Below are 57,091 nucleotides of genomic sequence, written 5' to 3'. Positions count from 1 at the left end.
ACCGCGGGGTCGACGGCTTCCGGATCGACGTCGCGCACGGGCTGTCGAAGGACCTCGGCGACGTGCTGCCGACCTGGGCCGAGCTGTCCGCGATGCCGAAGGACGGGTCGCACCCGCTGTGGGACCGCGACGACGTGCACGAGATCTACGCGGAGTGGCGCCAGGTGTTCGACGAGTACACCCCGGCCCGCACCGCGGTCGCCGAGGCGTGGGTCGCCGCCGACCGCCGCGCCCGCTACGCCAGCGCCGAGGGGCTCGGGCAGGCGTTCAACTTCGACCTGCTCGAAGCCGACTTCGACGCCGGCGCGTTCCGCAGCATCATCGAGTTCAACCTCGGGCTCGCCGAGCAGTCCGGCTCGTCGACGACCTGGGTGTTCTCCAACCACGACGTCGTCCGGCACGCCACCCGGTACGCCCTGCCGCCCAGCACGGGCGACGAGAAGCAGGGCGGCGCCTGGCTGCTGGCCGGTGGGTCGCAGGACGTGCTCGACCAGCAGCTCGGCCTGCGCCGTGCCCGCGCGGCCACCCTGCTCGAGCTCGCCCTGCCCGGGTCGGCGTACCTGTACCAGGGCGAGGAGCTCGGGCTGCAGGAGGTCGGGGACATCCCGGACGCTGAACGCCAGGACCCGGCGTTCTTCCGGAACCCGGGCGTCGACGTCGGCCGCGACGGCTGCCGCGTCCCGCTCCCCTGGACCCGGTCCGGTCCGAGCTTCGGCTTCGGCACCGGCGGCGCGCACCTGCCGCAGCCGGCGTGGTTCGGTGACTGCAGTGTCGAGGCCGAGGACACCGACCCCGGCTCCACACTGAACCTGTACCGCAAGGCGCTCGGCCTGCGTGGACAGCTGCAGTCCGAGGAACACCTGGAGTGGCTCGAGACCGGCCGCGACGACGTACTGGCCTTCCGCCGTCCGAACGGGTGGACGAGCGTGACGGTCTTCACCGACGTGCCCTACGACCTGCCGGCCGGCGAGCTCCTGCTCGCCTCGGCGCCGGTGGCAGACGGCGCCCTGACGGGTGTGGGGACGGTCTGGTTGCGCGCGTAGCAACGCGACCAGATGACGGACTGGAGGCTCGGTGCAGGCAGGCACCGGGCCTCCAGTCCGTCTCGGCGCGCGCTCAGAGCGCCGCGTCGCCCCCCGCGATCTGACGGAGCGCGTCCAGGTGCGCGCGCCAGGCGGCGCGCCCTGTGCGTGTCAGGGTCAGCGAAGTGCGCGGTGTCTTGCCCACGAAGGCCTTGCCGACGGCGACGTACCCGGCGGCCTCGAGCGTCGTGACCTGCTTGCTGAGCGCCGAGTCGGTGATCTCGACGGCATCGCGGACCTCGCGGAAGCCGAGGGTGCCCGCTCGGTCGAGCGCCGCCATGACCGAGAACCGCACGGCGTTCTGCAACACGTCGTCGAGCCGGTGCCGCGGGTGGGTCCCCTGCGACACGGTCACGACCGCGACTCCCACGCGGCGCAGGCCAGCGCGACGACCAAGACCAGCCCCGACGTGATGCCGGACCACAGGACCGATCCGTGCACCCAGGCCACGACCGCGATCGCCGCACAGTAGGTCACCGTCCAGCTCGCCATGTAGACGGTCCAGCGGCGGCTGCGTGCAAAGGCGGATCGTCCCCGGATCGCGATGAGGAAGCACAGCATCAGGGCGAACACCGCAGCGAGCGTGCCGACGTAGACGGCCGCGAAGGCGGTCCCCGTGGTGAGTCCCATCGCGAGCGTGCCGAGCGCCGTCGACACGCCGAGTGCGGTGATGAAGCCGACGTACGGCCAGCGCACGGCGTCGTGCGCGCGACGACTGGTGCGGTCGGCGTTCTCGAGCAGCGCTCGTGCCTCGGTCGGACCGATGCTGCTGGTGGCGGTGTCGTCCATGGTGTCCCCTCTCGGAGACTCCATCATCGCAACTACTTTCCAGTTTGGCAAGTGGTTGCCAGACCGGGCGCGCCGTCAGCCGGGTCAGACGGGCAGGATCGGCGAGGTCGGGACGGCGTCGAGGTCCCAGGCCTGGACGGGCCGCGGACGGCGCCAGGCCGCACGAAGACCACGGACGGCTTCGTCCCACTCGGCGAGCACGTCGATGCCGGGGCGGACGAGCAGCTGGATCTGGAAGCCCTCGTACAGGGCAAGCAGCTGGGTGGCCGCCCGCTCGGGCGCGATCACCGACGTCTCGACGCCGGCATCGAAGTCGCGGCGCAGGGCGGTGGCGAGCTGGGTCGCGTAGTCCTCGTAGCGCTTGCGGAACAGCTCGGCGAAGCTCGTCTCGGCACCGGCGATGTTGATCACGCCGGCCAGCACCCGCACCAGACCGGGGTCGGCGATGTCCTCAGCCAGGGTCATCCGGACGTGCTCGATGGCGCAGGTGGGCTTCCGTCGACGGGTCGAGCCCCGCAGCTGCGTCCAGTAGTCGTACGTCACCAGCAGCAGCGCGTCCCACGACGGGAACGCCCGGGTGACCACGTCGACCGGCACGCCCGCGACCTCGGCGACCACGGCGGCATCGACGTCCGTGAAGGCGTACATGCGGTAGGCGCGGATGGCGGCCCGGGTCAGGCGCTCCGCGATCGTCTGTTCTTCGACGATCGTGTCGTCAGTGAGGGTGTCCACTCTGTGATCTCACCGCATGCCGCTCGGTTTGTCGCGTCCCAGACCGGGGGGGGTCACCACTCACTGGTCGGGCAGGACGACCTTCGACCCGCGCGGCTCGGTGTTCCGTACGGGCAGCGGTGGCGTCGGTTCCACCGCCAGCGTCATGGCGACCCGCCGTCGGGTGAGCTCGGCGCGGCCCAGCCAGGTGATCGTCGCGGCCGCGGTGCCACCCTGCAGCAGGCCGAACACCACCGGCACCAGCACGGGGACCAGCCCGTCGGTCGAGGCGAACTCGACGGCGATCACGCCGATGCAGGCGGCGAACCAGCCCGTCGGGATCCACCGCAGACGATCGATGCTCGCGATCGCCGGCTCGACGCTGCGGTCCGCGCGGTCGAGCACGGCGTCACGGTCCTCGGGGTCGAGCGCGGGCGGCCGGGCGGTGAACTGCGCGCCGATCCGCTCGTCGCGGCGCCATCCCCCGGGGAGTGGCGAGAACGGCTGCGCCTGCAGCTTCCGGCTGGTTCGGAGGAACGTGGCGACGAGGCACCCGATCGCCGCCGCGAACGCCACCGCGGCGCCGACGGCCGCCGGCTCGGACACCCCGGTCCAGTCCCACAGCAGCTGCGTGACCACGACGGCTGCGCCCGCGACCGTTGCGACGATCCCGCTCACGACCGTACGACGTCGGACCCGCACGGGGTCGAGGAACTCGGACCGACGGGCGCGGTACACCCGCCACCCGGTGACGAACGCGCCATCGCTCATCAGCCCATCCTGCTCCGGTGCAGCCTGTGGGGTCAGCCGACCGTCACCGGCGCGGCCGAGGGCTTCGTCCGCTGCTGCATCCAGACGAAGAACCCGGTCAGCGTGAAGACGCCGTAGACCACGTACATCAGTCCAGAGGCGTAGTAGCCGGCCGAGAACAGCAGCGGGACGCCGACCAGGTCGACCGCGACCCAGACGAGCCAGAACTCGACCCATCCCTTCGCCATGCCGTACGTCGCCAGCAGCGAACCGACGAAGATCCACGCGTCGCTCCACACCGGCTCGTAGGACCCGAGGGCCCGGAACAGCGGCGTCAGCAGGGCGGTGCCGCCCACCAGCGCGACAGCCAGCAACGCGCGGGCCCGCCAGGAGGCCCAGTGCGGGTCGATCACGGTGGTCGCCTCGGCAGGACGATGCGTCCACCGGTACCAGCCGTAGACGCTGACGACCACGAACACCACCTGACGGCCGGCCTGGCCGAGCAGGTTCACCGGGTTCGGGGTGTCGAAGAGCGCACCCATGAAGACCGTGAAGAGCAGGACGTTGCCGACGATGCCGACGGGCCAGGCCCAGATCCGGCGACGCATGCCACCGAGCGCGCTGAGCAGGCCGAAGACGTTGCCGATCACCTCGCGCCAGAGCACCGTCTGGTCACCGATGACGATCTGCGCGTCGAACAACCACCGCACGATGCCCATCCGGGTCCTCCTCGTTCCGTGGCCTGCAACCGGTCGCACCGTGCGCCCATTCCTGGAGCACGGCCACCAGACCGGGGTACAGATCGTGTCCGCACTCTCGGGGACGAAAATGACCCCTGTTTTGGGTCCATGAAAAAGCATGGATCGTGTTGTCGGCCGTTTGGGGGACCTGTACCGTCGATCTCAGGAGCGACCCAGCCCGCCCGAGCGCCCCCTGCTCCGGAGCCCGGCGGTCCTCCCCGGCACCGGTCAGCCGCGACCCGTCGTTCCACGGGCTCGACAGACACCGTCCCACCGGCACCTCGACCCGAACCATCGTGCCGCTGGCTCGAAGCGCGCTCCCCTGCGCGGAAACGGACACTCCTTGCACAAGATCATCACCGGAACCATCGCCGGCGCTGCCGGCGTCGCACTGCTCCTGGGCGGCGCTGGCACGTTCGCCCTGTGGAACGCCAACGCCTCCACCGCCGCGACCGCGGTCAGCTCCGGCACCCTGACGCTGAGCGCCGCGAACGACGGCGTCTGGACGGACGTCACGAACGGCCGCTCCGCCACGATCAACCCGGCCAGCGTGCTGATGGTGCCGGGCAACAAGTACCAGTTCACGCAGACCCTCAACATCGGGGCGACCGGCCAGGACCTCAAGGCGAACCTGACCTACGCCACCCAGAGCATCACCGGCGACGCGGCCCTGGTCGCGGCGACGACGAAGACCCTGTCGGTGACCTCGGCGAGCACGTCGGTCGTGCAGTCCACGTCGAACGCCAACACCTTCGTCGTGTCACCCTCGACCGCGACCTCGGCCGTCAAGGTCCTGTTCACGATCGAGCTGCCGTCGTCCGCGACCACCGGGCAGAACGGCACCGTCAACGTCGGCGCGCTCGCCTTCACGCTGACGCAGACCGCGATCGGCTCCTGACCCCCGGCGCGGTCGGTCCCTGATCCGCCGACCGCGCCGGTCCCACCACCGTCGACCACGATGCACCGGGGGGTGAACGAGGATGACCCGCACCACGACGACGCACGGCCGCCACCGCGCGGCCCGACGCCACCGTTGGCTGCTGCCCTCGGCACTCGTGCTGGTGGCAGGCGTCCTGCTGTCGCTGCTCGGCACCGGCGGCACCTACGCGCTCTGGAACGCCGCAGCCAGCACCCGGGCCGCGACGGTCAAGTCGGGCACCGCGACGCTGACGGTCGGCCAACTGTCGGCGATGAACACCACGGTGATCGGTCCGGGGTCGAGCACCGTCGGCTCGTTCACCGTGAAGAACACCGGCACGGTCCCCCTGTCGCTCCGCGTGACGACCACGGCGACCACGGTCTCGTCCGCCGGCACCACCGACGCCGTCGTGCTCGGTGCGCAGACCCTGAAGACCACCGGCGTCGCGTCGGCGTCGGCGTGCCGTGCCGGACTGGGCGGCACGAGCGGACCCCTCGCGTCGTTCGACACCGGCAGTGGTTGGTCCACCCTCGCCGCGGGGGCGAGCAGCACCGCGTGCGTCGAGGTCGCACTGGCCCAGAACGCCCCGCAGAGCGTGGCCGGTGCCGTCACCTCGTTCACCCTCACTGTGACCGGGACGCAGGTGGCGCCGTGACCCGCCGGCTGCGCATCGCCCTCGCGCTCGTGCTCAGCGCGACCTTCGTCGTCGGTGGCTCGAGTGCGGCGTGGGCACTCTGGACCTCCAGCGCCGGAACGACGTCGAGCACCACGATCGGCACGCTGACCGCCGGCATCAGCGGGACCGACGCGATGACCGTGACGTTCTCGGACTCCGGGCCCGCGATGACGAAGCCCGTCACGCTGACGAACACCGGCACCCTCGCCGGCACCACCACGACCACGGTGTCCACGACTGCCGGCAGCTCCGCCGCCCTGGCGCAGGCGGTCGACGTCGTCGCTTGGCCGGTGGCCTCCACCACCGCGTGCACGAGCAGCACCGCCGTCGGCACCGGATCGGTGACCGGCACCTGGGCGTCGCTGCCGAGCATGACGTCGTCCCTGGCGGCCGGTGCGAGCGCCGTGTGGTGCACGCGGAGCACCCCGCGGGCGTCGGCCCCGGCGGCGGCCACCGCGAACGTCGTCATCGGCCTGTCGACGAGCGCGGGCAGCTGGCGGTCCTCGACGGTCACGGGCGGCTTCACGCTGACCACGTCCGCGGCCGCCGCGGCGCTGACCTGCACCGACCACAGCAACAACTACGTCGACGTCCGGTGGCCCGACTCGTCCCGCCCCGCCGACACCTGGTACGCCGCGTACGTGAACGGCACGATGGTCGGCTCGCGGGCGCAGATGTACTCCGGGTTCATCACGCTCGCCCCGCAGGACCTGGCCGCCGCCGCGACGACCGGCACCCAGACGGTCGTGGTCAAGGCGCTCGACAGCAACGGGAACCCGACCACCACGGTCGCCGGCAGCGGCACGGTCACGCTGTTCACGCAGAACAACGGACCGTCCATCCGGTGCGGCGCATGACGTCGGGTGGCGCGGCGCCGCGGACCGGGTGGCGAGCGGTCCTGCACGCAGTCCTGCTCGGCCTGAGCACCGGGATGCTGCTGATCGTGGCAGGGCTGGCCGTGGTGCTCATCGTCGTGCCGAAGGCGAGCGGCTCGACACCGCTCACGGTCCTGACGCAGTCGATGGAGCCCTCGCTGCCCCCGGGCACGCTGCTCGTCGTCCGCCCCACCCCGATCGACGACATCCGCGTCGGCGACGTCATGACGTACCAGATCGTGTCCGGACAGCCGGCCGTGATCAGCCACCGCGTGGTGTCGATCGCGTCGTCGTCGGACGGCTCGCGGACCTTCGTCGTCAAGGGCGACGCCAACGCCCGCGCCGATGCCCCCGTCGCAGCCGTCCAGGTGCGCGGCGTCGTCTGGTACAGCGTCCCCCGGGTCGGGTACGTCAACCAGGTGGTCAACGGCTCGCGGGGCTGGCTCGTCCCCCTGGTGGCCGCGATCCTCATCAACGCCGGCGCCGTGATGGTGACGAGCGGGACGGTGTCCGCCGTCCGTCGGCGCCGCGCGGGTCGTCGTCACGGACGTCGACGGGCACCCGGGCGGGCACCTACCCGGTCGGCTGCGCGGGCGACCGGCCCGCGCGTCTAGGCTCGGTCCACGTGACGGACGGTGTGGCCAGGACGCGGGAGCTGCTCGACGACGCGGCCAGGACGCTGCGGGCCGCGAACGTCCCCGACGAGGCGCTCGGCGAGTACGTCGTGCCGAAGCCGGTGCTCGGGATCCGCCGCGAGGCGACCATGCGCTCGCTCGGCCGAGTGTGGCGGGTCGGGGCCCTGCTGATCGGGTCCTCGCTCGAGACCGGCGGCCGCGTCTGGGCGACCGGCACGATCACCCGCGTGACCGACCCCGGACGCGCGCAGTTCCAGTCGGTTTCCATGGAGACCCGTCGGGCCTACCGGGCCGCCGCGGTGCGCGGGCACTTCGATGCGGGCGACACGGTCAACCACGGTGCCGTCCCGATCCCGCTCGACGACGGACTCGTCGGCAGCGACGGCGTGCTGTTCGTCGACGGGGACGTGCCGATGGTCCGCTGGTCCCCCACTGCGGCGACCGCGGTGCCGCTGGCCGACTACCTGGCCGACCGCGTCGGCCTGCTCGTCGACCCACCCGCCGGCGCGACGGACTGATCACCTGACCGCCTGCGCGCCGCGAGCAGCGGTGCGGCGGCGACCCGGGCCTCCAGTCCGGTCCCGGCGTGCGCCCAGCGCGCCCGGCGGCCACCGACGGACACGGCCCCCGGCGCTCGCGTAGCGTCCCGGGGGTGACCGATGCCCGACGCACCCGCCTGGTCCTGCCCGGGCAGTACGGCCCGCAGTTCGACGACGGCGGGCCGATGCTCGTGGTCGAGGCCGGCGAGTTCTTCACCGCCCGACCGATGCACCGGGCCAAGGCGCACCTCTGGCTGAGCGCCCTGCGACACCGTGTGCGCGAGCTCGGTGACCGGGCGGAACACGTGCGCGTCGACCAGTTGCGCGATGCCCTGGTCGGGCGGGACGACCTGGAGGCGATCGACCCGCCCTCGCGTCGGTTGCGCGGACAGGTCCGGCACTGGGGCCACGAGACGCGGATCCTGCCGAGCCGCGGCTTCGTGACGAGCGAGGACGAGTTCGGCGCGTGGGCCTCGGGGCGTGGCGACCGGTTCCTGATGGAGACGTTCTACGAGCAGGTCCGGCGGCGCGAAGGCTGGCTGATGGACCGGGACGCACCGGTCGGCGGGCAGTTCAGCCACGACGCCGACAACCGGCAGCCCCCGCCGAAGGGCGCGACGACGCTCGGGCTGCCCGACCCGTGGTGGCCGACCGAGGACGACGTCGACGCCGAGGTCCGCGACGACCTGGACCGGTGGGAGCGGGACGGTGTCGCGCAGTTCGTCGGGAAGGACGACCGACGGCGGTTCGCGGTCACCGCTGCCGAGGCCGACGCGGCCCTGGCCGACTTCGTCGAGGTGCGGCTGGGCGACTTCGGCCCCTACGAGGACGCCGTGCTGACGAACGACTGGACGATGGCGCACTCGCTGCTGAGCGTGCCGATGAACCTCGGGGTGCTCGACCCCCGCTCGGCGATCGCGGCTGCGGTGGCCGCCTACCAGGACCAGGCCGCGCCGCTCGCCAGCGTCGAGGGGTTCGTCCGGCAGGTCGCCGGGTGGCGGGACTACGTCTGGCACCTGTACTGGTGGTTCGGCGAGGAGTACGGGGCGGATGCTGCGCCGCTGGGGGCACGTTCGGGGTCGGGTTCCGGTCCCGGTGCGGGTTCCGGTTCCGGTCCCACTTCCGGTTCGCGGCTGCCGCGCTGGTGGCGGGAGCTCGATGCGTCCCAGGTCGAGGCGGTCTGCCTGTCCACCGCGATCGACGGTGTCGCCGAGCACGGCTGGGCGCACCACATCCAGCGCCTGATGGTCCTGGGCAACTGGGCCCTGCAGCGCGGGTACGACCCCGTCCAGCTGACCGAGTGGTTCACCGACGTGTTCGTCGACGGCACCGACTGGGTGATGCCGGCCAACGTCATCGGGATGTCCCAGCACGCCGACGGCGGGCGGGTCGCCACGAAGCCGTACGCCGCCGGTGGCCGCTACATCGACCGGATGACCGACCACTGCGGCGGCTGCCGGTTCGACCCGACCAAGCGGCTCGGCGACGACGCGTGTCCCTTCACCGCGGGCTACTGGGCGTTCCTGGACCGCGCGGAGCCCGAGCTGCGCGGGAACCAGCGGATGATGCGGCCGCTGCAGCAGCTGCGCGGGCTGGCGGACCGCGAACAGGTCGTCGCCCAGGAGGCCCGGCGTCGGATGCCGTGAGGGCGGCGGCCCGGCGCGTGGTGGCACCGGCATGATGGGTGCGTGGTCCTGCATCCCCTGTGGCGTCCGTTCTCCCCCGACAGCAACGCTGCGCGGCAGGCGGAGCGGGTGGCGTTCCGGCAGACGGAACCCGGCCCGCTGCAGGAGCACGACCCGGGATGGGCCTCCGCGTACCTGGTCGTCCGCGCGGCGGTCCGCGCGGCCCTCGGCGACGACTGCCGGATCACCCACGTCGGGTCCACCGCGGTGCCGGGGATGCTCGCGAAACCGGTCATCGACGTCGACCTGCTCGTGCGGGACGTGGTGGACGAGGGCGCCTGGCTCCCCGGGCTCGAGGCGGTCGGCTTCCGGCTGCTGTTCCGTGACGAGCTCGGGGGCGCTCCGCACCGGCAGCTGAGCTTCGCCGAGCCGAACGCGAACCTGCACGTGTTCCCGCCCGACGCTGTCGAGCCCCGGCGGCACCGGGTGTTCGTCGACTGGCTCCGGGCGCACCCGTCGGACCGGTCGGCGTACGCGGCGGCGAAGCGCGCGGCGGCCGACGGCACGGGGGTGCTGCGCTACAACGACGCGAAGGCGGCGGTCGTGTACGACGTGTACGAGCGGGTCTTCGCTGCGGACCCCGCGCACCAGCACGACCCGCAGCCGCGGGTGTGATCAGGCGTCGGCGGACGCTTCGGGCTTCATCCAGAACGGCGACCAGTGGTACCCGTCCGGGTCGTCGAACTGGCGCTGGTACATGAAGGGGTAGTCGTCGGTGTCGCCGATCCGACCGCCGGCCGCCCCGGCACGCTCGACCAGCTCGTCGACGGCCGCCTGGCTGTCGAGGTCGAACGACACCGTCACCTTCGACGGCGTGCTCGGGCCACCGATCAGTTCCTCGACGCCGCCGACGCTGGCGTACATCTCGCGGCTGGCGAGCATGACCGACTGGGCGCCGGTCTGCTGCGCCGGTCCGATCGTGAAGCACGCGACGCCGTCGTTGGACATCGCGACGTCGTGGGTCCAGCCGAGCGCGGTGTAGAAGGCGGTCGCGCGCTCGACGCTCTCGACCGGGCAGGTGATGAAGAGGCTCATGGCGCGATGGTCCTCGCCTGCGGCAGGGCGGTCAAGGTCCCCTTGCTCCGAACCACCGTGGGAGGCGCGTGGCAGGCTCTCGACCATGGGCAACTGGCGCAGGACCCTCGGCCTCCTGGTGGCGGTCCAGGCGGTCGCGCTGGCGGCCGTTGCCCTGATCGGTGCCCGTGCCACGCGGGCGGTGACCGTGACACTCGACGGTCGCGACCCCGTGACGCTCTCGCACGTGGACGTGGGACTCGCGATGGTCGTCGTGATCGCCCTGCTGGCCGTGGGTTGGGTACTGCCCCCGCGTCCGGGCGGCGCCGTCGACCCGCTGCTGACCACGCCGGTGACCGTGTTCGTGATCGCGCAGTTGAACGGCGTGCGTGACGTCGGCGCCCTGGTCGGCATCTACGCGCTCGCCTCGGCCGGTGTGCTGTTCGCGGTCGTGCAGCACCGGGACGACCGACTTCGGCCACCGGGCGGCGACGGGTCACGCGTGCCGCTCAGCCTCGGTTCGGCGGTCGGGATCGTGCCGTGGGGCATCATCGCGTTCCACCAGGTGGGCGCGGGCGTCGTCGGGCATCCGCTGCCGGGCATCGTCGTGGTGACCACGTTGGTCGCACTCGCGGGGGCGATCGCCGAGTTCGTCGCCACGTGGCGGCACCGGCCGGTGGCGGCGGCGGTGCTGCGGACCGTCGGCATGTCGGTCGTCGCCTGGCTGGTGGTCGTCGGGCTCTGAGCATCCGGCCGTTCGTGTCGCTGCGGTGGAGCCGTGGGCTTCGGCGCCACGCTCTGACTGACCGCGCGGCCCACCGGTAGGGTCGGCACGTGGCACCCATCAACGACGAGTTCACCGACCGCTTCGACCTGCGCGAGTTCACCCCCGGCACCGACGCCGACGGCGCTCCCGACGCCCGGACCGCCCCGTGGATGGAGGCCGTGGGCCTCGGCTTCCACGAGGCATCCGCTTCGCCGGAGCTGGCCGCGCGGATGGCATCGCACTTCATCGCCGACAACGAGACCTTCCTGGGTGTCCACGTCAAGGACCCGCTCCCCGGGTCCGTCGACGAGACCTGGCCCGCCGGCACCTTCACCTGGTTCCGCAAGGCACTGAGCTGGGGCGACGGGTCGTCCGTCGACACGCAGGCCATCTCCGCGGTCACGGTCCGGCCGACCGAGCGCCGTCGGGGCATCCTGCGCGCGATGATGACCCACGCGCTGCAGCGCGGTGTCGACGAGGGCTACGCAATGGCCTCGCTCACCGCGTCCGAGGGCACGATCTACCGACGCTTCGGTTTCGGCTGCGCCATCCGCGAGCGCGCCGTCAGCGTGCGCCGCAACCGGTCACTGCCCTTCGTCGCGCCGACCTCGGGCATCGTGACCGTCGTGCCCACCACCTGGCTGGCCGACGGCGTCGGCAAGGACGTCTTCGCACGGTTCCACGAACGCACGCCGGGGTCGATGATCCGGAACACCGGCACGTGGCCCGTCGTGTTCGGCGAGTACGGCCCGGACGGCGAGAAGGCGAAGGGCGTGCGCGCCGCGGTCCACCGTGCCTCGGCGTCGGACGACGTCGACGGCTACGTCACCTGGCGCGTCGAGGAGGGCGACGAGACCACGGTCAAGATCATCGACCTGGTGTACGCAACCGATCAGGCCTACCTGTCGCTGTGGGAGTTCCTGCTGTCGATCGACCTGAACGACGTCGTCAAGTACAACCGTTCGCGGCTCGACGACCCGATCGTCGCGGCGCTCGGCGACAACCGTGCGTACGACGTCGACCACGAGGAGGACCACGTCTGGCTGCGCGTGCTCGACGTCGCGGCGACGCTGTCCTCGCGGCCGTACGCGGTCGACGGCTCGCTCGTGCTGGGGGTGTCCGACGCGCTCGGGCACGCCACGGGGACCTACCGACTCGACGTGGTGTCCGGTGTGGGCACCGTGACGCGGGAGTCGGAGGCGGCCGATGCTCCGTCCGACGTGCAGCTCGACGTCGCCGAGCTCGGCGCGCTGCTGCTCGGGTCGGTGTCCCCGGTGACGCTGGCTGCCGCGGGGCTGCTGCGTGCGTCGGACCCGGCGGTGCCGGTGCTGCTGCGTGCGATGTTGCTGCCGGCGCGGACCCCGCACGGCATCACGTACTTCTGACGCGTGCCGCGTGCCGCGTGCCGCGTGCCGCGTGGCCCGTCGGGCCTCGTGAAACGCGAGAACGGGCCGTCCGCAGTGGACGGCCCGTTCCCATCGATGCCCTACTGCGCGAGGATGGCCGGGCTGGTGCCGGCCTTCATCCCCACCGCGAACGCGGTGGCCGCGTCGTCGTTGGTGACGGTCCACAGCGCATTCGTGTTCGTCTGGACGGCGACGACGTACCCGCTGCCGACCGAGGCGATCGACGGGCTGGTGCCCGCGGCCATCCCGATGTCGAACGCGGTCGCAGCCTTGCCGTCCGTGATCGTCCACAGCGAGCCGGCGTTCGTCTGCACGGCGATCACGTACCCGCCACTCGAGTTCGGCAGGATCGCCGGGCTGGTCCCCGCCTGCATCCCCACCGGGAAGGCGGTCGCCGACTTCGTGTTCGTCACGCTCCACAGCGCACCCGTGTTCGTCTGCGCCGCGATCACGTACCCGCCCGAACCGGTCGCGGTGATGGCCGGGCTGGTACCGGCCTGCATCCCGACGCCGAAGTCCGTCGCGGCCTTCGTGTTGGTCACGCTCCACAGGTCACCGCTGTTGGTCTGCACGGCCACGACGTAGCCGCTGCCGACCGCTGCGATCGACGGACTCGTCCCCGCCTTCATCCCCACGGGGAACGCGGTCGCGGCCTTCGTGTCGGTGATGGTCCAGAGCGCATCGCTGTTCGTCTGGACGGCGATGACGTACCCACCTCCCGGGGTCGCGATGATCGACGGGCTGGTCCGGGCCTGCATCCCGACCGGGAACGACGTGGCGTCGCCGTCCGAGGTGATCGTCCACAGCGCCCCGCCCTGGGCCTGGAACGCGGTCACGTACTTGCCGCCCGGCAGGGCAGCCACGGACGGACTCGTCCCCGCGGCGACACCCACCGGGTAGGCGGTTGCCGCCTTGCTGGCGGTGACGCTCCACAGGGCGCCGGTGTTGACCTGCGCTGCTGTGACGTACGACGTCGCGTGGACGGTCGTGCCGCCGGTTCCGGTACCCGCGAGCGATCCGTCCGGACGTCCGACGACGCTGAGCAGCTGCTCGCCGGGCTCGGTCCAGAGCTGCTGTTCCTTGACGCCTTCACCCGGCGCGGCCGCCGCGATCATCCAGCCGTTGCCGAGGTAGATGCCGTCGTGCAGGAAGTTTCCGCTGGTCGTGCCGTCGCTGGTCCAGAACAGGATGTCACCCGGCTGGGCGGCGGATCGCGCCACCATCTTGTTCTTCAGAGCGTTGTAGGTGTCTCCCACGACCGGCCGCGCAGCGCCACCGGACAGGTCGATCCCGGCCTGCAGGTAGCTCTTCCAGACGAGCCCCGAGCAGTCCCAGTCGTTGGGCCCGTTGCCTCCGAGGACGTACCGGGTCTGGGCGTTCGGCCCGCCGTCGCTCGTGCTCCACATGCTCTCGGCGTACGCGATCGCGCTGTTCGACTGCGCGGTCGGGCCGCCGCCGGTGTTGGTGCCGGGCTGCGCTGCGAACGCGGGGACCGCGATCCCCAGCGATGCAACCACGGCGATCGCGGCAACCGCGATCATGATGAACTTCTTCTCGACTCGCTGTCGGACCGACGTCGCCGTCGTTCCCGAGTCCCCCTCTGTGATGGTCACGGTCGAACTCTCGACCTCGGTCAGGAACGCCGACAAGTCCTCCTTCCAGAGGACGTCGCAGTCGCACCGCCTGTTTGCTGGGGCACCGACGACGAACGTGTGGACAGTCTCAGCGACGCGCGGCCTACGCCCGCCGGCGCACCCGCGGGTCGACGACGGCATAGACGACGTCGACGATCACGTTCGCGGTGACGACCAGGAACGCCGAGAACAGTGTGAACCCGACGACGACCTGCAGGTCGAGCGTGTGCACGGCGTCGATCAGCAGCGCGCCGAGACCCTGCATCGAGAACACCTTCTCGGTGATGACGGCCCCGCCGAGCAGCGACCCGAGGTCCAGCCCGAACAGCGTCACCACGGGCAGGATCGCCGTGCGCAGCCCGTGCCGCACGACGACCTGACGCTCGCGGATGCCCTTGGCGCGGGCCGTGCGGACGAAGTCCTGCGACATCGCCTCGAGCATCTCGCCGCGGGTCAGTCGGGCGTAGATCGCGGCGCTGATGAACGCCAGCACACACCACGGCAGCACCAGGTGCGTCAGCCACCCGACGGGGTCCTCGGTGAAGGGCACGTACCCGCTGGTCGGCAGCACGCCCAGGACGAACCCGAACAGCAGGATCGACAGCAACCCGATCAGGTACGCGGGCGAGGACACCCCCGCCACCGCGATGCCCATCACGGTGCGGTCGAGCACGGATCCGCGGCGCAGGGCCGAGGCAGCTCCCCCGGCGACACCCGCGACGAGCCACAGCACCGCGGCACCGACGGCGATCGACGCGGTGACGGGCAGCCGGGTCAGGATGAGCGAGGTGACGCTGTCGTGCAGCTGGAACGAGTACCCGAAGCACGGGGCGGCGCAGTGGATCGCGGACGTACCGGCGCCGAAGGTCCGCCCGGTGAAGATCCCGCCCAGGTAGGCACCGAACTGCGCGATCCAGGGCTTGTCGGTACCGAGGAACGCCTGCACCTCTGCCAGCCGGTCGGGGGTGCACGGCTTGTCGCAGATCGCCCGCGCGGGGTTCGTCGGCAGCAGCATGAACAGTGCGTAGGTCACCGCGGCGACCACGAGCAGGACGACCACGGCGCCGAGCACGCGGAACAGCAGGAAGCGCAGGGCGCTCATCGGGTGCCTCCCCGTGGGTCGAGGGCGTCGCGCAGGGCATCGCCGAGCACGTTGAACGCCAGGGTGATCAGGAACAGCGCGGCACCCGGGAACACCAGGTACATCGGGTCGGTCTGCACCCAGCCGATCGCGTCGCCGATGCTGCGGCCCCACGACGGTGTCGGTGGGGTGACGCCGACGGCCAGGAACGACAGCGCGGCCTCGGCGCCGATCATCGACGGGATCGAGATCGTGGCGTAGACGGTGATCGTCGCGGCCAGGTTCGGCAGCAGCTGCGTGCGGATGACGTGCCAGCGTCCGGCGCCGAGCGCGGTCGAGGCGACGACGTAGTTCCGTGTCCGCAGCGACAGCGTCTGGCCACGCACCACGCGGGCGACGGCCGGCCAGCCGAAGAAGCCGATGACCAGCACGACCAGCAGCGGCTTCGGGAACGACGTCGGCACGATGGCGGTCAGCGCGATCATGAAGACCAGCGAGGGGAAGCCGAACATCACGTCGACCACGCGCGACAGCACGCGGTCGTACCAGCCGCCGAAGAACCCGGTCGTGACACCGACCAGCACGCCGATCACGATCGACATCCCCGTGGCGGCCAGGCCGATGCCGAGCGAGGTGCGCGCGCCGTAGGTCACGATCGCGAACAGGTCGCGCCCGGTGAGCGGCTCGACGCCGAACCAGTGGTCCGCGCTGACACCACCGAGCGATCCACGCGGCGCGCCGAAGGAGTTGAGTGCGTCGATGTTGTAGCCGTACGGGTCCTGTCCGCTGAGGCCGGCGATCACCGGAGCGAGCACGGCGACCAGCAGGAAGACGACGATGACAACGGCCGAGGCCACCGCCCACCGGTCGCTCCGGACCCGGCGGACGACGGCGCGGAAACCGGTCGAGCGGGCGGCCGACGCCGAGATCGGCCGTTCGACGACGTTCGCGGTCACGAGGCAGCCTCCGTCAGTCGACGCCAGGCAGCACGACGCTCGGCCTGGCGGGTGGGGTCCGCCACGGGTGCGGCGGCCAGCAGCATGCGCGTGTAGTCCTCGTGCGGCTCGTCGAGCACGGCCTCGGTGGCACCGCGTTCGACCACGAGTCCGTCACGCAGGACGATGACCTGGTCGGCGAGCTGCCGCACGACGGCCAGGTCGTGGCTGATGAGCAGCATGCCGAACCCGAAGTCGTCCTGCAGCGCGGACAGCAGGTCGAGCACGGCCGCCTGCACGGTGACGTCGAGCGCCGAGGTCGGCTCGTCGGCGATCACGAGTGCGGGCCGGAGGGCCAGAGCACGGGCGACGGCGACGCGCTGCCGCTGCCCGCCCGACAGCTCGTGCGGGAACCGCTCGGCCCAGGTCGGGTCGAGCTGCACCGCGACCAGCAGGTCGTGCACGCGCGTGGACCGCTCGGACGGCGAGACCCCGTGCACCAGCAGCGGTTCGGCGATGCTCCAGCCGATGGTCTGTCGCGGGTTCAACGACGACGCGGGGTCCTGGAACACGATCCCGACGCGGCTGCGGACCTCGCGCAGGCGACGTCCACGCGCGGTGCGGAGATCGCTGCCGTCGACCTCGACGGACCCGGCCACGACCGGCACCAGGCCGGCGAGGGCCCGCCCGATGGTCGACTTGCCGGACCCGGACTCCCCCACCAGGCCGAGCGTCTGCCCGGCGTGCAGCGTGAAGTCGATTCCCGAGACGGTCGGCGCACCGCGCCGGTCGTAGCGGACGCTCACGTCGCGCACCTGCGCGACCACCGGACGGGAGGCCCCACTCGCCTCCGCCGTGTCGGCTGCGGGCCGGGCAGGCGTGGCGGACGGGTCCCGAGCCTCCAGTCCGGGGACGGCGGCCAGCAGGGCACGCGTGTACGCGGCCTGCGGTGCACCGAACAGCGCAGCGACCGCGCCGTGCTCGACGGCCTCGCCGCGACGCATCACCAGGACCTCGTCGGCGACGTCGGCCACCACGCCCATGTCGTGTGTGATGAGCAGGACGGCCAGGTCGCGCTCGCGACACAGGTCGCGCAGCAGGTCGAGGATGCCCGCCTGCACGGTGACGTCGAGCGCGGTCGTCGGCTCGTCGGCGATCAGCGCCACCGGGTCGCCGGCCAGCGCCATCGCGATCATCGCGCGCTGCAGCTGTCCACCGGAGAGCTCGTGCGGGTACGCGCGGCGGATGCGGTCCGGGTCGGACAGCCCAGCCGAGCGCAGCAGCTCGTCGATGCGCGCGGAGACACCCGCACGATCGAGGCCTCGGGGGTGTGCCCGGACGGCCTCGGCGATCTGCGTGCCGATCGACAGCACGGGCGTGAACGAGTTCATCGGCTCTTGGAAGACGACCCCGATGCCGGCACCGCGAACGGCACGCAGCTGCTCGGTCGACGCGCCCACGAGCTCGTCGCCGCGGAACCGGGTGCTGCCCGACACCCGGGCCTGCGGCGGCAGGAGCCCGAGCACGCTCATCGCGCTGACGGACTTGCCCGAGCCGGACTCCCCGACCAGGGCGAGCACCCGTCCGGGCGTCAGGGTGAAGGAGACGTCACGGACGACGGGCTCCGCGTCGCCGAACGCGACGTGGAGCCCCTCGACCTGCAGGATCGGATCGGTCACTTGGCGAGCGACACCGTGAGGTAGTTCGGGTACGCCGGGAAGTCCGCGATGCGGAAGTCGGCGACGTTCGAGCCGGCCAGGAACGACTGCTTCGCGTAGATCAGCGGGACAACGGGGGCGTCCTCCATGATCTTCTCGTCGGCTTGGGCCCACAGCTTCTGCGCGTCCTGCTGGTCGACCGTGCCGGTCGCCTTCGCGATGAGCGCATCGACGTCGGGGTTGCTGTACTTCGACACGTTGTAGCCGCCGCCACCGATCTGCGACGAGGCGTACAGCGGCTGCAGGTTGGCGTTCGCGCTCGGGAAGTCCGGCTGCCAGCTCGACAGCGACAGGTCGAAGTCGGTGCCGTTCGTCGTCGCCTGGGTGAACGAGTCGTAGTCGAGCGGCTTGAGCGTCACGGTGATGCCGGCACGCTTGAGCCCGGACTGCAGCGCCTGGGCCTGCGCCAGGTACGTCGGGTCGTTCTGCGTGACGAGGGTGAGCTTGAGGTCGGTCGCCCCGGCTTCCTTCAGCAGCTGCTTCGCCTTGTCGACGTCACCCGTGGCGCTCGTCTTGTACAGGTCGTAGTCCTGGCGCCCGGCGATGCCCGGCGTGATGAGCGTCGACGCGTACGACCCGGCGAGCGCACCACCCGCAGCGATGCGGAAGGACTTGCGGTCGACGGCGTACTGCAGGGCCTGTCGGACCTTGAGGTCCTTGAGCTGCCCGCGCTGCGTGTTGATCGCCATGTAGGTGATCGGGCCGGCCTTGCTCGTGGCGAGACGGTCCTGCGCGGCGGGGTTCGAGCGCACCTGGTTCAGCTCGGCGGCACCCAGGTAGATCGCGCCGAACGAGTTCTTGGCGTCACCGTTGTCGGCGATCAGGCTCTGCGTGATGGTGGAGGCGTCCTGGCCCTCCTTGAAGACGATCTTCGACGGACCGGCGGTGCGGACGGTGTCGGTCTTCGCGCTCCACTCCTTGTTGCGCACGAGCGTGACCTGCGAGCCCTGCGTGTTGGACTGGATCTGGTACGGGCCGCTCGCGACGGGCTTGGCGTCGTAGGCACCGGTGTCCGTGCCCTGCCCCTCGGGGACCGGCGTGAACGCGGGCATCGACGCCAACCACGGCCAGTCACCGTACGGCGCGTTGAGCTTGAAGACGATGGTCGAGTCGTCCGGGGTCTCGATGCTGTCGAGCGTCTTGCCCTCGAACGGCCCCTTGTAGCTGTCGCCGCCGACCAGCAGCGACTTGTGGTAGCTCAGGCCACCGGTCAGGGTCGGCGCGAACGAGCGCTCGATGCCCCACTTGATGTCCTTGGTGGTGATCGCGGAGCCGTCCTGGAACTTCAGGCCCTGCTTGAGGTGGTAGGTCCAGGTCTTGCCGCCGTCGCTCGAGTCACCCGTGTTGGTCGCCAGGTCCGGCACCACCTTGGCGGTCTTGCCCGGCTCGACGCTCCACGTGGTCAGGCGCCGCGCGACCAGGCCCATCGACGTGATGCCGAGGCTCTGGCTGGTCGCCGGGTCGAAGTGCAGCGCGGTCTGGGGCGTGAGGATGTTGAGCGTGCCGCCCTTGCTGGTGCCGGAGGACGCGTCGTCCGAAGCGCCGCCGCCCGAGCAGCCGGTGAGCACCAGGGCTGCGGCTGCGGCGACGGCGGCGGTGATGGTCAGGCGCTTGGGGCGTCTCATGACGGTGGTGCTCCTCGGAGGGGGTGGTTGCTGCGGTGCACGCGGCGGACTGCACGCCACGGCGGCGTCCATCCTGGCACCGCGCAGGGCTGGCGGCACGCGAGAGGACGCACGACGAAACAATCCAAGCCGTGCGTCCCTGCCGCCATTCCCGATCCGTGGGACCGACACACGGGGTCAGCGGTCGAACAACCCTCCGAGCAGGTCGTTGCCGAGGCCCGACGCCTGTTCCCCGAGGCCGGACGCCTGTTCGCCGAGCCCGGAAGCCTGCTCTGTCAACCCGTCGACGCCGGCGCCCAGGTCCCCGCCCAGGTCGGCCAGTCCGACGTCGCCGAAGCCCGACGCGATCCCCTCGAAGTCCAGGCCGAGGTCGGCAGCGCCTGCCAGCACTGGTCCGGCCGCCGCGCTCATGACCGCGCCGCCGGCGACCGCCACCGCGATGCCGCCGAGCGCCATCGCGCCGGCGCCGACGGCTGCACCACCGAGGACACGGCGGGCCATGCCAGGCCGTGCGACCTCGCCGCGGGTCATCGCGCGCGCCAAGCCACCTGCCGAGGCGTCCGCGGGCCGGTCGTGCGGCGGGAGCTCGGCGTTCATGCGCTGGAGCACCTGCTGCCGCTGCTCGGGGGTGAGCCGCGCGAACGCGTCGTGGTGGACCTGCTCCAGCTGGTCGGGCGATGCGGTGCGCAGCAGGTAGTCGTACTTCGCCAGCGCCACCTTGTCGGCGTCGACGGGGCCGGGCTGCTGCGGGCGGGTGTGCTGTTGCGGCTGGCCGTACTGCTGCTGCGGCGGACGCTGGCCGTACTGCGGCGGCTGCGGCTGGCTCCGGTCGTCGCCGGTCAGCTTGTCGGCTGCGCTCCGCACCATGTCACGCCAGTCGGTGCCACCCTGCGGCGGCTGCCGGTTGCCGACCGGGGCACTCCCCTGGCCGCGCTGCTGCATCTGCTTGCTGATGACCTTCGAGGCCATGCCGATGAATCGAGAGAGGTTCGCCATGCGTCGACCTTTGCGTTCTCACATGTGAACGCTCAGCACCCCGGCGGTGCATCACCCGGAGAACCCATCTCGATCCCCTGGGAGCTCGACTGGAACATCAGTATCGCTAGGCTGGACGTGGGGGCGCATCACCACCGGAGTGCGACCCCAGGGCGAACGAGTGAAGCCCGGAACTGCGACAACAGTTCCGGGCTTCGGTTCGCTCTCCGAGTGGAGAGCCAGGGGAAAACAGACTTCCCCGAGTCGAACACTCGGGAGTCAGTGTAGCCGAGCCCGCTCGGCTCCACACCCCTGGCCGACTGCTCCTCGTGTCCGCCGGTGATGACACCAGGAGGTACTCGATGTCCGACGACGACGAGCGCCGGCCCAGGCGTCAGGTCCCGTGGCTGGGGGTCGCGAGCTTGCTCGTGACCGTCGCACGGTTCCTGCACGACCTGTACCGCAGGGGCCAGTGAGACGGGCGGTCGCGTCGCAGCCAGCGGCGCGACCGCTCCTCGTCGTCGAACAACAGCCAAGCCACCCTGATGTCTTCGCCCGCACACCGCGCCCCTGGCATGGGCGGGACGAGATCCCCAGGCTTGCTTCGAGGAGTTCTGGCAATGACGTCGAACCGTGTGTTGTACAGCAATGTGAAGCCCTATGCCGTACCTGCGCGTCTCGAAGACCTCCACGGACCGGAACGCGGCCTGCTCGAACTCCCCGTGAATGTCTACTGGGGACCGAACCCGGTGGTGTATCTCGACACGGACGACGGGGTCGACAAGGCGTACCAGTCGGTGATCCAAGAGGGCCGCATCGAGGACCTCGTCGCGATCCTCAACCCGACTCGGCTCCGCTCGGTCTGGGCCGATCTCTTGATCCCCGGACGAGCGCGCGCTGCCTGGGAGAACCGGTTCCCGGCGCTGGCCGCGTCATTTCGCGCCACGCCACTGACGGCCCGTCAGCCCAGCACGCGCTCCAGGAACGGGTTGCGGAACCGGCCGGCCGGGTCGACTTCCCGCGCCAGCGCCGCGAACGCCGCCAGCCGCGGGTAGGCCTGGTGCAGCCGCTCGGGTGACGCCGCCGACACCTTGCCCCAGTGCGGCCGCGGGTCGAACGGCGCGAGCACGTCCTCGATGACCGGCAGCAGCGACACGACGGCCCCGGGGTCGCGGTGGAACGTGAAGTGGAACGCCACCGAGTCGCGCTCGGAGCTCGGCGCGAGCCAGGCCTGGTCCGCGGCGATCCGTCGGATCTCGGACACGAACAGCACCGGGGCGAGCTGGTCGCCGATCGTGCGGAGCGCCTGGATCGCGGGCACGGCGGCCTCGGCGGGCACCAGCCACTCCGCCTGGATCTCCTCGCCCGCCGACGGGGTGAACGCCGAGCGGAAGTGCGGCAGCCGCTCGTGCCACGGCCCGGGAACGCCCTGCTGGTCGGTGACCCCCGCGACGTCGGACCCCGGCACGGGGTGGATCGGCGCGGTACCGGCGACGGCACCCACAGCCTGCAGGTCGAACACCGGTTCGTCGCGATCGGTGCGGCGCTTGGTCCAGACCTGTCGGACGCCCTCGTCGGTGTAGCCCGTGAACATGCTGACGCTGTACCCGGCGGACATGACCGTCTCGAAGTGCTCGTCGACGACGTCCCACCCGAGCCCGGTGTGCACGGTCGTGGCGACCTGGAACGACGGCTCGATCGCCAGCTCCACCGTCGTGACGACCCCCAGCGCACCGAGTGCGACCCGGTGGGCGTCGAGCTCGGCACCGGCGACGGCGCCGACGTCGGCGCCGACGTCGGCGCCGACGACGGACCCGGCGCCGACGCCGGACCCGGACACCCGCGCGAGTGAACCGTCAGCACGCACCAGCTCGAGGCCGACCACCGACTGCGCGAGCGACGGGTTGCGCACCCCGGAACCGTGGGTGCCGGTGGCGACCGCCCCGGCCGTGGAGATGTGCGGCAGGGACGCCAGGTTCGCGAGTGCCCAGCCACGGGCCTCCAGGGCGACCGCGACCTGCGCGTGCGTCATGCCGGCCGCGACCCGGGCGACACGTCGCTCGGTGTCGACCTCGACCACCTGCGGCAGGTCGGCCAGCGTCACCTGCACGGCGTCGGTGTCCGCGATCTCGTTGAACGAGTGCGTGGACCCGAGCGCCGTCAGGCGCGGCGTCGACGCGACGAGCGACTGCAGCTCGTCGACCGATGTCGGGCGTGCCAGGGCCGAGGCCCGGTACGTGACGTTGCCCGCCCAGTTGGCGCGTGCCACGGGTCAGAACCCGCGGTCGAGCCGGTGCCAGGTCTGCTGGCCCCGGACCTCGTCGCGGAAGCCGCGCGAGGTCGTGTGCTCGTCGATGACCAGGAACTCGGTGCCGAGCATCGTCGCCAGGTCCTCGACCACCTGCAGCCCCACGGCCGTCGTCATGACGGTGTGGTGGGCGGCGCCGGCGGTCAGCCAGGCCTCGGCGGCGACGGGGAACGACGGACGGGGCTCCCAGACGGCACGGCCGACGGGCAGCTTCGGGAGCGCCTCGGTCGGCGGCACCACGTCGACGACGTTCGCGGTCAGCCGGAACCCGTCGCGGGTGTCCGACAGGGCGACCACGACGGCCTCACCGGAGTCGGCCGTGAAGACCAGGCGCACCGGGTCGTCCTTGCCGCCGATGCCGAGCGGGTGGATCTCGAGCGTGGGCTTCGTGGACGACAGGGTCGGGGAGACCTCGAGCATGTGGGCGCCGAGGATCTTCTCCGCACCGGGCGTCAGGTCGTACGTGTAGTCCTCCATGAGCGAGGCACCACCGGGCAGTCCGGCGCCGGCGACGTTCATCGCGCGCACCAGCACCGCGGTCTTCCAGTCACCCTCGGCTCCGAAGCCGTAGCCGTCCGCCATCAGGCGCTGGACCGCCAGGCCCGGCAGCTGCTTGAGCGTGCCGAGGTCCTCGAAGTTCGTCGTGAACGCGGCGGACCCGTTCTGCTCCAGCAGCGCGCGCAGGCCCAGTTCGATCGCGGCGCCGTCCCGCAGCGACTGGCGACGGGCGCCGCCGTCCTGCAGCTCCGGCACCAGGTCGTACGACTCGTCGTACGAGGCGACGAGCGCGTCGACCGCTGCCGCGTCGCCTTCCGCGTCGGACACCGCTGCGGCCAGCTCGTTCACGGCCCAGGTGTTGACCTGCACGCCGAGCTCGATCTCCGCCTCGGTCTTGTCCCCCTCGGTGACGGCGACGTAGCGCATGTTGTCGCCGAAGCGCGTGAGCTTGAGCTCGCGGATCGCGGCGGCACCGGCGGCGGCACGGCTCCAGTTCGCGACGCGCAGCTGCACGCGCTCGTCGGAGACGTGGCCGATCGCGGTCGCATGGCGCACCCCCATGCGGGCGAGGGCGTAGCCGAACTCGCGGTCGCCGTGCGCGGCCTGGTTGAGGTTCATGAAGTCGAAGTCGATGTCCGCCCAGGGCAGCACGACGTTCGCCTGCGTGTGCAGGTGCAGCAGCGGCTTGGTCAGCGCGTTCAGGCCGCCGATCCACATCTTGGCGGGGCTGAACGTGTGCATCCAGGCCGTGACACCGATCACCTTGTCGTCGGCGCTGGCCTCGATCAGGGCGCGGCGGATGCCGTCGGCGTCCTTCAGCACGGGCTTCCAGACGAGCGTCACGGGCACGTGCGGCGCCAGCTCGGCGTGCACCGCGCGGCTCTGCTCCTCGACCTGGCGCAGCGTCTCTTCGCCGTACAGGCCCTGCGAACCGGTGAGGAACCAGATCTCGTAGCTGTCGAGCGTTGCTCGGGGGTTCACCTGCGTCATCGCATGGCTCCTTCAGGGTTCTGTCCGTAGACGTTCTGGTAGCGATCGAAGAGTCGATCGATGTCTTCGGGGGCGATCGGCACGAGGTCGCCGCCCTGCTTGGCGATGTGCACGGTGCGTGCGACGTCCTCGCACATCACCGCGGCCTTGACGGCGTCCTTCGCGTCCTTGCCGATCGTGAACACGCCGTGGTTCTGCATGAGCACCGCACGGCTCCGGTGACCGCTGAGCGTCTCGACGATGCCGTGGCCGATCGAGTCGTCGCCGATGATCGCGAACGGGCCCACCGGGATCGGGCCGCCGAACTCGTCCGCCATCGCGGTGATCACGCACGGGATCTCTTCGGCGCGGGCCGCCCACGCGGTGGCGTACGTGGAGTGGGTGTGCACGACGCCGCCGACCTCGGGCATGTTCCGGTAGACGTAGGCGTGCGCGGCGGTGTCGGAGCTCGGGCCGTGGGCGTTGCCCCAGCCGTCCGCGGGGACACCGTCCAGCGTGCAGACCACCTGGTTCTCGGGGGTCAGGTCGTCGCTGGAGACCCCGCTGGGCTTGATGACGAACAGGTCGGTGCCGGGGACGCGCTCCGAGACGTTGCCGCCCGTCCAGATGACCAGGCCGTAGCGGACCAGCTCGCCGTGCAGGCGTGCGACGCGTTCGCGGGTGGCGGCCACCGCCTGCTGGGTGGTCGGGTCCTGCGGGCTCGGATCGGTCATCGGGTCGGCTCCTTCTCGGTGCGGTCGGCCGGGTCAGCCGCGTCGGACTGGAGGCCCGGCTCGGCTCCGTCCGTCGGCTCGCCGTGGGCGGTGGGTCGGGTCGCGGCCACCGCTGCGGCCTGCAGCGGCAGCCCGGCGCGGAAGCGCGCCAGGTAGGCGCGGAAACCGGCGACGTCGCGCTCGTCCGGCTCGGCCACGTGCACGCTGTCGCCGCCGAAGACCTGCGCGGCCAGGTAGGTCGTCAGGTCGGTGTCCCCGGCGTGCTGCAGGTACGCCGCGAGCACCGCGATGCCCCAGGCGCCGCCCTCGCCCGCGGTTTCCTCGAGCGCGACGGGCACCTCGAGTGCGGCTGCGAGCAGCTGCTGCGGGGTGCCGGGCGTCCGGAAGAGCCCGCCGTGTGCGGTCATCCGGTCGACGGCGACGTCCTCGCCGTGCAGCACGTCCATGCCGATCGCCAGGGTCGCGAACGCGCCCTGCACCTCGGCGCGGACCAGGTTGCCGAGCGTGAAGCGGCCGTCGGGACTGCGGACGAGCACCGGTCGGCCGTCGGCGACCCCGGTGACGGGCTCGCCCGCCAGGTAGTTGTAGGAGAGCAGACCGCCGGCGTCCGGGTCGGCGTCCGCCGCCTCGGCCAGCAGCGTCGCGTACACGTCGTCGATGTCGACCCGGGCGCTCCCGGTCCGCTCGGCCGCAGCGTCGGAGAACCGGCCGAACACGCGGGCCCACGCGGCGATCTCGCTCGCACCGTTGTTGCAGTGCACCATCGCCACAGCGTCACCGGCGGGGGTGGTGACGACGTCGAGCTCCTCGTGCGGGGTGCCGAGGGGGCGTTCGAGGACGACCATCGCGAAGATGCTCGTGCCGACGCTGACGTTGCCGGTGCGGGGCGCGACCGCGTTCGTCGCGACCATGCCGGTGCCGGCGTCACCCTCCGGCGGGCACAGCGGCACGCCGGGCTCGAGCGTGCCGGTCGGGTCGAGCCACGCGGCACCCTCGGGCGTCAGGGTGCCGGCGTCCTGTCCGGCGACCAGGACCTCGGGCAGGAGCGCGCGGACGTCCGCGCCGATCAGCGCATCGGCGGTGGTGAGCATCCCGGCGTCGTAGTCGCGGGTCGAGGGGTCGATCGGGAACATGCCGCTCGCGTCGCCGACACCGAGGACGTCCCGACCCGTCAGACGGTGGTGGACGTACCCGGCGAGCGTGGTGACCCGGGCGGTCTCGGCGACGTGGGGCTCCTCGTCGAGGACGGCCTGGTACAGGTGCGCGACGGACCAGCGCAGCGGGACGTTGAAGCCGAAGTGCTCGCTCAGCTGCTCGGCCGCGGGTCCGGTCGAGGTGTTCCGCCACGTGCGGAAGGGCACGAGCAACTCGCCGGCGCCGTCGAAGGCCAGGTAGCCGTGCATCATCGCCGAGACGCCCGCGGCGCGGAACGACGTCGGGCGGACGCCGTACTGCGACTCGACGTCGGCGACCAGGGCGGCGTACGCGGCCTGCAGTCCGGACTCGACGGACTCGAGCGAGTAGGTCCAACGGCCGTCGACGAAGGCGTTCTCCCACTCGTGGTCGCCGCTGGCGATCGGGCGGTGCTGTTCGTCGATCAGGACGGCCTTGATGCGCGTCGATCCGAGTTCGATCCCCAGGGTCGTCCGGCCGTCCGCGACCTGCTGTCGGCGGTCCTCGCCCATGGTGTCCTCCCGAGACTCCGTCGTCCGTGCCACCGTCATCGGGTGAGCGCTCACATCCTGGCACGTGAGCGCTCACTCCCGCAACGCGGCGCGCACGGACCACGCCGGAGGCCCGCTGAGGCCCGCTGAGGCCCGCCGGAGGCCCGCCGGAGGCCCCCGAGCGGTCACGACACCCCGCTCGCCGGACGCCGACCGGTCACACATCGTCGATCCGGCGCTCCTGAACCGACGTTCTCCGACCACTCGACGGACACGAGCGGGGTGTTGCGACCACTCGAGAAGGGGGCGAGGGGCGCCGGGACGGGCGAGGTCGGCGCGGGGCGGGAGCGGGACGGGGCGACCTCGGGGACCACGAGACGGCGCAGGCCCGCCCGCGTCAGGCGCCGAGCGTGCTCTCGCGCAGCACGAGCGACGGGGTCACGACGGCGGACCGGGCGGTGGAGCCCTCGATCAGGTCGAGCAGGGCCTGCCCGGCGACCCGACCGAGCTCCTCGAGCCGCAGGTCGACCGTCGTCAGTGGCGGCCGGCTCGACAGCGCCATCACGTCCCAGTCGTCGAACCCGGTCACGGCGACGTCCTGTGGGACGGACCGTCCGAGCTCCCGCAGCCGGTCGCACACGCCGCGCGCGATCTGGTCCGACCCGCACACGATCCCGTCCACCCGCACCCCGCCGCGCACCAGCACGTCGACCGCCTGCCGACCCCACCGCTCCGACCACTCGCCGTACAGCGGGGGCGCGACGAGCGATGACCCGAGCGTCCGGGACGCCCCCTCGACGCGGCGGGACGCGGAGCTGTGCCGGGCCGGGCCGGTCACGATCGCCACGTCGCGCCGCCCGAGCGTCAGCAGGTGTGACGCCACCAGGCCCGCACCGTGGGTGTCGTCGAGCGTGACCGACACGTCGGCGGGGTCCGTCGAGGGCGTGAACGCGTAGACGACCGGGATCGACACGTCGATGGGTGGGCGGGCGTCGGCGGAGCGGCCGGTGACGATGATGCCGTCGACCCCGCGGGCCACCAACGATCGCAGGTAGTGGGTCTCGCGCACGTGGTCGTCACGGGTGTCGCACAGCAGCACGGCCATCTGCCCGGCGGACAGGACGTCCTCGGCGCCGAGCAGCACCGGGATCGAGAACCGGCCGAACGAGTCGGTGGTGATCATGCCCACCGTGTAGGTCCGGCCCGATGCCAGCGCGCGGGCCCGGGCGTCCCCGACGAACCCGAGTCGCTCGGCGGCGTCCTTCACCCGTTCCCGCGTGGCGTCGCGGAGTTGCCCGGTGCCGTTCAGCGCCTTCGACGCGGTGCCGATCGACACCCCGGCGAGCGCTGCCACGTCGGTGATCCGCACGGGTCGCTCAAGTGTCACGGCAACTCCTTTCCGGATCGGCGTCGCGATGACGATCATACGATCATCCGGGCGATTCACCCTTGCGCCCCGAAGGTGCCTGTCGTAGCGTTCCACCCAGAAAGCGTTTTCCGCGACAAGCGGACCGTGTCAACGACGACAGCAGGAGACGACATGAGCACCACCCTCGCGACCGAGCACCGTGCCCGCACCGCGACCCCGGTCCTGCCGACGGCGGACGCGCACCTGACGTTCCGACCGTTGCCTGCGGGCCACGCGCGGATCACCGGCGGCTTCTGGCACCTGCGTCAGCAGCGCAACGGCCGCGATGCCGTCCGCGACGGGTACCGCCAGCTCGAGACGGCGGGCAACTTCCGGAACCTGCGGATCGCCGCCGGCACCGAGCAGGGCGAGGTCGTCGGGCCGATCTTCATGGACTCCGACGTCTACAAGTGGCTCGAGGCGGTCGCCTGGGAGCTCGGGCGCGAACCCGCCGATGACCTGCGCGACCTGCAGCACGAGGTCACCGCGCTCATCGCCGCGGCGCAGGCGGACGACGGCTACATCGACTCCGTGCAGCAGGTCCGCTTCGACGGCGCGCGGTACACGGACCTCAAGTGGAGCCACGAGATGTACTGCGCCGGCCACCTCATGCAGGCGGCCGTGGCGCAGTCCCGGGCAACCGGTGAGACGGCCCTGCTCGACGTCGCGACGAAGAACGCCGACCACCTGGTGCGGACCTTCGGCGACGGCCCCGACCAGGTGCGCGACATCGACGGGCACCCCGTGGTCGAGATGGGCCTGGTCGAGCTGTACCGCGAGACCGGCACCCGCGCCTACCTCGACCTGGCGCACTGGTTCGTCGACGCCCGCGGACACGGCATCATCGAGCGCGCCGGCGGCGAACCGACCTACTTCTCCGACCGGGTACCGAGCCGCCAGGCCACGACGGTCGAGGGCCACGCGGTCCGTGCCGTGTACCTGGCCGCCGGCGCCGTCGACGTCGCGATCGAGACCGGTGACGCCGAGCTGCTGGCCGCGAGCGAGCGCCAGTTCGCCGACATGATGGCGACCAAGGCCTTCATCACGGGCGGCCTCGGCGCGCGCTGGGACTTCGAGGCGTTCGGTGACCCGTACGAGCTGCCGACCGACCGTGGCTACGCCGAGACCTGCGCGGCGATCGGTGGCGTGCAGTGGGCCTGGCGCCTGCTGCTGGCGACCGGCAAGCCCGAGTACGCCGACGCGGTCGAGCGGCTGCTGTACAACGCGTTCCTGCCCGGCGTCAGCCTGGCCGGCACCGAGTACTTCTACGTCAACCCGCTGCAGCACCGCGACCACGCACACGCCGACGAGAACCGCTCCCCCGCCCACGGACGCCGCGGCTGGTTCGACTGCGCGTGCTGCCCGCCCAACATCATGCGGACCTTCGCCAGCCTGGACGGCTACCTGGCGACGGCGACCGACGGCGGTCTCCAGCTGCACCAGTACGCCACCGCCGACCTGGGTCCGGTGTCCGTCGAGACGGGCTACCCCCACGACGGCACGGTGCGGATCACCGTGACGCAGGCGGGCCCGCTCGCGCTCGGCATCCGGGTGCCGGCGTGGTCCGACACGACGACGGTCACCGTCGACGGCACGACCGAGCACCCCACTGCGGGCACGCTGCACACCGTCGAGCGGGACTGGCAGGTCGGCGACACGGTCGAGGTCGTCTTCGACACCACCCCGCACCGCTACGTCGCCGACACCCGCATCGACGCGGCGCGCGGACAGGTCGCGATCGAACGCGGACCGCTCGTCTACGCGGTCGAACAACCCGACCAGGACGGCTTCACGGTCGACGACCTGACGATCGACCCCGGTGCCGTGATCACCGAGGCCCCCCGCGACGACCTGCTCGACGGCGTCGTGACCCTGCGGATCCCGGCACACGCACCGGCGGGACACCCCCAGGCAGCATGGCCGTACCGCCGTCTCGACACGGCGACCGGGCCGGGAGGCGCGGGTGCGGCCCGCACCGCGACCAGCGTCGACGACGTGAGCGGTGGCGGCGGGGCCGAGCCGCGCCTCCAGTCCGTCACGGCCGTCGCGATCCCGTACTACGCGTGGGCCAACCGCGGTGCCGTCCCGATGCGGGTCTGGCTCCCGCTGGACGCCTAGGCACCGCCGTGGACCGCAGAGTGTTCCTGGCCGGCGGCCTCGCCGGCGGAGCAGCACTGATGCTGGCGGGGTGCTCCGGCACCCTGCCCAAGGTGGACGCGCAGGTCGCCGGGTTCGGTGTCCGGGCCACCGGAACCGTGCACGTCTGGTGCCGCGCGGCCACCCAGGCCGGCCTGACCAGTGCCGTCGCGGGCTTCAACAAGAGCAACCCGAAGCTGCAGGTCGAGCTGACCCCGGTGCCGGACGGCCAGTACGTGACCAAGCTCGCGACGGCCATCCGCGGGGGCGAGCCGCCGGACGTCGTCGACCTCGACGACATCAACTCGCAGCTGTTCATCTTCCGCGAAGCGTTCGCCGACCTGACCGACGTGGTCAAGGGCCTGGACTACTTCGACGAGTTGTCGACGGGGCACCTGCGGCTGCTGGAGTACCGCGACCGGCTGTACGGGCTGCCCTACCTGGCCGACAACTCGCAGCTGTTCGTCAACACCGAGCTGTTCGAGCGGGCCGGGCTCGACGTCGAGGACGCCACGAAGGACCTCGACAGCCTGGCCGACGCGGCGAAGCGCATCCGGAAGACCGGCGACGACGTGTACGGGTGGACGATCGCGGGCAACTCGGCCGGGATCATCGGCTTCGTCACCCAGCCGCACGTGTGGGCCACCGGCGTCGACATGATGTCCGGCGAGGTGGGCAAGCAGCGCGCGAACATCACCGGGAACGACGCACTGACACAGATGCTCGAGTTCTACCGGAAGCTGTGGAAGGACGGCTCGCTCAGCCGAGCGACGTTCTCGGATGCCGGCACCACCTGGGGCGCCGACTTCCGTGCGGGGAAGGTCGGGATCATGCCGACGTCGTACGGCGCCGCGGTGCCGGCCGCGACGAAGGCGATGCGGGCGAAGATGCGCACGGTCCTCATCCCGAGCGCGGACGGTCGCCGGTCGTTCTTCGATGGCGGCGACAACATGTGCATCCCGAACGGTGCGGCGAACCCGTCCGGCGGGTGGGCCTTCATGCAGTACGCGAACTCGCTCCAGCAACAGCAGCTGCTGCCGGACGGCGGGTACTTCCCCACCAGGGCCGACGCCGCGACGCCGGCGTACCGCAAGCAGTTCCCGCTGGCGTCCGGACCGCTCGATGCGATCGACAAGGGGTACGCGCCGCGCACCCTGGCGTACAACCTGCTGGTCAACCAGCCGTCGTCGCCGTACTTCGCGATGTTCCGCGAAGCCGTGTTCGGCGACGGCGTGTCCGGCGCCATGCGCACCGCCGAGTCCGACTACCAGCGGATCCTCGACCAGGTCCAGGCCTGACCGAGCCCCGGTCCGGCCGTCGATCCGTCCCGGACCACCCCGTTCCACCCGGTTCCACCCGCTGCACAGAGAGGTGCACGTCATGTCGACCATCTCGGCGAAGCGCTCGGCCGTCGGCCGTCGACCCCTCGGTCGCGGCTCCGGCCCGTCCCGGAACTCCCTCACGCACCCGCCGCGCGCCGGTGCGCTGCTCGTCACCCCGGCGATCCTGTTCGTCGCCGTGTTCGTCCTGGTGCCGCTGCTGTTCGCGCTGTACATCTCGTTCACCAACTGGCCGCTGATCGGCCCGTACCGGTTCATCGGGCTGCAGAACTACGCGACGCTGTTCCAGGACCCGACCTTCGTGCACGCGATCGGGTACACGCTGCTGTACACGGCGATCGTGACCGTGCCGATCCTGGTGCTCGGGTACTTCCTGGCGATCCTGGTCCGAGCACGACGGCGCGGCTCGACCCTGCTGCGGACGGTCTTCTTCCTGCCGTACGTCGTCGGCCTGACCACCCTGAGCTTCATGCTCGTGCTCGAGGCGCAGCCCGGCTCGGGCGCCGTCAACATCGTGCTGAAGGCACTGCACATCACCGACGGCAGCACGGCGTGGCTGGTCAACGGCCCGCTCGCGACCGGGCTGATCTGCGTCCTGGTCGTCTGGGCGGTGTCCGGGCTGACGATGGTGCTGCTGATGTCCGCCATGCAGGGCATCCCCGACGAGGTCTACGAGTCCGCGCAGCTCGAGGGCGCGTCGTGGTGGCAGACCGAGCGCCTGATCACGCTGCCGATGATCCGCCAGACGATCGCGCTGAGCGTGATCATCTCGGTGATCGGCTCGCTGCTCGCGTTCAACCAGTTCTACATCCTGACGCAGGGCGGCCCCGGTACCGAGACCACGACGATCGTCAACGCCATCTACAACCGCGGGTTCGTGAACCTACAGCTCGGCGCCGCCACGGCCGAGTCGATCGCCCTCGTCGTGGTCATCGCGGCGGTCACCCTGTTCCAGTTCTGGGCACTCCGAGAGAAGGACTGACGCCATGAGCACCACCACCTCCCGTGCCGTCGCACCCGTGCCCGACGCCTCGACCCGCACGCTGACCACCGACCCCGGCCGACGCCGCCGCCACCACCAGGGCAGCGTGCAGCACCCCCGCGACACCGTCGTCAAGCGCACCCTGTACGCCATCGCCGGCATCGGAGCGGCGCTGGTGTTCGGCGTCCCGCTGGTCTGGGCGATCCTGCGGGCGTTCCAGCCCGAGGCCGTCATCACCGCGGCGCCGGACCCGGCGACGTTCTTCCGACTCGGGTGGCAGAACTTCGCGGCCGTGTTCGGGTCGTCGTCGCACCTGCTGACCGGCGTCCTGAACTCGCTGATCGTGTCGGTGTCGACGGCCGTCCTGACCGCGGTCCTGGCGACGATGGCCGGGTACGGGTTCGCCCGCTTCCGGTTCCGCGGCGCAGGGCTCGTGTTCGGGTTGGTCCTGCTCACGATGATGGTGCCGTTCCAGGCGATCCTGACGCCGCTGTACCTCGAGATGAACGCGTTGAAGCTGACGAACTCGCTGCTCGGGCTGGTGCTCTTCTACACGACGGTGAACCTGCCCTTCGGGGTGTTCGTGATGCGGAACGCGTTCGAGTCGGTGCCCACCGAACTCGAGGACTCCGCGTTCGTCGACGGTGCGTCGCGCTTCCGGGTCGTCGTGTCGGTGCTCCGCCCGCTGCTGCTGCCCGGTGCGGCCACCGCGGCGCTGTACGCGTTCCTGGCCTCGTGGACCGAGTTCCTCGGGGCGCTGACGTTCCTGACGAAGGACTCGCTGTACACGCTGCCGGTCGCGCTGCTCAACCTGCAGACGGGTGCCTACGGGCAGGTGTCTTACGGCAACCTGGTGGCGGGGTCGGTCGTGGCGATGATCCCGTGCATCGCGCTCTACATCGGGCTGCAGCGGTTCTACGTCGCGGGCCTGTCGTCCGGGGCGCTGAAGGGCTGACGCCGGGCGCGCACGGTGCGGGGTTCGCGGCACGGTGCGGCGCCGTGTTGATCTCGGACCGACCGAGCACCGTGCGAGCTTCGCCGCTGGTGCGAGGTTGGCCGCCCGGTGCCGCGGAACAAGCGCGCACCACGCGGTCAACCTCGCACCGCGCACCACGCGGTCAACCTCGCACCGCGCACCACGCGGTCAGCCTCGCGCCGCGCAGCAACCTCGCGCTACGCCGAGCGGCGCACCACGAGCTCGGGCTGCAGCAGGATCTCGTCGAGCGGCTCACCCTCGACCAGCGACCGGGCGGTGGCGAGCACCTGCTCGCCCATCGCCTTGAAGTCCTGCCGGACGGTGGTCAGTGGCGGGGTAAAGTGCGCCGCCTCGGGGATGTCGTCGAAACCGACCACGGCGATGTCGTCCGGCACGCGCAGCCCGTCGTCCGCGAAGGCGTGCAGCACCCCGAGCGCCATCTGGTCGTTCCCGCAGAACACCGCGTCGACCGCGGTGGTGTCGAGGGTCCGGGCGGCCGCGAACCCGCTCACCGGGGTCCAGTCGCCGTCGAGCACCACGGGCTCGAGTCCGGCGCCGGTCATCACCTCGAGGTAGGTCGCCCGGCGCACCTCGGCCTCTTGTGACACGGTCGGCCCCGCGATGTGCACGATGCGGCGGTACCCACGGTCGAACAGGTGCCGCATCGCCATCCGGGTGCCGGCGGCCTGGTCGATCGCGACGGCCGCCACCGTGGGCAGCCGTTCGGCGCGCCGGGCATCCCGCTGCACCGCGTTCGACACGACCACGGGCACGTCGACCGGCACGGTCAGCGACGCGAGCGAGTCGAGCACGCGGTTGTCGGCGGCGACGAGCACGACCGCGGCGACGTCCTGCGCCAGCAGCGTGGTGAGCGCGTTCGACAGGTCGTTCGGGCGCGGGTCCTCGGGCAGCGTCGACAGCAGCACGTGGTAGCCGGCGTGTCGGGCGGCGCGCTCGAACCCGATCGCGGTGCTGGAAGGTCCGTAGAGCGCATCCCCCGCTGTCACCAGTCCGAGGGCCTTGCTGCGACCGCCGGCGAGCGCCCGGGCAGCCGCGCGCGGCCGGTACCCGAGCTCGGCGACGGCGGTCGTGACACGCGAGCGGAAGTGGTCGCGGACGGTCGGGTCCCCGTTGATCACGCGGGAGACGGTCTGGTGCGACACCCCCGCACGTTCGGCGACGTCGAAGATCGTCGGAGCCTTCCGCCCCTTGCCGTTCGCGGCCGCCGTGGTCGTCATCGGGCAACCGTACCGCCCGGCGTGACCGGCGCGCCCTTGCAGATCGCTCATGTCCTGAGTTGACAGGGCGTGACACAAAGCCCAGTATGTGAGCGCTCACTCCGAGCGATCACATCTCCGACAACGGCACAGCAGCCGAGGTCACACAGCTCACGTCGATGTCGACGTGACGGGAACATGAGGTACTTCGATGATGAAGCGCAGGATCGTCGCGGGCGTCGCCGCCCTCGGCATCGCCATCGCACTCGCCGGTTGCTCCGCCGGCGGCCGTGGTGCCGCCGACACCGGCAGCTCCACCGACAACAAGGGCGCCCTGGTGGGCGTCGCCATGCCGACCAAGGTCTCCGAGCGCTGGATCAAGGACGGCAACGCCGTCAAGAGCGACCTCGAGAAGGCCGGCTACAAGGTCGACCTGGAGTACGGGGACAACAAGGTCCAGCAGCAGGCCCAGCAGGTCAGCAACATGATCACCAAGGGCGCGAAGGTCCTGATCATCGCGTCGATCGACGGTGGCGCGCTCTCCGACCAGCTCGACGCCGCCGCCAAGGCCGGCATCAAGGTGATCTCCTACGACCGCCTGCTGACGGGCAACAAGAACGTCGACTACTACGTGTCGTTCGACAACGAGAAGGTCGGCGTCGACCAGGCGAACAGCCTGCTGACGGGCCTGGGTGTCCTGGACGCCGACGGCAAGAAGACCGGCAAGAAGGGCCCCTTCAACATCGAGGTCTTCGCCGGCTCGCTCGACGACAACAACGCGAGCTTCTTCTTCAACGGCGCGATGGAGACCCTGAAGCCGTACATCGCCGACGGCACGCTGAAGATCCAGTCCGGCCAGGACCAGCTCTCGCAGGCCGCGACGCAGCAGTGGGACCCGGCGACCGCCAAGTCCCGCATGCAGAACCTGATCGCCAAGTCCTACTCGGGCGGCACCACGCTGAACGGCGTGCTCTCGCCCTACGACGGCATGTCGATCGGCATCATCTCGGCTCTGCAGGGCGCCGGCTACGGCACCAGTGACCGTCCCCTCCCGATCATCACGGGCCAGGACGCCGAGGCCGCCTCGGTCAAGTCGATCATCGCGGGTCAGCAGTACTCGACCATCTACAAGGACACGCGCAAGCTGGCCAAGCAGTCCGTCACCATGGCGGAGGACCTGCTCACCGGCAAGAAGCCCGAGGTCAACGACACCAAGAGCTACGACAACAAGGTCAAGGTCGTCCCGACCTACCTGTTCCAGCCGACGGTCGTCACGAAGGACAACTACAAGGAAGTCCTCATCGACTCGGGCTACTACACCGAAGCCGACCTGAAGTAGTCGCAACCCATCTCACGGACAGGAGGCGCGGCGCACGCTCGCACCGCGCCTCCTGTCCGTCTCCACCAGCGCGCCCAGCGCGCACGACGGAAAGGCGTCCACATGGCGGACACCATCCTCGAGATGCGGGACATCACGAAGACGTTCCCCGGCGTCAAGGCCCTGCAGGGGGTCTCGATCGCGGTCGAACGCGGACAGGTCCACGCGATCTGCGGCGAGAACGGCGCCGGCAAGTCGACGCTGATGAAGGTGCTGTCGGGCGTGTACCCGCACGGCTCCTTCGACGGCCAGATCCTGCTCGACGGCAAGCCCGTGTCGTTCTCCGACATCAACGACTCCGAGGCATCGGGCGTCGTGATCATCCACCAGGAGCTCGCGCTGAGCCCCTTCCTGTCGATCGCCGAGAACATCTTCCTCGGCAACGAGCAGTCCAAGGGCGGCTTCATCGACTGGAACAAGACGAACCTGACGGCCGCCGAGCTGCTCAAGCGCGTCGGGCTCAAGGACAACCCGGTCACCAAGATCGTGGACCTGGGTGTCGGCAAGCAGCAGCTGGTCGAGATCGCGAAGGCCCTGTCCAAGAAGGTCAAGCTGCTCATCCTCGACGAGCCGACCGCTGCCCTGAACGACGACGACTCGGCGCACCTGCTCGAGCTGATCCGCACGCTGCAGGCCGAGGGCATGACGGCGATCATCATCAGCCACAAGCTCAACGAGATCAAGGCGATCGCGGACAAGGTCACGATCATCCGCGACGGCAAGACCATCGAGACGCTCGACATGCACGCCGACGACGTGTCCGAGGACCGGATCATCCGCGGGATGGTCGGTCGTGACCTGTCGAACCGGTACCCCGAGCGTGAAGCCCCCGTCATCGGCGAGGAACTCCTGCGCATCGAGGACTGGACCGTGCACCACCAGCTCGACTCCTCGCGGGAGATCATCCACCAGGCGAACCTCAACGTCCGCGCCGGCGAGGTCGTCGGCATCGCGGGTCTGATGGGCGCCGGGCGCACCGAACTCGCGATGAGCGTGTTCGGGCAGTCCTACGGCACCGGCATCAGCGGCACCGTGTACAAGCGCGGCCAGCAGATCAAGACGCACACGGTCTCGCAGGCGATCGACAACGGCATCGCCTACGTCACCGAGGACCGCAAGCGCTACGGCCTGAACCTGATCGACGACATCAAGCGGAACGTCTCCGGGTCGGCGCTCGGCAAGCTCGCCAAGTGGGGCTTCGTCAACGCGTCCGAAGAGACCACCGTCGCGTCGCAGTTCCTCAAGAGCCTCAACATCAAGGCGCCGAACGTCGACGTCGTGACGGGGAAGCTCTCCGGCGGGAACCAGCAGAAGGTCGTGCTGTCCAAGTGGATGTACGCCGACCCCGACGTGCTGATCCTCGACGAGCCCACGCGCGGCATCGACGTCGGCGCGAAGTACGAGATCTACACGATCATCAACCAGCTCGCAGACCAGGGGAAGGGCGTCATCGTCATCTCCTCCGAGCTCCCCGAGCTCCTCGGCATCTGCGACCGCATCTACACCCTGTCCGAGGGCACCATCACCGCTGACGTGCCCCGCTCCGAGGCCACGCCCGAGGTCCTCATGCAGTACATGACCCAGGAACGGGAGACCCCTGTCAATGAACGCGCTTAAGTCCGCCGTCGGCTACCTCACCGGACAGCTCCGACAGATCGGCCTGTTCATCGCGCTGATCGTCATCGTCATCTTCTTCCAGGTGACGACGAACGGCATCACGCTCGCCCCGATCAACGTCTCGAACCTGATCGTCCAGAACAGCTACATCCTGATCCTGGCGATCGGCATGGTGATGGTCATCATCGCCGGCCACATCGACCTGTCGGTCGGTTCGGTCGTCGCCTTCACGGGCGCCATGGCCGGTGTGATGATCACGCAGTGGCACATCCCGTGGCCCATCGCCGTCGTGCTCTGCCTGGTGGTCGGTGCACTGGTCGGTGCCTGGCAGGGCTTCTGGATCGCCTACTTCGGGATCCCGGCCTTCATCGTCACCCTGGCGGGCATGCTCGCGTTCCGTGGTGCGGCGCAGATCGTCCTGCAGAACCAGCAGATCTCGCCCTTCCCGACCGGGTTCCGCTCGCTGGGCTCCGGCTTCCTGCCGTCGTTCGGCACCAGCGGGTACGAGCCGCTCACGATGATCCTGGGCTTCGCGGCCGCAGCGGTCATGGTGATCACGGCCTTCCGCGGTCGTGCGACGCGTCGCAAGTACCAGCTCGAGAGCGAGCCGTTCGCCTGGTTCATCGTGAAGACGGCGTTCGGCGCGGTGCTCGTGATCTACGTGGCGCTGCTGCTCGCCAGCTACAACGGCACCCCGATCGTGCTCGTCGTCCTGGGTGCCCTGGTGGTCATCTACTCGGTCGTCATGCGCAGCGCGGTGTTCGGTCGGCACATCTACGCGATCGGCGGCAACGCCCTGGCCGCGCAGCTGTCCGGTGTGAAGACCAAGCGCGTCACGTTCCTGCTCTTCGTGAACATGGGCGTCATCTCGGCACTGGCGGGTGTGGTCTTCACGGGCCAGCTCAACCTGGCGGCACCGGGTGCCGGCAACGGCTTCGAGCTCGACGCCATCGCCGCCGTGTTCATCGGTGGCGCGGCCGTCACGGGGGGCATCGGCACCGTGCCGGGCGCCATCGTCGGTGGTCTCATCATCGGTCTGCTGAACAACGGCATGTCGATCCTCGGTGTCGGCACCGAGTACCAGTCGCTCATCAAGGGCCTGGTGCTGCTCGCCGCCGTCGCGTTCGACGTGTTCAACAAGCGCCGGGCGGCGTCCGCGCGCAAGTAGCGGTCAGCGCGTCTCCTGCGCGTCTTCCGCGCGAAAGCGACAGTTCGCCACCGGACATCGGTGGCGAACTGTCGCTTTCGCGTTGTGGGGAGGGTGGGCAGGGCGGGCGTCAGCCCGACAGGACGGCCCATCCGGCGGCCGGGAGGCGCAGGGTCGCGTCCCGCAGGTCGCCCCCGCCCGCCTCGACCTGCGTCGCGTCGGCCACGGGCAGCTCGACGGGGTCGTCGCCCAGGTTCAGGGCGGTCACCACTGCGGCGTCGGCCGTCGCGGTGCGCAGGACGACCGCCGTGTTCGTCAGGTGCGTGACGTCGGTGTGGGCACGGTGCAGCCAGGGTGCGCGACGCCGCAGGGCGACGAGCGCCTCGTACGCGTGCGTCAGCGTGTCGGCGGTCGGCGGTGTCGCGGGGAACTCGGGTCGGACGGCGTCGTCGCCACCCTCGCGTTCCTCTTTCACACCCGTCCAGCCGTACTCGTCGCCCGCGTAGACGATCGGCGTGCCGGCGACCGTGAACAGCACCGCCGCAGCGTGCCCGGCGAACCGCTCCCCCACGGCGCTGGCGATCCGGGTGACGTCGTGGTTGCCCACGAACGTCGTCGGGACGAAGGTCGGCAGCAGGGCGTCGTGCCGTTCGATCGCGTGGGCGAGCTCGTGGCAGTTCCGGTCCGCGATGCCGTGCCAGATGCCCTGCCACAGTTCGTACTGCGTCGTCGAGTCCATCGTCGACGCCGTGACGATCGCCGCCGCGTCACCGTGGATGACCTCGCCGCTGAACCAGGCGTCCGGGAACCGCTCCCGCACGCGCGGCAGCACCCGCGCCCAGAACGCCGGCGGGACCGCGTACGCCGCGTCGAGCCGCCACCCGTCGACGCCGCGTCCCAGCCAGTGCGTCATCACCTCGACCACCAGGTCCTCGGTCGCGCGGGTGTCGTGGTCGAGCGCCACCAGGATGTCGTGGCCCTCGAAGTCGCCGACCGGCACGGGCTGCCCCGGCTGCCACCCGGACCAGTCGACGGCGAACAGGTCGGCGGTGGGCGCATCCGGCCCCTGCGCCTCGAGTGCACGGAACGCCGGGTGCTCGCGGCCGACGTGGTTGAAGACGCCGTCGAGCAGCACACGGACGCCCCGGTCGTGTGCGGCGCGGACGAGTGCGTCGAAGTCGTCGTCGTCGCCCAGACGCGGGTCGATCTGCAGGTGGTCGACCGTGTCGTAGCCGTGGGTCGAACTGGCGAAGACCGGGCCGAGCAGCAGGCCGTTCAGCCCGAGGTCGACGATGTGGTCGAGCCAGGGGGTGATCCGGTCGAGCCGGTGCTCCACCGCACGGTCTGCGACGGACGTGTCCGGACGGACATCGGCGCCGACGAAGCCCAGTGGGTAGACGTGCCACCACATGACGTGGCGCACCCACTCCGGTTCGTGCGGACGGACTGCTGCGGTGTCGGGGGTCACTGCTCTGATCGTGCCAGTGCCAGCTGGACGTGCCGCAGCACCGCCGGACGAAGATGGGGTCATGGGACGAGCGATCCGTACCGAGGACGATGCCGCGCGCAGTGCCGCTGCGCAGGCCGAGCGCACCTGCGCGTCGTGCGGTCGTCGGATGCCGTCGAACGCCGCGGCCGACGCGAAGTACTGTTCCGACACCTGCCGACGGCACAAGGTCGACGACACGGACCGGCACCTGGAACGCATCATCGACCAGCTCCTCGACGCCCGTGCCCGCACGTCGAGCATCTGTCCGTCCGATGCCGCGCGCGCGATCGGCGGCGACGACTGGCGCGACCTGATGGAGCCCGCCCGCCGTGCTGCCCGCCGGATGGTCGCCCGGGGCGAGGTCGAGATCACGCAGGGGGGATCGGTGGTCGATCCGTCCACGGCGAAGGGCCCGATCCGGATCCGTCGTCCGCGCTGAGGGAACAGACCACGGCCGACACGTGTTGTCGGCCGGGATGACTCCTGACGCAACCGCACCGCAGTCCACCCTCCCCCACCGCCGCGCCCTGGTCGTGGGCGCCAGCGGGATCACCGGCTCGGCGCTCGTGCAGCGGCTGAGCGCCGACGGATGGCAGGTCTCGGCCCTGTCGCGGAGCGCCGGCACGCGTGACGGTGTGCGTGGCATCGCCGCGGACCTGCGCGACCCGGACTCGCTCCGAACCGCACTGGCGGACGAGCAGCCGACGCACGTCTTCTTCACCGCGTGGCAGCGACAGGCCACCGAGGCCGAGAACATCACCGTGAACGGCGGGATGGTGCGCGACCTGCTCGCCGCGCTCGACCACGCGCCGCTCGAGCACGTCGCCCTGGTCACCGGCCTGAAGCACTACCTCGGCCCGTTCGAGGCCTACGCCGCGGGCGAGATGCCCGACACGCCCTTCCACGAGGAGGAGCCGCGGCTCGACACCCCGAACTTCTACTACGCGCAAGAGGACGAGCTGATGGCCGCCGCCGCGCGCCAGGGCTTCACGTGGTCGGTGCACCGCTCGCACACCGTCATCGGCCACGCCGTCGGCAACGCGATGAACATGGGGCTGACCATCGCGGTGCAGGCGACCCTGGCCAAGGAGCTCGACCTGGACTTCGTGTTCCCGGGCAGCCAGGCGCAGTGGGACGGCCTGACCGACATGACCGACGCCGGACTGCTGGCCGAGCACATGGTCTGGGCGGCGACGTCGCCCGAGGGTGCCGACGAGCCGTTCAACATCGTCAACGGCGACGTCTTCCGCTGGCGCTGGATGTGGCCACGACTGGCCGCACACCTCGGCGTGGACCCGGCGCGGGTCGTCGGGTACCAGGACGCGCCGCGACCGCTCGAGCAGCAGATGGCCCCCCACGAGTCGGCGTGGCCGGCGATCGCGGCGCGTCACGGGTTGGTCGAGCCGGACATCACCCGCCTGGCGTCCTGGTGGCACACCGACGCCGACCTCGGCCGGGCGATGGAGGTCGTCACCGACATGAGCAAGAGCCGCGAGGCCGGGTTCACCGGGTACCGGCGGACCGAGCGGGCCTTCACGGACCTGTTCGACCGCTACCGCTCGGACCGCCTGGTCCCCTGAGGTCCGACGCGTGGCGCAGGGTGCACGCCTCGTACGCCCGGCGCTACCGGATCCCGCTCCGCGCGAAGCCCTGCACGAACCACCGCTGGAACAGCAGGAACACCACGACGATCGGCACCACGTCCAGCAGGGCGAACGCCATCGTGGCGCCGTAGTCCGAGTTGAACTGCCCCTGCAGGTACAGCAACCCGATGGGCAGCGTGAACAGACGGTTCTCGCGGAGCGCGATCAGCGGCCAGGCGAAGTCGTTCCACGCCTGCAGCAGGCTCATGAAGAACAGCACGGCGATGAGCGGTCGGGCCATCGGCAGGACGATGCGGAAGAACACGCCCGCGTGCCCGGCCCCGTCGATGCGCGCCGCCTCGATGAGCTCCTTCGGGATCCCGAGCAGGAACTGCCGGGCCAGGAACACCCCGAAGGCCGACGCAGCACTCGGCAGGATCACCGCCCAGTAGGTGCCGTACAGGTGCATCCCGGTGACGATGCGGAACAGCGACACCATGATCACCTGCACGGGCACCGCGAGCGTCGCCAGGGCGATGAAGAACAGCACGGTCGACCCGCGGAACCGCAGCTGGGCGAAGGCGTACCCGGCGAGCAGACTGATCGCCGTCGTCAGGACGGCGACCGACACCGCGATGGCGGTCGAGTTACCGAGCCACTCGACGACCGGGAACGACGCGAACACCCGGTCGAGGTTGTCGAGCGTGAGCGTGCGGGGGAAGAACCGCACGACGCCGCCGAGCAACTCCGAGCGTGGCGAGAACGCGACGACGACCATCCAGTACAGCGGCGCGATGATGACCACCGCCACGACGATCGCCAGGACCGTGCGGGCGGCGAGGCCGATGCGGGCCTGGCGTGCGCGGGCGCTCATCCTGCGAGGTCCCGGTTGCGGCTGCCGCGCCACTGTGCGATCGCGAACACGATCGCCAGCACCAGCAGCACCATGCCGATCGCCGCCGCGTACCCCTGGTCGCGCGTGACGAACCCGGTGTCGTAGGCGTAGGTGACGAGCACCGACGTCGCGTTCCGCGGCCCGCCCCCGGTCAGCACGAACACGATGTCGAACACCTGGAACGAGTAGATGACGTTCAGCACCGTCAGGAAGAACGTCGACGACCCGAGCAACGGGACGGTCACCGAGCGCAATCGCCGGGTCCAGCCAGCGCCGTCGAGCATGGCGGCCTCGGGCAGCTCCGGTCCGATGCCCTGCAGACCCGCCAGGTAGATGAGCATGTTGAACCCGATGCGCCACCAGATCGTGACGAGCACCACCGAGGCGAACGCCGCGGTGGGGTCGGACTGCCACTGCACGGGCGAGACGCCGACCAGTCCGAGCAGCGCGTCCAGCACGCCCGAGTTCTGGTCGAACACGAGCACCCCGATCAGGGCGGTCGCGACGCCGGACACGGCCATCGGCATGATGAGCAGCGACCGGAACAGCGCGCGTGCCGGCAGCACCGAGTTGAGCAGCAGTGCCGCGAGCAGACCGAGCCCCATCGAGATCGGGGTGACCAGGACCGTGAACAGGACGGTGTTCAGCAGCGCCCGCCAGAACAGCGCGTCGCCGAGCAGCCGTCGGTAGTTGTCCAGCCCCACCCAGTCCGCGGCACCGAACCCGTTCGTGCGCTGGAAGCTGATGACGAAGGCGCCGACCAGCGGGACGAGCACGAACAGCGCCAGCAGCACCATGTTCGGGGCGATGAACGCGTACGCGGCCCGCTCCTCGTGTCGCGCGGAACGGGAGCGTCGTGGCCGCCGCGTCGGCAGCGGGCGATCGGTCGCGGCGGTCATGCGGTGCCTCCGGTGGCGTCGGCGATGCCCCGCTGCAGGCGCGAGACGGTCTCGGCGGCTCCGACGCCACCGACGAGCGCGTCCTCGATGCCGTTCTGCAGCACGGTGATGATGGCGGCCATGTCGGGCGAGGCCACCTGGGCGACGTCCTCGGGCTGGATGACCGAGGCCTGGTCGACGAACACGTCCGTCAGCTCGGGTCGCACGCGGAACCGCAGTCCCCCGTCGACCAGGTCGCGGCGGGTGGGCAGCAGCGACGCACGCTGGCAGAAGTCCTGCATCTGCGGCCGACGGGTGATGAAGTCGAGGAACGAGGCGGCCAGGTCGGGCTTGGTGGTCTGCGCGGTGGCGACCAGCGCGTTCCCGCCGAAGTCGCTGCCACCGCGGTCACGACGGGGCGCGTAGGTGGCCGTCCACGGGAAGTCGAGCGTCGACGCCGCGTCGGGGATCTGGAACGCTCCGGACCACACCATCGCGACCCGCTGGCGGTACCAGGTGTCACTGGCGTAGGTCGCCGACTTGATCGAGTCGTTCGCGGGCACCCACCGCTCGTCGAAGAACTTCTTGGCGAAGGCGACGGCATCGCGGCCGGCTGCGCTGTCGATCCGCGGGGTCTTCTGGTCGGTCCCGAGGAACGCCCCGTCGGCCTGGAACAGCAGGCTCAGCCACCGGGTCACGCCGTTGCCCTGCCAGTTGTACGCGAACGGGTAGACGTCGTCGGGCAGCCCGTTGCGGAGCTTCCCCGCGACGTCGCCGAGTTCGTCCCAGGTCCACGCCTCGTCCACCGACCGGGGCAGGTCGGTGATGCCGGCCTTCCGCATCAGGTCGGTGTTGACCAGGATCGCGGACGTGTCCGTGTGGTGGGGCACACCGAACGGGCGACCGTCGGACTGCACTGCCGCCCAGGCCGTCTCCGTGAACCGGTCACCCACGCTGGCGTTCAGTGACCGCGACAGGTCCAGCAACTGCCCGCGCCCGGCGTAGGCGCCGAACGAGTAGTACGGCACCCGGAAGACGTCGGGTGGGTTGCCGGCCTGCAGCTGCGCGTCGATGTTCGTGAACATCTGCTCGTACGGGACGGCGTTCAACGCGACCCGTCGTCCGGGATACGCACGCTGGAACGCGGCGATGGCGGTACGGAACCCGGCGAGCTCGGCGTCGGTCCCCCAGGTGGTGAAGGCGAGCGTGTCCGCGTCGGCCTGCCCACCCGTGTCCTGCGGCACGAAGCCACACCCCGCCAGGGCAGCGGGCAGCGTGAGCGCACCGAGCCCCACGAGGAGGTTGCGGCGGGTGATGTGCACGTGTTCTCCGATGATCGGTCCGGGGCTGGGACGACATCCGTTCCATCAGCATGCTCCGCCGTCCACGTCGCGGACCTGGGGAGCGGGGTACAGGGGTGCACGTACTGTCCGAGACACACCATCGGGTCCCCGGTGATGCCCCCACCGGAAGGAACCACCATGTCGCTCGGAGACAAGGCCAAGGACGCCACGCAGAAGATCGTCGGCAAGGTCGAGGAGGCCGTCGGCGAGCACACCGACGACGCCGAGCTCAAGCACCAGGGCCAGAAGGACCAGGTCATGGGCGAGGGTCGCATGCAGACCGAGAAGGCCAAGGACGCGCTCGACGGCAAGTGAGCGTCCGCGCCGGCCAGGCGCGACGCCAGACGGCAGCTCGACAGGCGCACGGTCACGATCTGGTGACGGGGCCCGACGGGCTGCCGTCGTCATGTGCCCGACGATCCGCCGGGCGAGGCGGGCCGCCCGACTCCGCAACAGCGTCGCCGAACGCGCGCTGGACGCGCTGGACCCGTGATCCCCCCGGTGATACTGTGAAATACAGTATCCGAGCAGAGGGGGACCATGTCCACGCCACGCACCGTCGTCCGGGCCACCGCGCTCTCCACCCTGATCGTCTCCGCCCTGGGGTTGGCCGGCTGCGCCGCGTCCCCTGTGCCCGACGCTCCGACGTCCACCTCGACGTCGCGCGCGGCAACGGACGACAGCCGTCCCGGCGAGCTGGCCCGCGCGTTCGTCCGGTCCTTCAACCAGGGCGACGCCCGGGCACTCGCTGCCCTGTTCGCCGACGATGCCGAGTTCGTCAACATCTACGGCATCCGCATGTCCGGCCGGTCGGGGATCGAACACGGCCACCGGGCGGCGTTCGCCAGCCGCCTGGGCGGCGCTGCGCTCACGACGACCAGGGTGGACGAGCACCAGGTCGCGCCCGACGTCGCGGTCGTGCAGCTGTCGTGGCGACTCGCGAAGGCCCCTGACGCCGACCCCACGCTCGTGGTGCCCGACAGCGCGGGTGTGCTCACCTTCACCGCCGTGCGGGCCGACGCCGCGTGGCAGTTCATCGCCGGTGCGAACGTCATGGAGTCGACGCCCCCGAGCTGATCGCCGCGCAATCTGACCGCCGCGTGATCGCAGGGGTGCAGGATCGTGAGCGTGACCGAGACCCTCGCCGTTCCCGCATGAGCACCGCGATCCGCGCGCCACGGTGGCAACGGGTGGTGACCGCCGTGGTGCTCGGGCCGGTCCTGGTCGGCACCGGGCTCGCAGTGGGCGCGGTGGCCTTCGTCCCCGGCGCCTCGGCACGGGCGTTCGTCGCCGTCCTCGGCGTCGCGTTCGTGGTCGGCGGCGTCTGGCTGTGCATCCGACTGCCCCGGGTCGCGATCCGGCTGGACGACGACACCCTGCGGTACGACGGGTTCCTGGTCTCGTGGACCGCTCCGCGCGCCGGCATCACCACGGTGCTCGACGACTGCTTCGTGGAGTGGCAGGACGCGGCCGGCCGCCAGCGTCGCCGGCAACTCTGGATGCTCGCGCCCGCGTACCGGGACGACGGGACGAAGACCGCGCCGCTGTGGCGATGGCGACGTCAAGCGCTGCTGCAGGTCCGGGACTGGGCACACGCACGCTCGACCTGAGGTGCGGGCCGGCGACCCCGGACCCGCTGTCAGGACTCCGTGTGCCCCAGGTCCGGCGTGACGCGCAACGAGACGGTGCGCGACGCCGAGGCGTGCAGTTCGAACACGACGACCTCGTTCTCGCCCTGGTGGAGCACCGGTCCCGGGACGGCCAGGGTGTGCTGCGGGCCACGCGACCAGAAGCGTCCGAGGCAGAACCCGTTGACCCACGCAACACCCTTGCGGAACCCGTCCAGGGCCAGGAACCGGTCGGCGACGTCGGACAGGTCGAACGACCCGATCGCCACGACGGGCCCGGCGAGCTCGTCACCCTCGCACACCGGCGCCTCGCGCAGTGCGACGAGCGCAACCGGTGCGATCGGGTCGAGTGCGAGCGGCGACGCCGACCAGCGTTCCAGCGGGACACCGTCGACGGCGACCCCGCCGATCAGCCCCTTCGGTTCGCCGATGCGCGGGCCGTAGTCGACGCGGCCCTGGTCCTCGACCAGCAGTTCGAGCGTGCCGGTGACGGGCGGCAGTGCGATCGCCCGGTCGTGGTGCTCGCGCTCCAGGACACCGACGGGTCGCCCGTCGACGCTGACGACGACGCGGTCGCGGACCTCGGTGCCGACGGTCAGGACGCCGCCCGACGGCAGGTCGACCTCGGTGCGGTACAGCACGAAGCCCGATGCCGCTCCGAGTTCGTCGAACGTGGGGACGGTGTCGTGCGTGGTCCACGACGTGAGCTGCGGCAGCAGCGCACGGAGCGGGGTGGACCGGTCGAGCCGGACGGCGAGGTCCGTGGCGGGGGCGACCGGGGCCTCCAGGCCCGACCCGCCCGACGTGCCCGACGTGCCCGACCCGCCCGACGTGCCGGACATGTCAGACGCACCGGGCTCCATCCACGCCGGCAGCTCCGGCACCGGTGCGTACCGGGCGATGACGTCCCGGAACGCATGGAACTTCGCGGTGGGGCGACCGGCCTCGTCGAGCGGAGCGTCGTAGTCGTACGACGTCGCGATCGGCCGGTACACGCCCTTGTCGTTCGCGCCGTTCGTGAACCCGAAGTTCGTGCCCCCGTGGAACATGTAGACGTTCACCGACCCGCCGGCTGCCAGCAGCACGTCGAGGTCGGCGGCGCTGTCGGACGCAGAGGTGGTGTGGTGGTGCTCGCCCCAGCTGTCGAACCAGCCGTCCCAGAACTCCGAGCACATCAGCGGCCCGGTCGGCTGCGCCTGTCGCAGACGCTCCAGCCGCGCAGCGGAACGGGACCCGAACGACCCGGTCTTGTGCAGCGACGGCAGCGACCCGTCCTCGAGCATGGTGCCCATCGGCTGGTCCACGCTCGTGAACGGGACGGTCAGCCCGATCGAACGGTGCATCGCCTCGAGCTTGGTCAGGTACACGGGGTCGGACCCGTACGCACCGTACTCGTTCTCGACCTGCACGAGCACGATCGGCCCGCCGGCGTCGATCTGCCGCGGGACCAGGATCGGCGCGAGGGCGTCGAGGTAGCGGGACACGGCGGCCAGGAACTGCGGCTCGTCGCGGCGGATGCCCACGGTGCCGTCGGTGAACAGCCAGTACGGCAGCCCGCCGTTGGTCCACTCCGCGCAGATGTAGGGGCCGGGGCGCACGATGGCGTGCATGCCCTCGGCGGCGACCAGGTCGAGGAAGCGTCCCAGGTCGAGTCCCCCGGTGAAGTCGAAGGTGCCGGGTGTGGCCTCGTGCGCGTTCCACGCCACGTAGGTCTCGACGGTGTTCAGGCCCATCAGCCGGGCCTTGTGGATCCGGTCCGCCCACAGGTCGGGGTGGACACGGAAGTAGTGGATCGCGCCGGACAGGACCCGGTGCGGCTCGCCGTCGAGCAGGAAGTCGGTGTCGCCGATGGCGAAGCGCATGGTGTGGTTCCTTCGTCATGGAGGGAGGGCCGCACGGTCGTCCGTGCGGCCCTCCCCGGTGTCAGTGCTGGCGGGACTACTTGGTCGAGACCGTGAAGCCCTGCTGCTTGCCGTACTTCACGAGCGCATCCTGCCAGGCCTTGAGCCCGGACTCGAGGGACGTCCCCTTCTCGTAGGACTGGCCGACCGTGTCCGCGTAGACGCTGTTCGCGTACACCTGGTACGGCAGGTAGGTGAAGTCGTTGTCCGACGCCTTGGACGCGTCGACCAGGACCTCGTTGATCTTCTGGCCACCGAAGTACGACGGCTCCTCGTTGAGGAACGACGACGACTCCAGGTCAGCGGTGGTCGACGGGAACCCGCCCGACTCCATGAAGACCTTCGTGGACTCCTTCGACGAGTTCAGCCACTTCAGGAAGCCCGCGGCCAGGGCCGGGTTCTTCGTCTGCTTCATGACGACCTCGGCGCTGCCGCCGTTGTTCGCGGTGGCGGCCTTCGAGCCGTCGTAGGTCGGCATCGGTGCCACACGCCAGTTGCCGGACGCGTCGGCGACGCTCGCCTCGAGGTTGCCGGGCATCCAGGCGCCGGTGATCAGGGTCGCGATCTCGCCGTTGCCGAGCTGCTTGTACCAGTCGTCGGTCCAGCCGACGGTCTTGGACAGCAGGCCCTTCTCGACGAGCTGGTTCCAGGTCTTGGTCCACTTCTGCACGCCGGAGTCGGCGAGGTTGATGGAGACCTTGTCGCCCTTCGTGGTGAACGGGGTGCCGCCGGCCTGGGCGATCATGCTCGTGGTGAAGCCGGCGTCGCCGGAGTCGGCCGCGATGTAGGCGTTCGGGTCGGCGCTGTGCAGCTTCTCGGCCGCGGTGACGTACTCGTCCCAGGTCTTGGGGACGGCGATGCCGTGCTCGTCGAAGACCTTCTTGTTGTAGAACAGCGCCATGGGGCCGGAGTCCTGGGGCAGGCCGTAGACCTTGTCCCCGTTCGTGACCGAGCTCCAGGTGCTGGCCGCGAACTTGCTCTTCAGGTCGTTGAAGCCGTAGCTCGACAGGTCCAGCAGCGACTCGGAGAGCGAGAACTGCGGGATCGCGTAGTACTCGACCTGGGCGACGTCGGGCGCACCCGAGCCGGCCTTGATCGTGTTCTGCAGCTTGGTGTACTGGTCGGCGCCGGTGCCGGCGTTGACGATCTTGACCTTGACCTTGGGGTACTGCTTCTCGAACGCGGCGACCTGGGCCTTGGCGGACGGGGTCCACGACCAGTAGGTCAGCGTGCCGCCCTTCGCCAGGGCGGAGTCGATGTCCGACGACGAGCCGCCGGCGGACGAACCGCCCGAGGCGCAGGCCGCCAGGGCGATGGCGGCGGTGACGCCGATGGCGAGGGCGCTGAGCCCGCGCCGGATGCGCTTGTGCATGGGGTGCCTTTCACTTCTTCGTGTTGGGGGTGGTGCTGCTGTGGTGCGGGTGGACGGGAGGCACGGGGCGGAGTCGCCCCGAGCCTCCTGTCCGGGTCTCAGGCCTTGACGGAACCGGCCGCCAGGCCGGACTGCCAGAAGCGCTGCAGGAACAGGAACGCCACCACGATCGGGATGATCGTGAGGAGCGATCCGGTGACGACGAGGTTGTAGATGGGCTGCGCGCCGGAGCCGGTGGCCTGCGCGTTCCACTGGTTCAGACCGACGGTCAGCGGGTACCACTTCGGGTCGCTCAGCATGATCAGCGGCAGGAAGTAGTTGTTCCACGTGGCGACGACCGCGAACAGCAGCACGGTGACGACGCCGGGTGCGAGCAGGCGGAGCGCGATCGTGAAGAAGATCCGGAACTCCCCCGCGCCGTCCATGCGTGCCGCCTCGAGCAGTTCGGCGGGGATCGCGTCGACCGCGTAGGTCCAGATCAGGTACATGCCGAACGGGCTGATCAGCGACGGCAGGATGATCGCCCACGGGGTGTTCGTCAGGCCGACCTGCGAGAACAGCAGGAAGGTCGGGACGGCCAGCGCCGTGCCGGGCACCGCGATCGCGCCGAGGACGACGGCGAACACCGCGCGACGTCCGGGGAACGAGAACTTCGCCATGCCGTAGCCGGCCACGGTGGCCAGCAGGGTCGCTCCACCGGCGCCGACGACGACGTACAACAGCGTGTTGCCGAACCACTGCAGGAAGATGCCGTCGTTGTACGTCACCGTGTCGACGATGTTCTGCCACAGGTTGAAGTTCCCGCCGAACCACAGTCCGAAGGTGCTCAGCAGTGACGACTGCGTCTTCGTGCTGTTGACCAGCAGGTAGAACAGCGGCGCGAACGAGTAGACGACGAAGACGATCATCACGGCGGTCAGCAGCCCGGAGCGCTTCGGCTTCCGGCCGTCGACTGGCTGCTTCGCCTTCCTGGAGGCTCGTCCCGCTCCGCCACGGCCGTCGCGGAGCGTCGTGGTCGCCTCGGTCACCGTGGCCGGCACGGTCGCCGGGTCCTGCAGGGTGCTCATCGGTTCTCCTGTCGGGTGCCGCGGACCTGCACGACGTAGGCGATCACGGCGGTGATCACGCCCATGACGATCGCGACGGTGGCGGAGTAGTTGAACTGCTGGCCGCTGAAGGACAGCGAGTAGGCGTACATGTTCGGCGTGAACGAGCTGCCGATGACGTTCGGGGCGAGGGTCTTCAGCAGGTTCGGCTCGTTGAACAGCTGGAAGCTGCCGATGATCGAGAAGATCGTGGCGATGACCATCGGGCCGCGGAGGGCCGGGAGCTTGATCGAGAACACCGTGCGCAGCGGGCCGGCGCCGTCGAGCTCGGCGGCCTCGTAGAGCTCGCCGGGAACGGTGCGCAGTGCCGCGTAGAAGATCAGCATGTTGTAGCCGAGGAACTCCCACGTGACGACGTTGCCGATCGACGTCAGGACCCAGGTCGGGCTGAACGGCTGCAGCAGGTCGATGCCGAGGGCGTCGTTCGCCGCCCCGGTCAGGCCGAACTGGTTGCCGTAGATGAAGCCCCAGATCAGCGCTGCCACGACACCGGGGACCGCGTACGGCAGGAACACGGCGATGCGGAAGAAGCTCGTCCCCCACAGACGGGCGCTGTCGAGGGCGAGCGCCGCGACGAGCGCCAGGCCGAGCATGATCGGCACCTGGATCACCAGGAAGACGGCGACCCGGCCGAACCCGGTCCAGAACTGCGAGTCCTGGAACAGCTGCACGTAGTTGGCGAACCAGACGAACTGGTTGCCGCCGACGAGCTGGTCGCGGAACAGGCTGAGCCAGAGCGCGTACCCGATCGGCACGATGAGCATGAGGACCAGGACGGCGACGAACGGTCCGACGAAGAGCCAGCCGGTGTAGCGGCCTCGGGGCTTCGGCCGCCGTCGCGGAGGCGATGCCGGCGAGGCCGCCGGTGCCGTGCGCGCTGCGAGCGTGCTCATGGGACTCCTTTGTCTGCTGCGTTCGGGTGCCGTCGATGTTGACGTCAACATCGAACGTCGAGACGATAGCATGGCAACGTCAACATGCGCTAGCGTCCGAGGATGCCGTTCGGAACCCCGCACGGTTGCCGCAGTTGTCGAGAGGGATCATCGTGACGACGGAGCTGTCGCCCGGTGCCAAGCGCGCGCCCTCGTTGGCTGCTGTCGCCGAGGCCGCCGGCGTCTCGATGCAGACCGTGTCGCGCGTGGCCCGTGGGTTCGAGAACGTCAGCCCCGACACCCGCCTGCGGGTGCAGACCGCGATGACCTCGCTCGGCTACCGACCGAACCGCGCCGCCCGGGCACTGCGCTCCGGCCGCTTCCGCACCATCGGCGTCATCATGTTCACGCTGGCGTCGTTCGGCAACATGCGCACGCTCGAGGCCATCGCCGACGCCGCCGGTGCCGCCGACTTCACGATCACGCTGCTGCCGATGGCCTCGCGCACCGAGGAAGGCGTCCGCTCGGCCTTCTCACGCCTGCACGAACAGGCCGTGGACGGCGTCGTGATCATCATCGAGTCGCACGTCATCGACACCGCCGAGGTCGCGCTGCCCGACGGCGTGCCCGTCGTCGTCGTCGACTCGACCGGCACGAGCGAGCACCCGGCGATCGACACCGACCAGGCCGACGGCGCACGGCAGGCCACGCAGCACCTGCTCGACCTGGGCCACGACACGGTCTGGCACGTCGCGGGCCCCTCGTCGTCGTACTCCGCCGCACGTCGGCTCGCCGCCTGGCAGGCCACGCTCGAACAGGCCGGGCGCACGGTGCCGCCGGTGTTCCACGGCGACTGGAACACCTCATCCGGCTACCGTGCCGGGCTCGAGATCGCGACGCGGCCGGAGATCACCGCGGTGTTCGCCGCGAACGACCAGACCGCGCTCGGGATCCTGCGCGCGTGCCACGAGCTCGGTCGGGGGGTGCCCGCGTCGCTGAGCGTGGTGGGCTTCGACGACTCGCCGGAGTCCGACTCGTTCTGGCCGCCGCTGACCACCGTGCACCAGTCCTTCGACGAGGTCGGCCAGCGCGCGGTCGCGACCCTGCTGGCGCAGATCGACGGCGAGACCGTCGACGCGGTGACCGACCTGGTGCCGGTGCGGCTCGTCGAGCGCGCGAGCACGGCGGCGCCGGCGCGCTGAGCGCGCACGGTGCGAGGTCGGTCCCGTGTGCAGGGTTGGCTGCCCGGTGCGCGCTTGTTTCGCCGCACCAGCCGAGCAAGCTCGCACGGGGCGCGAACCGAGCACGGTGCGGACGGGAGGCTCGTGGCGGCCTGGCACCGGGCCTCCCGTCCCGTGGGGCGCCGGCCCACCGCCCCCTCCCGCCCCGGGCCGCCCCGCCCCGGGAAGTGGAAACGCGCGTGGTGGGTCGGGAAACCCGACCCACCACGCGCGGTCCGACGTGCTGAGCGCGATCCGGCTGACTAGCCGATCGACAGCGCCGTCCACGACACGGGCGGCAGCTCGATCGTGACGGTGTCACCCTCGCGGCGAGCGCTGTCGTTCGTGCGCAGCCCCACGCGGGAGGTGTTCGACAGGTCGTTCACGGCGTGCAGGTCGTCGTCCCACACCCCCTCGGCGTGCACGTCGCCCGTGACGTCGAGCCCGGACAGGTCGATGGTGACCGTCGTGCTCTCGGAGGGGTGGCGGTTCACCAGGAACACCGCGGCCTTGCCGTCCTCGATCGTGGCGGCGGAGTCGACCACGGGAACCTGCCCGTAGGTGCCGCCGTCGACCGTGTCGCCCGACGCGATGACCTGCAGCGAGGTGCCGTGTGCCAGGCGCGACGTCAGCGAGAACGGGAAGAACGTGGTCTGGCGCCAGGCCTCGCCACCGGGCTCGGTCATGATCGGGCCGATGACGTTGACGAGCTGCGCGATCGACGCCGAGGCGACCCGGTCCGCGTGGCGCAGGAGCGAGATGAGCAGGCCACCGACGACGACGGCGTCCGCCACGGTGTAGATGTCCTCGAGCAGGCGCGGGGCGACGGGCCACTCGTCGATCGTGAACTCCTTCTGCATCTCGTTCCACTTCGAGATGGACCACACGTTCCACTCGTCGAACGAGATGTCGATGCGCTTGTCCGACTTCTTGTGCGCCTGCACGTGGTCGGCGGCGGTGGTGACCGTGTCGATGAAGCGGTCCATGTTGACGCCCGAGGCCAGGAAGGTGGCCAGGTCGTCGCCCTCTTCGTAGTAGGCGTGCGCGGAGATGTAGTCGACGTCGTCGTACGCGTGCTCGAGCACGGTGCGCTCCCACTCGCCGAACGTCGGCATCGACGCACCGGAGGACCCGCAGATGACGAGCTCGAGGTCGGGCTGGATCTGCCGCATGCCCTTGGCGGTCATCGCCGCGAGCTTGCCGTAGTCGTCGGCGTTCTTGTGGCCGAGCTGCCACGGGCCGTCCATCTCGTTGCCGAGGCACCACATCGTGACGCCGAAGGGCTCGTCGCGGCCGTTGCGCTTGCGCTCCTCGGAGCGGGCGGTGCCGCCGGGGATGTTGGCGTACTCGAGCAGCTCGATGGCGGCTTCGGTGCCGCGGGTGCCCAGGTTGACGGCGAGCATCAGCTCGGAGTCGACCGAGTCGAGCCACTGCTGGAACTCGTGCAGGCCGACCTCGTTGGTCTCGGTGGAGTGCCAGGCCAGGTCGAGCCGGCGCGGGCGCTGGTCGACCGGGCCGACGCCGTCCTCCCACTTGTAGCCGGAGACGAAGTTGCCGCCGGGGTAGCGGATGGTGGTGACACCGAGCTCCTTGACGAGCTCGATGACGTCCTTGCGGAAGCCGTGTTCGTCGGCGGTGCTGTGCGTGGGCTCGTGGATGCCGTCGTAGACGTGTCGTCCGAGGTGCTCGACGAACCCGCCGAACAGCCGCCGGCGCACCGGCCCCACGGTGAAGGCGGCGTCGAGGACGAGGTGTGTGCGGGGCATGGATCTCCTTCGATCGGTCGTCGGGTGCCGCCGGGTGGGCCCAGCGGCGACTGCCGGGTCGGACCCGGCGGCTTCGGTGGCACCCCGTCACGAAAAGTGAGCGCTCACCTGACTGCAACGCTACCGGTATCCACACCGCGACGAAAGGGCTGGCGCACGGTGGACACGCGGGCTAATGTGAGCGCTCACGGGACACTGACCCAGGTGTCCCAGCCCGGCCCATCCCGATGGAGTGATGCCATGCCGAACCGACCCGTCCCACCCGTTGCGCAGCTGCGCGGCGCCGGCTTCTCCCGCAGGGGCCTGCTCGCCGCCGGTGCCGCGGCAGCCACGGTCCTGCCGCTGGCCGCCTGCTCCAGCCCGATCTCCGCCGGCCTGGCCGGCAGTGCCCTCAACCCCGACACCCTCGTCTTCTGGAACCTGTTCGGCGGCGGCGACGGTCTTCGCATGCAGGAGATGGAACGCGGCTACGCCAAGCAGCACGGCGGGTCCAGCTCCCTGCAGGCGACGACGTTCGCCTGGGGCAACCCGTACTACTCCAAGGTCACGCTCGCCACCGTCGGCAACAAGCCGCCGGACGTCGCGATCTCGCACCTGACCCGCGCCAAGCCGCTGTGGGACGGCGACCTGCTCGACCCGATCACGTCCGAGGACCTGGCGGGCGTCGGACTGAGTGCCAGCGACTTCAACCAGAAGGCGTGGACGGCGCAGAAGACCGACGGCAAGAACATCTGTGTGCCGCTCGACACCCACCCCTTCGTGCTCTTCTACAACGTCGACGTCTGCCAGAAGGCGGGCCTGATCGACGGCGACGGCAACCTCAAGGACCTGACCGGTGTCGACGCGTTCGAGAGCGCCCTGGCCGCGGTCGCCAAGGTCACCGGCGGCACGGCCCTCAACGTCGCGAACGTCTCCGAGGTCGCCACCCCGTGGCGCTTCTTCTGGACGATGTACAACCAGATCAACGGTGCGACGCCGTTCATCAGCGACGGTGGCGCGAAGCTCACCGTCAACGAGGACGCCTACACCAAGGTCACCGACATGACCCAGAAGTGGGTGAAGAACGGCTGGCTCAACAAGGGCCTCGACTACGCCACGGCGCAGACGCTGATGTTCACCGGCAAGTCCGGGTTCTTCATGCAGGGCGAGTGGGAGATCAGCACGGCGCAGTCCATCAAGGGGCTGAAGTTCGGCATGGCGCCGATCCCGCAGCTCTTCGACAAGCCGGCCACCCAGGCCGACTCGCACACGTTCATCCTGCCCCGCAAGGACCGCACGCCGGAGCAGAAGAAGGCGGCGATGCTCTTCATCAAGCAGATGCTCGAGCAGAGCCTGACCTGGGCACAGGGCGGTCACGTCCCGGCGTACCTGCCGACGTACGACAGCTCGGCGTACAAGAACCTGACGCCGCAGTCGAACTACGCCTCGGCCGCCGAGAGCGCCGTGTTCGACGACGCCGCCTGGTACGGCGGGTCCGGCTCGACGTTCGAGAACACCGTCGGTGCGCAGCTCGCACTCGTGCAACAGGGCAGCAGCTCCCCCGCTGCCGCCATGAGCGCGATCAAGTCCCAGCTGTCCACGTACCTCGACACCCCGAGCCCCCTGTGACCGGCGACCGAGCGGTCCTGCCCACCACGAACGCCGTGAACACCCCGCGAAAGGCACGATGACGTGACCACAGCACCAGTCCTCGACCGCGCCTCGGACGCGGCCCTCGTCCCGGGCCGTCTGCGCACCTACCGGACCAGTCTCACGCGCGGCCAGGGTCGCAGCGGGTGGCTCTTCCTCGCCCCCTTCGGCCTGTTCTACGTGGCCTTCCTGCTCGGCCCGACGGTCTGGATGATCGTCACGAGCTTCTTCAACACCTCGACCGTCCGCACCGGGCTCGGCAGCTTCGCCGGGTTCGCGAACTACACCGAGATGCTCAGCCGCGCGGACTTCTGGTCGTCGCTCTGGCACACGCTGCAGTTCACGCTCTACACGACCCCGCCGCTCGTCATCCTGGCGTTCGTGTTGGCCGTGCTGACGAACCGGATGAACCGCGGGCAGTGGTTCTTCCGCCTGGCGTTCTTCCTGCCGTTCATCCTGCCGTCCGCGACGATCTCGCTC

53 protein-coding genes (2 of these 53 running past the window's edge) are annotated in these 57,091 nt (G+C 70.6%); 26 read left to right on the top strand and 27 right to left on the bottom strand.

The genetic code is table 11. The features are described 5' to 3' along the window. Nucleotides 1-1,043: the 3' portion of a glycoside hydrolase family 13 protein gene (locus tag ACLBWP_RS06205; RefSeq protein ID WP_447654511.1), read on the top strand. 613 nt of this gene lie to the left of the window's left edge; only the last 1,043 of its 1,656 coding nucleotides appear in the window; its start codon lies off the left edge, out of view; its stop codon occupies nt 1,041-1,043. Nucleotides 1,044-1,116: 73 nt separating this feature from the next. Here the strand turns inward: ACLBWP_RS06205 and ACLBWP_RS06200 are convergent, their stop codons facing one another. The 5 genes from ACLBWP_RS06200 to pnuC form a co-directional block, all read right to left on the bottom strand. Beyond that, on the bottom strand, nt 1,117-1,437 hold the full coding sequence (locus tag ACLBWP_RS06200; protein WP_447654510.1) for a winged helix-turn-helix domain-containing protein: 321 nt from the start codon (nt 1,435-1,437) through the stop codon (nt 1,117-1,119). Beyond that, complete coding sequence (locus ACLBWP_RS06195; protein WP_447654509.1) at nt 1,434-1,871, bottom strand: chemotaxis protein CheY; 438 nt, start codon at nt 1,869-1,871, stop codon at nt 1,434-1,436. Before ACLBWP_RS06195 ends, ACLBWP_RS06200 begins: the two co-directional genes overlap by 4 nt. A gap of 84 nt (nt 1,872-1,955) precedes the next feature. Beyond that, nucleotides 1,956-2,603: a TetR family transcriptional regulator C-terminal domain-containing protein gene (locus tag ACLBWP_RS06190; RefSeq protein WP_447654508.1), complete on the bottom strand. Its 648-nt coding sequence runs from the start codon at nt 2,601-2,603 to the stop codon at nt 1,956-1,958. 60 nt (nt 2,604-2,663) lie between these two features. Then, nucleotides 2,664-3,353, bottom strand: a complete 690-nt coding sequence (locus ACLBWP_RS06185; RefSeq protein ID WP_447654507.1) for a hypothetical protein — start codon at nt 3,351-3,353, stop codon at nt 2,664-2,666. Nucleotides 3,354-3,385: 32 nt separating this feature from the next. After that, on the bottom strand, nt 3,386-4,051 hold the full coding sequence (gene pnuC, locus ACLBWP_RS06180) for a nicotinamide riboside transporter PnuC (RefSeq protein WP_447654506.1): 666 nt from the start codon (nt 4,049-4,051) through the stop codon (nt 3,386-3,388). Nucleotides 4,052-4,415: 364 nt separating this feature from the next. On the opposite strand from pnuC, the gene ACLBWP_RS06175 reads away from it, so the two are divergent. The 7 genes from ACLBWP_RS06175 to ACLBWP_RS06145 all read left to right on the top strand — a co-directional run bounded on the left by ACLBWP_RS06175 (nt 4,416) and on the right by ACLBWP_RS06145 (nt 10,016). After that, nucleotides 4,416-4,970, top strand: a complete 555-nt coding sequence (locus ACLBWP_RS06175) for an alternate-type signal peptide domain-containing protein (protein ID WP_243563065.1) — start codon at nt 4,416-4,418, stop codon at nt 4,968-4,970. Between the two features lie 82 nt (nt 4,971-5,052). Beyond that, entirely contained in the window at nt 5,053-5,646 is a 594-nt protein-coding gene (locus ACLBWP_RS06170; protein ID WP_447654505.1) for a TasA family protein, read from the top strand. Further along, nucleotides 5,643-6,524, top strand: a complete 882-nt coding sequence (locus tag ACLBWP_RS06165) for a hypothetical protein (protein ID WP_447654504.1) — start codon at nt 5,643-5,645, stop codon at nt 6,522-6,524. The genes ACLBWP_RS06170 and ACLBWP_RS06165 overlap by 4 nt, the downstream gene beginning before the upstream one ends. Beyond that, on the top strand, nt 6,521-7,156 hold the full coding sequence (locus tag ACLBWP_RS06160) for a signal peptidase I (protein ID WP_447654503.1): 636 nt from the start codon (nt 6,521-6,523) through the stop codon (nt 7,154-7,156). The genes ACLBWP_RS06165 and ACLBWP_RS06160 overlap by 4 nt, the downstream gene beginning before the upstream one ends. 11 nt (nt 7,157-7,167) lie before the next feature. Further along, nucleotides 7,168-7,695 carry a hypothetical protein gene (locus ACLBWP_RS06155; RefSeq protein ID WP_447654502.1) on the top strand — a complete coding sequence of 176 codons (528 nt, stop codon included), beginning with the start codon at nt 7,168-7,170 and terminating at the stop codon, nt 7,693-7,695. Nucleotides 7,696-7,829: 134 nt separating this feature from the next. Beyond that, the gene (locus tag ACLBWP_RS06150) at nt 7,830-9,362 is read left to right on the top strand and encodes a cryptochrome/photolyase family protein (RefSeq protein WP_447654501.1); all 1,533 of its coding nucleotides are present in this window, start codon (nt 7,830-7,832) and stop codon (nt 9,360-9,362) included. Nucleotides 9,363-9,404: 42 nt separating this feature from the next. After that, nucleotides 9,405-10,016 carry a GrpB family protein gene (locus tag ACLBWP_RS06145; protein WP_447654500.1) on the top strand — a complete coding sequence of 204 codons (612 nt, stop codon included), beginning with the start codon at nt 9,405-9,407 and terminating at the stop codon, nt 10,014-10,016. Here ACLBWP_RS06145 and ACLBWP_RS06140 read toward each other — a convergent pair whose 3' ends face one another. Next, nucleotides 10,017-10,436 carry a VOC family protein gene (locus tag ACLBWP_RS06140; RefSeq protein WP_447654499.1) on the bottom strand — a complete coding sequence of 140 codons (420 nt, stop codon included), beginning with the start codon at nt 10,434-10,436 and terminating at the stop codon, nt 10,017-10,019. An 85-nt stretch (nt 10,437-10,521) separates the two neighbouring features. Between ACLBWP_RS06140 and ACLBWP_RS06135 the strand changes: the two genes are divergently transcribed. After that, on the top strand, nt 10,522-11,160 hold the full coding sequence (locus tag ACLBWP_RS06135) for a hypothetical protein (protein ID WP_447654498.1): 639 nt from the start codon (nt 10,522-10,524) through the stop codon (nt 11,158-11,160). 89 nt (nt 11,161-11,249) lie between these two features. Next, entirely contained in the window at nt 11,250-12,566 is a 1,317-nt protein-coding gene (locus tag ACLBWP_RS06130) for a GNAT family N-acetyltransferase (RefSeq protein WP_447654497.1), read from the top strand. A 101-nt stretch (nt 12,567-12,667) separates the two neighbouring features. Here the strand turns inward: ACLBWP_RS06130 and ACLBWP_RS06125 are convergent, their stop codons facing one another. From ACLBWP_RS06125 to ACLBWP_RS06100, 6 genes are all read right to left on the bottom strand, one after another. Next, a complete protein-coding gene (locus tag ACLBWP_RS06125) occupies nt 12,668-14,200 on the bottom strand; it encodes a C40 family peptidase (protein WP_447654496.1) in 1,533 nt (510 codons plus the stop codon). Between the two features lie 124 nt (nt 14,201-14,324). Further along, nucleotides 14,325-15,323 carry an ABC transporter permease gene (locus ACLBWP_RS06120; protein ID WP_447654495.1) on the bottom strand — a complete coding sequence of 333 codons (999 nt, stop codon included), beginning with the start codon at nt 15,321-15,323 and terminating at the stop codon, nt 14,325-14,327. Continuing rightward, nucleotides 15,320-16,258 (bottom strand): ABC transporter permease, encoded by a 939-nt coding sequence (locus ACLBWP_RS06115; RefSeq protein WP_243563054.1) that lies wholly within the window; start codon nt 16,256-16,258, stop codon nt 15,320-15,322. Before ACLBWP_RS06115 ends, ACLBWP_RS06120 begins: the two co-directional genes overlap by 4 nt. Then, nucleotides 16,255-17,916 (bottom strand): dipeptide ABC transporter ATP-binding protein, encoded by a 1,662-nt coding sequence (locus tag ACLBWP_RS06110; RefSeq protein WP_447654494.1) that lies wholly within the window; start codon nt 17,914-17,916, stop codon nt 16,255-16,257. The genes ACLBWP_RS06115 and ACLBWP_RS06110 overlap by 4 nt, the downstream gene beginning before the upstream one ends. Continuing rightward, nucleotides 17,913-19,580: an ABC transporter substrate-binding protein gene (locus ACLBWP_RS06105; RefSeq protein WP_243563052.1), complete on the bottom strand. Its 1,668-nt coding sequence runs from the start codon at nt 19,578-19,580 to the stop codon at nt 17,913-17,915. Before ACLBWP_RS06105 ends, ACLBWP_RS06110 begins: the two co-directional genes overlap by 4 nt. Before the next feature lie 177 nt (nt 19,581-19,757). Further along, on the bottom strand, nt 19,758-20,576 hold the full coding sequence (locus ACLBWP_RS06100) for a cation-transporting ATPase (RefSeq protein WP_447654493.1): 819 nt from the start codon (nt 20,574-20,576) through the stop codon (nt 19,758-19,760). A gap of 599 nt (nt 20,577-21,175) precedes the next feature. Between ACLBWP_RS06100 and ACLBWP_RS06095 the strand changes: the two genes are divergently transcribed. Next, nucleotides 21,176-21,610, top strand: coding sequence for a hypothetical protein (locus ACLBWP_RS06095; RefSeq protein ID WP_447654492.1), 435 nt, complete (start codon nt 21,176-21,178; stop codon nt 21,608-21,610). Here the strand turns inward: ACLBWP_RS06095 and ACLBWP_RS06090 are convergent. The 5 genes from ACLBWP_RS06090 to ACLBWP_RS06070 all read right to left on the bottom strand — a co-directional run bounded on the left by ACLBWP_RS06090 (nt 21,517) and on the right by ACLBWP_RS06070 (nt 28,115). After that, entirely contained in the window at nt 21,517-22,824 is a 1,308-nt protein-coding gene (locus ACLBWP_RS06090; protein ID WP_447654491.1) for an FAD-binding protein, read from the bottom strand. The genes ACLBWP_RS06095 and ACLBWP_RS06090 overlap by 94 nt on opposite strands. A 3-nt stretch (nt 22,825-22,827) precedes the next feature. Then, nucleotides 22,828-24,351, bottom strand: coding sequence for an L-arabinose isomerase (gene araA / locus ACLBWP_RS06085; protein WP_447654490.1), 1,524 nt, complete (start codon nt 24,349-24,351; stop codon nt 22,828-22,830). Beyond that, on the bottom strand, nt 24,348-25,064 hold the full coding sequence (locus tag ACLBWP_RS06080; protein WP_447654489.1) for an L-ribulose-5-phosphate 4-epimerase: 717 nt from the start codon (nt 25,062-25,064) through the stop codon (nt 24,348-24,350). The genes araA and ACLBWP_RS06080 overlap by 4 nt, the downstream gene beginning before the upstream one ends. Continuing rightward, nucleotides 25,061-26,749: a xylulokinase gene (locus ACLBWP_RS06075; RefSeq protein ID WP_447654488.1), complete on the bottom strand. Its 1,689-nt coding sequence runs from the start codon at nt 26,747-26,749 to the stop codon at nt 25,061-25,063. Before ACLBWP_RS06075 ends, ACLBWP_RS06080 begins: the two co-directional genes overlap by 4 nt. 376 nt (nt 26,750-27,125) lie before the next feature. Beyond that, the gene (locus ACLBWP_RS06070) at nt 27,126-28,115 is read right to left on the bottom strand and encodes a LacI family DNA-binding transcriptional regulator (RefSeq protein ID WP_447654487.1); all 990 of its coding nucleotides are present in this window, start codon (nt 28,113-28,115) and stop codon (nt 27,126-27,128) included. 153 nt (nt 28,116-28,268) lie between these two features. On the opposite strand from ACLBWP_RS06070, the gene ACLBWP_RS06065 reads away from it, so the two are divergent. From ACLBWP_RS06065 to ACLBWP_RS06050, 4 genes are all read left to right on the top strand, one after another. Continuing rightward, a complete protein-coding gene (locus ACLBWP_RS06065; protein ID WP_447654486.1) occupies nt 28,269-30,254 on the top strand; it encodes a glycoside hydrolase family 127 protein in 1,986 nt (661 codons plus the stop codon). An 8-nt stretch (nt 30,255-30,262) separates the two neighbouring features. Continuing rightward, nucleotides 30,263-31,570, top strand: coding sequence for an ABC transporter substrate-binding protein (locus tag ACLBWP_RS06060; protein ID WP_243563043.1), 1,308 nt, complete (start codon nt 30,263-30,265; stop codon nt 31,568-31,570). A gap of 82 nt (nt 31,571-31,652) precedes the next feature. After that, the gene (locus ACLBWP_RS06055) at nt 31,653-32,594 is read left to right on the top strand and encodes a carbohydrate ABC transporter permease (RefSeq protein WP_243563042.1); all 942 of its coding nucleotides are present in this window, start codon (nt 31,653-31,655) and stop codon (nt 32,592-32,594) included. Between the two features lie 4 nt (nt 32,595-32,598). Continuing rightward, a complete protein-coding gene (locus ACLBWP_RS06050; protein WP_243563041.1) occupies nt 32,599-33,549 on the top strand; it encodes a carbohydrate ABC transporter permease in 951 nt (316 codons plus the stop codon). A 218-nt stretch (nt 33,550-33,767) separates the two neighbouring features. Here the strand turns inward: ACLBWP_RS06050 and ACLBWP_RS06045 are convergent, their stop codons facing one another. Continuing rightward, nucleotides 33,768-34,808: a LacI family DNA-binding transcriptional regulator gene (locus tag ACLBWP_RS06045; protein WP_243563040.1), complete on the bottom strand. Its 1,041-nt coding sequence runs from the start codon at nt 34,806-34,808 to the stop codon at nt 33,768-33,770. Between the two features lie 190 nt (nt 34,809-34,998). Between ACLBWP_RS06045 and chvE the strand changes: the two genes are divergently transcribed. From chvE to mmsB, 3 genes are all read left to right on the top strand, one after another. Further along, nucleotides 34,999-36,126 carry a multiple monosaccharide ABC transporter substrate-binding protein gene (gene chvE / locus ACLBWP_RS06040; RefSeq protein WP_447654485.1) on the top strand — a complete coding sequence of 376 codons (1,128 nt, stop codon included), beginning with the start codon at nt 34,999-35,001 and terminating at the stop codon, nt 36,124-36,126. A gap of 102 nt (nt 36,127-36,228) precedes the next feature. Further along, nucleotides 36,229-37,782, top strand: a complete 1,554-nt coding sequence (gene mmsA, locus ACLBWP_RS06035; RefSeq protein WP_447654484.1) for a multiple monosaccharide ABC transporter ATP-binding protein — start codon at nt 36,229-36,231, stop codon at nt 37,780-37,782. Continuing rightward, nucleotides 37,769-38,950 (top strand): multiple monosaccharide ABC transporter permease, encoded by a 1,182-nt coding sequence (gene mmsB, locus ACLBWP_RS06030; protein WP_243563037.1) that lies wholly within the window; start codon nt 37,769-37,771, stop codon nt 38,948-38,950. Before mmsA ends, mmsB begins: the two co-directional genes overlap by 14 nt. Before the next feature lie 109 nt (nt 38,951-39,059). On the opposite strand, the gene ACLBWP_RS06025 is transcribed toward mmsB, so the two are convergent. After that, entirely contained in the window at nt 39,060-40,397 is a 1,338-nt protein-coding gene (locus ACLBWP_RS06025) for an alpha-amylase family glycosyl hydrolase (protein ID WP_447654483.1), read from the bottom strand. Between the two features lie 61 nt (nt 40,398-40,458). Here ACLBWP_RS06025 and ACLBWP_RS06020 point away from each other — a divergent pair, with 61 nt between their 5' ends. Continuing rightward, on the top strand, nt 40,459-40,857 hold the full coding sequence (locus tag ACLBWP_RS06020) for a DUF3253 domain-containing protein (RefSeq protein WP_447654482.1): 399 nt from the start codon (nt 40,459-40,461) through the stop codon (nt 40,855-40,857). A 37-nt stretch (nt 40,858-40,894) separates the two neighbouring features. After that, nucleotides 40,895-41,998, top strand: a complete 1,104-nt coding sequence (locus ACLBWP_RS06015; protein ID WP_447654481.1) for an SDR family oxidoreductase — start codon at nt 40,895-40,897, stop codon at nt 41,996-41,998. 43 nt (nt 41,999-42,041) lie between these two features. On the opposite strand, the gene ACLBWP_RS06010 is transcribed toward ACLBWP_RS06015, so the two are convergent. Genes ACLBWP_RS06010 through ACLBWP_RS06000 form a run of 3 tightly spaced genes read right to left on the bottom strand, consistent with a single transcriptional unit; the run spans nt 42,042 to nt 45,096 of the window. After that, a complete protein-coding gene (locus ACLBWP_RS06010) occupies nt 42,042-42,875 on the bottom strand; it encodes a carbohydrate ABC transporter permease (protein WP_447654480.1) in 834 nt (277 codons plus the stop codon). Further along, entirely contained in the window at nt 42,872-43,795 is a 924-nt protein-coding gene (locus tag ACLBWP_RS06005; protein ID WP_447654479.1) for a carbohydrate ABC transporter permease, read from the bottom strand. The genes ACLBWP_RS06010 and ACLBWP_RS06005 overlap by 4 nt, the downstream gene beginning before the upstream one ends. Then, nucleotides 43,792-45,096, bottom strand: coding sequence for an ABC transporter substrate-binding protein (locus ACLBWP_RS06000; RefSeq protein ID WP_447654478.1), 1,305 nt, complete (start codon nt 45,094-45,096; stop codon nt 43,792-43,794). Before ACLBWP_RS06000 ends, ACLBWP_RS06005 begins: the two co-directional genes overlap by 4 nt. 159 nt (nt 45,097-45,255) lie before the next feature. On the opposite strand from ACLBWP_RS06000, the gene ACLBWP_RS05995 reads away from it, so the two are divergent. The 3 genes from ACLBWP_RS05995 (at nt 45,256) to ACLBWP_RS05985 (ending at nt 46,727) form a co-directional block, all read left to right on the top strand. Further along, nucleotides 45,256-45,432: a CsbD family protein gene (locus ACLBWP_RS05995; RefSeq protein ID WP_447654477.1), complete on the top strand. Its 177-nt coding sequence runs from the start codon at nt 45,256-45,258 to the stop codon at nt 45,430-45,432. Nucleotides 45,433-45,657: 225 nt separating this feature from the next. Then, on the top strand, nt 45,658-46,194 hold the full coding sequence (locus ACLBWP_RS05990) for an SgcJ/EcaC family oxidoreductase (RefSeq protein ID WP_447654476.1): 537 nt from the start codon (nt 45,658-45,660) through the stop codon (nt 46,192-46,194). Between the two features lie 77 nt (nt 46,195-46,271). Further along, nucleotides 46,272-46,727, top strand: a complete 456-nt coding sequence (locus tag ACLBWP_RS05985) for a hypothetical protein (RefSeq protein ID WP_243563028.1) — start codon at nt 46,272-46,274, stop codon at nt 46,725-46,727. 29 nt (nt 46,728-46,756) lie between these two features. Here ACLBWP_RS05985 and ACLBWP_RS05980 read toward each other — a convergent pair whose 3' ends face one another. The 4 genes from ACLBWP_RS05980 to ACLBWP_RS05965 all read right to left on the bottom strand — a co-directional run bounded on the left by ACLBWP_RS05980 (nt 46,757) and on the right by ACLBWP_RS05965 (nt 52,017). Continuing rightward, complete coding sequence (locus ACLBWP_RS05980; protein ID WP_447654475.1) at nt 46,757-48,607, bottom strand: glycoside hydrolase family 35 protein; 1,851 nt, start codon at nt 48,605-48,607, stop codon at nt 46,757-46,759. 76 nt (nt 48,608-48,683) lie between these two features. Further along, nucleotides 48,684-50,018 (bottom strand): ABC transporter substrate-binding protein, encoded by a 1,335-nt coding sequence (locus ACLBWP_RS05975; protein WP_447654474.1) that lies wholly within the window; start codon nt 50,016-50,018, stop codon nt 48,684-48,686. A 98-nt stretch (nt 50,019-50,116) separates the two neighbouring features. After that, the gene (locus ACLBWP_RS05970) at nt 50,117-51,085 is read right to left on the bottom strand and encodes a carbohydrate ABC transporter permease (RefSeq protein WP_374202523.1); all 969 of its coding nucleotides are present in this window, start codon (nt 51,083-51,085) and stop codon (nt 50,117-50,119) included. After that, nucleotides 51,082-52,017: a carbohydrate ABC transporter permease gene (locus ACLBWP_RS05965; protein ID WP_243563025.1), complete on the bottom strand. Its 936-nt coding sequence runs from the start codon at nt 52,015-52,017 to the stop codon at nt 51,082-51,084. Before ACLBWP_RS05965 ends, ACLBWP_RS05970 begins: the two co-directional genes overlap by 4 nt. Before the next feature lie 152 nt (nt 52,018-52,169). Between ACLBWP_RS05965 and ACLBWP_RS05960 the strand changes: the two genes are divergently transcribed. Beyond that, nucleotides 52,170-53,198 carry a LacI family DNA-binding transcriptional regulator gene (locus ACLBWP_RS05960; RefSeq protein WP_447654473.1) on the top strand — a complete coding sequence of 343 codons (1,029 nt, stop codon included), beginning with the start codon at nt 52,170-52,172 and terminating at the stop codon, nt 53,196-53,198. 281 nt (nt 53,199-53,479) lie between these two features. On the opposite strand, the gene arfA is transcribed toward ACLBWP_RS05960, so the two are convergent. Continuing rightward, nucleotides 53,480-54,982 (bottom strand): arabinosylfuranosidase ArfA, encoded by a 1,503-nt coding sequence (gene arfA / locus ACLBWP_RS05955; RefSeq protein WP_243562436.1) that lies wholly within the window; start codon nt 54,980-54,982, stop codon nt 53,480-53,482. Between the two features lie 240 nt (nt 54,983-55,222). Here arfA and ACLBWP_RS05950 point away from each other — a divergent pair, with 240 nt between their 5' ends. Beyond that, a complete protein-coding gene (locus tag ACLBWP_RS05950) occupies nt 55,223-56,590 on the top strand; it encodes an extracellular solute-binding protein (protein ID WP_447654472.1) in 1,368 nt (455 codons plus the stop codon). Between the two features lie 63 nt (nt 56,591-56,653). Then, nucleotides 56,654-57,091, top strand: the beginning of a protein-coding gene (locus ACLBWP_RS05945; RefSeq protein WP_243562439.1) for a carbohydrate ABC transporter permease. The gene runs 528 nt beyond the window's last position; 438 of the gene's 966 nt are visible here — the first part of the coding sequence; it begins with the start codon at nt 56,654-56,656; the stop codon falls past the right edge of the window.

Source organism: Microbacterium sp. M1A1_1b, assembly GCF_053345565.1.
This window is presented reverse-complemented; position numbering and strand designations above follow the sequence as displayed.

Coding starts and splice junctions, on each gene's coding strand:
- araA (WP_447654490.1), bottom strand. CDS start 24,351: ATGACGCAGGTGAACCCCCGAGCAACGCTCGACAGCTACGAGATCTGG.
- ACLBWP_RS06185 (WP_447654507.1), bottom strand. CDS start 3,353: ATGAGCGATGGCGCGTTCGTCACCGGGTGGCGGGTGTACCGCGCCCGT.
- ACLBWP_RS06095 (WP_447654492.1), top strand. CDS start 21,176: ATGACGTCGAACCGTGTGTTGTACAGCAATGTGAAGCCCTATGCCGTA.
- ACLBWP_RS06140 (WP_447654499.1), bottom strand. CDS start 10,436: ATGAGCCTCTTCATCACCTGCCCGGTCGAGAGCGTCGAGCGCGCGACC.
- ACLBWP_RS06020 (WP_447654482.1), top strand. CDS start 40,459: ATGGGACGAGCGATCCGTACCGAGGACGATGCCGCGCGCAGTGCCGCT.
- mmsB (WP_243563037.1), top strand. CDS start 37,769: ATGAACGCGCTTAAGTCCGCCGTCGGCTACCTCACCGGACAGCTCCGA.
- ACLBWP_RS05965 (WP_243563025.1), bottom strand. CDS start 52,017: ATGAGCACGCTCGCAGCGCGCACGGCACCGGCGGCCTCGCCGGCATCG.
- ACLBWP_RS06135 (WP_447654498.1), top strand. CDS start 10,522: ATGGGCAACTGGCGCAGGACCCTCGGCCTCCTGGTGGCGGTCCAGGCG.
- ACLBWP_RS06015 (WP_447654481.1), top strand. CDS start 40,895: ATGACTCCTGACGCAACCGCACCGCAGTCCACCCTCCCCCACCGCCGC.
- ACLBWP_RS06005 (WP_447654479.1), bottom strand. CDS start 43,795: ATGACCGCCGCGACCGATCGCCCGCTGCCGACGCGGCGGCCACGACGC.
- ACLBWP_RS05975 (WP_447654474.1), bottom strand. CDS start 50,018: ATGCACAAGCGCATCCGGCGCGGGCTCAGCGCCCTCGCCATCGGCGTC.
- ACLBWP_RS06010 (WP_447654480.1), bottom strand. CDS start 42,875: ATGAGCGCCCGCGCACGCCAGGCCCGCATCGGCCTCGCCGCCCGCACG.
- ACLBWP_RS06160 (WP_447654503.1), top strand. CDS start 6,521: ATGACGTCGGGTGGCGCGGCGCCGCGGACCGGGTGGCGAGCGGTCCTG.
- ACLBWP_RS06170 (WP_447654505.1), top strand. CDS start 5,053: ATGACCCGCACCACGACGACGCACGGCCGCCACCGCGCGGCCCGACGC.
- ACLBWP_RS06195 (WP_447654509.1), bottom strand. CDS start 1,871: ATGGACGACACCGCCACCAGCAGCATCGGTCCGACCGAGGCACGAGCG.
- ACLBWP_RS05970 (WP_374202523.1), bottom strand. CDS start 51,085: ATGAGCACCCTGCAGGACCCGGCGACCGTGCCGGCCACGGTGACCGAG.
- ACLBWP_RS06050 (WP_243563041.1), top strand. CDS start 32,599: ATGAGCACCACCACCTCCCGTGCCGTCGCACCCGTGCCCGACGCCTCG.
- ACLBWP_RS06075 (WP_447654488.1), bottom strand. CDS start 26,749: ATGGGCGAGGACCGCCGACAGCAGGTCGCGGACGGCCGGACGACCCTG.
- ACLBWP_RS05985 (WP_243563028.1), top strand. CDS start 46,272: ATGAGCACCGCGATCCGCGCGCCACGGTGGCAACGGGTGGTGACCGCC.
- ACLBWP_RS05950 (WP_447654472.1), top strand. CDS start 55,223: ATGCCGAACCGACCCGTCCCACCCGTTGCGCAGCTGCGCGGCGCCGGC.
- ACLBWP_RS06080 (WP_447654489.1), bottom strand. CDS start 25,064: ATGACCGATCCGAGCCCGCAGGACCCGACCACCCAGCAGGCGGTGGCC.
- chvE (WP_447654485.1), top strand. CDS start 34,999: ATGATGAAGCGCAGGATCGTCGCGGGCGTCGCCGCCCTCGGCATCGCC.
- ACLBWP_RS05990 (WP_447654476.1), top strand. CDS start 45,658: ATGTCCACGCCACGCACCGTCGTCCGGGCCACCGCGCTCTCCACCCTG.
- arfA (WP_243562436.1), bottom strand. CDS start 54,982: ATGCCCCGCACACACCTCGTCCTCGACGCCGCCTTCACCGTGGGGCCG.
- ACLBWP_RS06100 (WP_447654493.1), bottom strand. CDS start 20,576: ATGGCGAACCTCTCTCGATTCATCGGCATGGCCTCGAAGGTCATCAGC.
- ACLBWP_RS06055 (WP_243563042.1), top strand. CDS start 31,653: ATGTCGACCATCTCGGCGAAGCGCTCGGCCGTCGGCCGTCGACCCCTC.
- pnuC (WP_447654506.1), bottom strand. CDS start 4,051: ATGGGCATCGTGCGGTGGTTGTTCGACGCGCAGATCGTCATCGGTGAC.
- ACLBWP_RS06065 (WP_447654486.1), top strand. CDS start 28,269: ATGAGCACCACCCTCGCGACCGAGCACCGTGCCCGCACCGCGACCCCG.
- ACLBWP_RS06105 (WP_243563052.1), bottom strand. CDS start 19,580: ATGAGACGCCCCAAGCGCCTGACCATCACCGCCGCCGTCGCCGCAGCC.
- ACLBWP_RS06120 (WP_447654495.1), bottom strand. CDS start 15,323: ATGAGCGCCCTGCGCTTCCTGCTGTTCCGCGTGCTCGGCGCCGTGGTC.
- mmsA (WP_447654484.1), top strand. CDS start 36,229: ATGGCGGACACCATCCTCGAGATGCGGGACATCACGAAGACGTTCCCC.
- ACLBWP_RS05995 (WP_447654477.1), top strand. CDS start 45,256: ATGTCGCTCGGAGACAAGGCCAAGGACGCCACGCAGAAGATCGTCGGC.
- ACLBWP_RS06045 (WP_243563040.1), bottom strand. CDS start 34,808: ATGACGACCACGGCGGCCGCGAACGGCAAGGGGCGGAAGGCTCCGACG.
- ACLBWP_RS05980 (WP_447654475.1), bottom strand. CDS start 48,607: ATGCGCTTCGCCATCGGCGACACCGACTTCCTGCTCGACGGCGAGCCG.